Below are 57,671 nucleotides of genomic sequence, written 5' to 3' on the forward strand. Positions count from 1 at the left end.
GTGTCCGGCGCTGGCTGGCGGCGTGGCCGCGGTGGCTTGTGCGGGGTTCGGCCCGCCGGTGTGTCCGGCGGCAGCTGGCGGCGCGGCCGCGGTGGCTTGTGCGGGGCTCGGCCCGCCGGTGTGTCCGGCGCTGGCTCGCGGCGCGGCCGCGGTGGCTTGAGCCGGGCTCGGTCCGCCGGCTTCGGCGGCGTGTCCGGCGGCGCCCGCCAGCGCCCCGGCCGCCTGGCCCGCGCGGGTCGCCACCAGCACCCGGACCGCACGCGACCCGTCACCCGCCGCCGCCGCGAGGGTGCGGGACACCGCGTGCACCGCGGCCACGTCGTCGTCCACGTCGAGGACCGACAGGTCGACCACCGTGTCCGCCTCGGCGGGCTCGACCACGTCGCCGAGCAGGGCGGTCAGCGCCGCGGCCACCCCGCCCGTGTCCGGCAGGATCGCCACCCGGCCCGTCGTCCCGGCCGCCGGGGCCGGCGACGGGCGCCACGAGGGCGTCAGGAGCTGCACGTGCTCGTCCGGCTCCGCGGCGAGCTGCGGCACCGAAGGCACGACCGTTCCCGGCGCGTCGATCCAGTACCGCGAGCGCTGGAACGGGTACCCAGGCAGGCCTACCCGCCGGGCCTCGCGGCCGCCGCGGACGCCCGTCCAATCGAGGTCCACCCCGGCCAGCCACAGCCGGCCGGCCGCTTCGGCCAGGGCGACCGAAGCCGACGCCGGGTCGTCCGCGCCCGGCAGCGTCGGGATCACCGACGCCCAGCGCGCTGGGGCGCACGCCCGGTGCCCGCGCACCATCGCGCCCAGCGAGCGGCCCGGACCGAGCTCCAGGAGCACCGTGTCCTCGTCGGCCAGCAGCGTGGCGAGGGCGTCGTCGAACCGGACCGGCGCGCACATGTGCTCGGCCCAGTACCCCGGTTCGGGCGCCTCGGTGACCAGTTCGCCGGTCACGTTGGAGACATACGGGATCGTGGGCGCGGACAGCGTCACGTGGGCCGCGACCCACGCGGTCAGCTCGTCGCGCAGCGAGGCCAGCTGCCGGGAGTGGAAGGCGTGCGTGGTCGCCAGGGGCCGGCACGGCACCTCACCCAGCGACTCCCGCAAGGCGGCGATGGCCTCGGACGTCCCGGACACGACGGTCAGCTGCGGCCCGTTCACCGCCGCGATGTCGAGGTCCAGACCGGCGATCCGGGCCCGCACGTCGCCGGCCGGCAGCGGCACGGCGGCCATCGCCCCGCCGGGCAGCGCGGCGATCAGCTTCGCGCGGTGCGCCACCAGCGCGAGGGCGTCCTGCAGCGAGAGCACCCCGGCCAGGCACGCGGCCACGTACTCCCCGAGGCTGTACCCGACCAGGACACTCGGCGTGACGCCCCACGAGCGCACCAGGTGCGCCAGCGCGTACTCGACGGCGAACAGCGCCGGGTGCAGCACCTCCGTGCGGTCGCCCGCACGCGACCCGCCTTCCGTGCGGCCGAGCAACGCGGCCAGCCCGCCCGAGCCTTCCCGCGAGCCGAGCATCTCGTCCAGCACCGGCGAATCCAGGAGCGCGCGGCAGCGGTCCAGCTCGGCCCGGAACACCGGCGCCGTCTCGTACAGCTCGGCGGCCAGGCCCGGGTACTGCTCGCCGGTGCCCGCGATGAGGAACCCGACGCGGCGACCGGTCCCGGCGTCGCTCGACGCCGACACGGCTCCTTCGCGGAGCGCCTGCGCCGCTTCGGAAGGCGAACCGGCCACCAGCATTCGCCGGTGCCCGAACGTCGTGCGTCCACTTTGGAGGGTGTGGGCGACGTCGGCGAGCGCGTCGCCGGAGGTCGCCAGGTGGGCGGCGAGGTTCGCGGTGGCCGCGTCCGCGGCGGCGGCCGAGCGGGCCGACCACACGACCAGCTCCGGGCCGGCCGCCGTCGTCGGAGCCGGCAGCGGCGCCTCCTCCAGCACGACGTGGGCGTTCGTGCCGCCGATGCCGAACGCGCTGACGCCGGCGCGGCGCGGGGTGTCCGTGCGCGGCCACGGCGTGCGCCCGGTGACCACGGTCAGCTCCGCGTCACCCGCGGTGAGCTGCGGGTTCGGCGTGCCGAGGTTGCGCGTCGGCGGGATCTCCTCGTGGTGCAGGGACAGCGCCGCCTTGATCAGGTTGGTCACGCCGGCGGCGCGGTCGAGGTGCCCGACGTTCGTCTTCACCGAGCCGATCCGCAGCGACTGGCCCGCGAAGACCTGCTGCAGCGCGGCGATCTCGGCCGCGTCCCCCAGGGCGGTGCCGGTGCCGTGGGCCTCGACGTACCCGATGTCGGACGGCTCCAGCCCGGCCGCGGCCAGCGCCTCGGCGATCACCGTGGCCTGGCCTTCGACGCCGGGGGCGGTGAAGCCGACCTTGCGGCCGGCGTCGTTATTGACCGCCCAGCCGCGCAGCACCGCGTACACCCGGTCGCCGTCGGCGAGCGCGTCCTCGAGCCGGCGCAGCGCGACCACGCCGACGCCGCCGCCGAGCGGGGCGCCCAGGCCCGCGGCGTCGAACGCGCGGCACTCGCCGTCCGGCGGTGCGATGCCGCCCTGCTGGTAGAGGTAGCCGACGCGGTGCGGCACGCCGATCGACACGCCGCCGGCCAGGGCGACGTCGCATTCGAAGTTCGCCAGGCTGCTCGCCGCGACGCACACCGCGACCAGCGACGTCGAGCAGGCGCTCTGGATGCTGAACGCGGGCCCGGACAGGCCGAGCGTGTGCGACACCCGGGTGGCCAGGGTGTCCTTGTCGTTGCCGAGGGCGATGGCGATCTCGCCCATCTCCCCGGCCGCGTTCGCCGGGGTGAGGTTGTGGGTCAGGTAGGTGCTCCACGCGCAGCCGGCGAACACGCCGATCGCGCCGTCGAAGCGCGCCGGGTCGCAGGCCGCGTCCTCCAGGGCGTGCTGGCTGTGCTCCAGGAAGAGCCGGTGCTGCGGGTCGAGGATCTGGGCTTCCTTCGGGTTGATCCCGAAGAAGCCCGCGTCGAAGTCCTCGACCCCGCGCACGACGGCGCCCGCCTTGACGTAGGCCGGGTCGCCGAGCCGGTCGGCGGGGACGCCCGCGGCCAGGAGCTCTTCGTCGGTGAAGCGGGTGATGCCGGAGCGGCCCGCGCGGATGGTCTCCCAGAGCGCGCCGACGTCGTCGGCGCCCGGGAAGCGGCCGGCCATGCCGACGACGGCGATGTCCGCGGGCGAGATGCTGGTGTCGGTCACGGTGTCCCTCATTTCCGGGTGCCGGCCAGGCGGCGGCGCCGGCCCCGCGCGGATCCGGTGGTCGCCGCCCGCGGGGCGGGCGAGTCGGTGTCGGTCAGTGCGGCGGCGAACGCGGCCACGGTGGGGTGGCCGAAGAGGACGGCGGGGGCGATCGGCAAGCCGAGGCGCTTTTCCAGCGCCGCCACCATGGCCATGCCGACCAGCGAGTTGCCGCCGAGGTCGAAGAACGGGTCGTGCACGCCCACCGCGTCGATGCCCAGGAACTCGCCCCAGACGCCGGCGATGTCGGTCTCGAGCTCGCCGCGCGGGGCGGCGTACTCGGTCCGCAGCGGTGGCCGCGGATAACGTGCTTTCGGCGTCGGCGCGGCGTCCAGGAGCCCGCCGAGGTCGTTGAGCTCGGCCAGCTCGCGGCGGGCCGAGGGCAGGTCCTGGCGCAGCGCGACGACCGTGCCGCGGAAACCGTGGCCGGCGAGCCGGTCGAGCACCGCGCAGCCGGCTTCGGCGCTGAAGCCGTAGCGGCGGCGGTAGGCGAGGCGGGCTTCCCCGGTGGCCTCGTCGGCCCAGGAGTCGTGCTGCCAGTGTCCCCAGGCGACGGTCACCACCTGGGTGTCCGCTGTGGACAGTGCGGCGCCGTGGGCGTCGAGGACGCTGTTGGCCGCGCAGTAGTCGGCTTCGCCGATGCCGCCGACGACCGTGACGATCGAGGAGAACAGGACCAGGCGCCGGGGCCGGGCGGCCAGGAGCGGGCGGACCGCGTGGACCTTCGGGGCGAGCGTGCGGTGCAGGTCCTCGGCGGTGCGGCGCTGCGTGAGCCCGCCGCCCGGCTGGCCGGCGGCGTGCACGACCGAGTCGAGCTCGCCGAACCGCAGCTTGGCCTCGACCAGGGCTTCGGCCAGCTGTTCCGGGACGCCGGTGTCGGCCTTGAGCACCAGCACCTCGGCGGGCTCCAGCGCCGCGAGGTCGGCGGCGTCGGCGTCGCCGGTGCGGCTGATCAGGGCGAGCCGGCGGGCGCCGTGGCCGACGAGGTGCTTGGCCACGATCATGCCGAGCCCGCGGGTGCCGCCGGTGATCACGTGCGTGCCGCCCCAGTCCGGCGGGCCGTCGCCGAGCGTGATCTCGGTGTACTCCTGCAGGCGGCGGCGCCCGCCCCGCCAGCCGGCGAGCACCGGCTCCCCGGCGGCATCGTCGGTCCAGGGGCGGGCCAGCTCCTCGAGGAGGCACTCGGCCGGGGTGCCGGGTTCGACGTCGACCCCTCGCCACCGCAGGCCCGGGTACTCGGCCCGGACGCCGCGGCCGAGCCCGTGCACCGCGGCGGCGTCCGGGTCGGTCAGGTCGCCGCCGGTGATCTCGGCCGCGCCGGTGGTGACGGTGAGCAGCCGGACGTCGTGGCCGTCGAGGGCCTGGACCGTCCGGAGGAGGTCGTCGAACCCGCCGTCGTGGACGACGTGCAGGGGCTGGGGGAGTGCTTTCGGGTCGGTGCCGACGGTCATCCCTGCTGCCGCGGCCAGCGTGGCGAGTGCGTGGTTCGTGGTGATCAGCGAACCCCGCGGCGTGACCGTGGGGCGGGTGGGGTCGAGGCGCCACACCGGGGTGTAGAGCCGGCCGGCTTCGGAGGCGGGCCCGGCTTGGGTGCGGGTCGCCGGGGGCCAGAACTTCGTGCGCTGGAAGGGATAGCCGGGCAGGCTGACGGTGCGGCCGCCGTGGTGGCGGGTCGTGATGGCGACGCCGAGCTCCCACAGCCGGGCGAGGGTCTCCAGCAGCGCGACGCCTTCGGCGGGGCGGTCCTCGACGGGCCAGGGCGCGGGCAGGGTGCCGAGCACGGCGGGGCGGGCGGCGCCGGTCTGGTTCTGGCGGACCAGGCCGCCGAGCGTCTGGCCCGGGCCGAGCTCGACGTAGGCGTCGACGTCCTGCCCGGCGCAGTGCCGGACGCCGTCGGCGAACCGCACCGGGCGGCAGAGGTGACCGGCCCAGTACTGCGGGTCGACGGCTTCGGCGTCGGTGAGCACGGTGCCGGTCGTGTTCGAGACGATCGGGATCCGCGGCGCCTGCCGGGGCACGGACGCGACCAGCTCGGCGAGTTCGTCGCGAGCAGGCTCCAGCAGGGTGGAGTGGAACGGGTGCGCCGAGCGCAGCGTGCGGGCGGCGAGCCCGGCGGCTTTCAGGTGCGCGGCCGCGGCTTCGACGTCTTCCGGCGATCCACTGAGGACGGTCATCTGGGGGCCGTTCAGCGCGGCGACGTCGACCCGCATGGGAGACAGCGCTTCGGCGATCTGGTTCGCCGACGCGGCCACGGCGAGCATCCGCCCGGCCGGAGCACGCCCGATCAGCCGCGCCCGCCCGGTCACGACGTGCAGGGCGTCGGCGAGGGTGAAGACCCCGGCGAGACAGGCGGCGACGTACTCGCCGAGGCTGTAGCCGACGAGCAGGTCCGGCCGGACACCCCGATCGGCGAGCAGCTGGGCGAGCGCGTACTCGACGGTGAAGAGCAGCGGGTGCGCGACCTCGGCCCGGTCGAGGAGGTCATCGCCCTGGCCGGCGCCGAAGAACGACGTCTCGACGACGCACGGTTCGGCGAAGAAGGCACCCTTGAGGTCGACCCCGCACCGGTCGGCGGCGATGGCACAGCATTCGTCGACGGCGGCGGCGAACACGGGCTCGTCCCGGTAGAGCTGAGTGGCCAGGCCGCGGTACTGGTCGCCGACGCCGGGGAGCAGGAAGGCGACCTTCGGGGCGCCGGGCTTGCGGTGGACGCCGGGGGCCTGGGCGGCGGCGGTGAGCTGCCGGACGGCGTCGTCGAGGCCGGTGGCCACGACGGCCCGCCGGTGGTCCAGGTGGGCCCGGCCTTCGCGCAGGGTGTGGGCGAGGTCGGCCAGGGACACGTCCGTGCTCTCGCCGAGCCGCGTGAGCTGCGCGCTCAGCGCGGCCGCCGAGGCCGCCGAAACCGGGAGCAGCTCGGCAACCGGCGGCGCCGCGGACGGTCGTGAGTGGAAAGGCGGGTTAGAACCCTCTTTTTCACTCACGACCGGCTGCGGCGGTGCGGCCTCCAGGACCAGGTGGGCGTTCGTGCCGGACCAGCCGAACGAGCTCACCCCCGCCACCGCCGGGCGGCCGCGGTCCGGCAGCGGCGCCAGCCCCGTGGACGGCGTCACCGCCGAGTTCGCCAGCACCTGCTCCGCCGGGTCGTCCATGTGCAGGTTCGGCGGCACCTCACCGTTCTCCAGCACCAGCACCGTCTTGATCAGCCCGGCGATGCCCGCCGCGGTGTGGGTGTGGCCGATGTTGGTCTTCACCGCCCCGACCGTGAGCGGCCGGTCCGCCGGTCGCCCGCCGAACACGTCGCCGAGCGCACCCAGCTCGATCTCGTCGCCCAGCGGCGTGCCCGAGCCGTGGGCCTCCAGGAAGTCGACGTCGGCCGGCTCGGCCGCCGCGTCGGACAGGGCGCGGCGGATCACGTCGACCTGCGCACCGCGGTTGGGCGCGGTCAGGCCGTTGCTGCGGCCGTCCTGGTTCACCGCCGACCCGCGGATCACCGCGCGGATGCGGTGGCCGTCGCGCAGCGCGTCCGACAGGCGGGCCAGCACGACCATGCCGCCGCCCTCGCCCATCATGTAGCCGTCCGCGCTCATGTCGAACGTGTGGCAGCGGTCGGTCGGCGACAGCAGCGCGTTGCGGCTGCTGTAGACGTACAGGAACGGGTGCAGCGCCAGGAATCCGCCGCCGGCGAGGGCGTAGTCGCACTCGCCCGCTCGCAGCGCGCGGGCCGCGAGGTGCACCGCCACCAGCGTCGACGAGCACGCCGTGTCCAGCGAGAACGCCGGCCCGCGCAGGTCGAAGTGGTAGGCCAGCCGCCCGGCGACGACGCTGGCGAGGCTGCCCTGGCCCATGTACGGGTCCGCGTACACGCCCGTGCCTTCGCGCTCCGCCTCGACCTGGCCGTACTGGAATGCGTCGGAGAACCCGAGCAGCACGCCGGTGCGGCTGCCCCGCAACCGCGGCGCCGGGGTGCCCGCGTCGTCCATCGCCTCCCACGCCAGCTCCATCAGCAGCCGCTGCTGGGGGTCCATCCGCAGCGCTTCCTGCGGGGCGTAGCCGAAGAACCCGGCGTCCCAGCCGTCCACTTCGGACAGGAAGGCGCCGCGGCGCCGGACGCCGGGCACGTGGTCGAACCGGCCGTCCGGGACGTCGCCGACTTCGGCGGCCCGGCCCTCGCGCAGCAGCTTCCAGTACGAGTCGACGTCGGGAGCGCCGGGGAACCGGCAGGACATGCCGATCACGGCGATGGGCTCGCTCTCGCGGGCCTCGTACTCGGCCAGCCGGCGGCGCGCGCCCGCGAGCTCGACCGTCGCCCGCTTCAGGTAGTCGCGAAGCTTGTCTTCGCCGGTCATAACCGAACCCCTATCCGTTCGCAAAAGGTCAGCGCTTGTCGATGAAGGCGAAGAGCTCGTCGTCCGTGGCGAGGTCGAGCGCGGGTTCCGCGCCGAGCCCGGCCAGGGCCTCCCGCAGGACCTCCACCAGCCGGACGCGCTCCTCGGTGTCTGCGCCCGGCAGGACTTCGCCGAGGGCCTCGCGCAGCCGCTGCGCGGGGTCCGGCGGGGGCGGGAGCAGCTCACCGAGCAGGTGCGCGGCCAGCAGTTCGACGGTCGGGTGGTTGAACAGCAGCGACGCGGGCAGCCGCAGCCCGGTGCCGGCGCCGATGCGGTTGCGCAGCTCCACCGACGTCAGCGAGTCGATCCCCAGTTCGCTGAACGGCTTCGCCACCTCGACCGACGCCGGTGAGCGGTGCCCGAGCGCCGTGGCGACCTCCGTGCGGACGAAGCCGGTCACCGTCGCGGCCGCGGTGTCCCGGTCCAGCCCGGCGAGCTGCCCGGCCAGTCCGGCCGCCACCGGGGCGGCCGCGACCGCCCGGCGCACCGGGACGAGACTCCGCAGGACGGCGGGAACCTCGTCGGCCGCCCGCAGCGCCGCGGTGTCCCAACCGGACGCCACGACCGTGCCCGACAGCCCGAGCGCGGCGTCGAACGCGGCGAGCCCCTGCGCCTCGGTGATCGGCCGGACGCCGGTGAGGCGCGAGCGGTCCGTCGAGGTCATCGCGGCGGTCATGCCGGTCACCGTGTCCCACAGGCCCCACGCGATCGACACGCCCGGCAGCCCGCGCGCCGCCCGGTACTCCGCCAGCGCGTCGAGCGAGGCGTTCGCGGCGGCGTAGTTCGCCTGCCCGCGGTTGCCGAGCACCCCGGCGACCGAGGAGAACAGCACGAACGCGGCGAGCGGCTGGTCTTCGGTGAGCTCGTGCAGCAGCCAGGCGGCGTCGCGCTTCGGCCGCAGCACGGTGTCCAGCTGCGTTCGCGTGAGCCCGGTGATGGTCGAGTCGTCGAGGACCCCGGCCGCGTGCACCACCCCGGTGAGCGTCTCGCCGGCCAGGAGCACCGACAGAGCGGCCCGGTCGGCGACATCGGCGGCCACCACCCGGACGCGGGCGTCCAGGCCGGCCAGCCGCGCCGGGACGTCGCCGCCGCGGCGCGAGACCAGCAGCAGGTCCCGGACGCCGTGCGTGGTCACCAGCCGCTCGGCGACCAGGGCGCCGAGCCCGCCGGTGCCGCCGGTCACCAGGACCGTGCCACCGCCGAAGTCCACTATGGACGGCTCGGCCGGGTGCCGCGCCAGGCGAGGCACGAGGACCGCGCCGTCGCGCACGGCGAACTGCGGCTCGTCGGCGTCGAGCGCCGCGGCGAGCGGGGCGCCGGGGCGGGCGCCGGCGAGGGCGAAGCGGCCTGGGTGCTCGGCGATCGCCGAGCGCACCAGGCCCCACACCGGCGCGCCGTCGGGCGAGCCCGGGTCCTGCAGGAACACCAGTTTCGCGCCGTCGCAGCGCTCGTCGAGCAGCCAGCGCTGCACGAGGTCCAGCACGGCCGGCAGTTCGTGCGCGGTGGTGAGCACGACCGGCGGGACGACCTCCGGCAGCTCCGTGCCGATCACCGTCCACTCCCGGTCGGTGCCGTCGCCTACCGGGGCGGGCGTCCATTCCACGCGGTAGAGCTCCGCGGCCGCCTTCGTCTCGGCGGCCGGCCGCAGCAGCAGCGACTCGACGCCGCCGAGCGGGGTACCGGCGGTGTCGTAGAGGGCGATCTCGACGCCGGTGGCCGCCGAGCCGGACAGCCGGGCCCGCACCGCACCCGGCAGGGGCGAGGTGACCCGCAGGCCGCCGAAGGAGAACGGGAGCAGCAGCTCGGTGCCGTCGAGGACCAGGGCGTGCAGCACCGCGTCGAGCACCGCGGGGTGGGCGGTGAACTCGCCTTCGGCGGGCAGTTCCACCTCGACGTACCGGTCGTCGCCGTCGCGCCACAGCGCGGTGAGGCCCTGGAACGCCGGTCCGTACTCGTAGCCGCGTTCGGCGAGCCGCGCGTAGGCGCCGTCGAGGTCGACCGGCTCCGCTCCGACGGGCGGCCAGACCGGCAGGGGAGTGCCGGGTGCCCGCTCCGGGCTCACCGCGCCGGTGGCGTGCCGCGTCCACGGCCCGTCGCCGAGTCGCGTGTGGACGGTCAGCGGCCGCCGGCCGTGGTCGTCCGCACGGCCGAGGCCGACCTGGACCTCGACCGCGCCGGACGCGGGCAGCACCAGCGGCGCTTCGAGCGTCAGGTCCTCGACGCTTCCGCCGTCCGCCGCTGCCAGGGCCAGTTCGGCGAACCCGGTGCCGGGGAACAGGACCGTGCCGCGGACGGCGTGCCCGGCCAGCCACGGCAGCGAGGTCAGCGAGAGCCGCCCGGTGGCCACGGAACCGTCGCCGTCGGCGACCGGGGTGGGGGCGCCGAGCAGGCCGCCGGAGTGGCCGGTGAGCCAGTAGCGCTGCCGGTCGAACGCCGAGGTCGGGACGTCCGGGTGGCGGGTGACCGGGCCGAGCAGCCGCGGCCAGTCCACCGCCGCGCCCCGGACGTGCGCCGCGGCGAGGGCCAGCAGGAAACGGCGGCGTCCGCCTTCCCCGCGGCGCAGGGTGCCGACGGCGGTGCCGTCGATGCCGGCGTCGGTCAGGATTTCCTGCACCGCGCCGGCAAGGATGGGGTGCGGGCTGATCTCGACGAACAGCGGCCGCCGGTAGCCGGCGAAGGCGCGGACGGCCGCGTCGAACCGCACCGGCTCGGCCAGGTTGCGGTACCAGTAGCCGGGGGTGAGTTCCGAGCCCGGCAGGAAGCCGCCGGTGCAGGAGGAGCAGATCGTGGTCGCGGTGTCGGCCGGCGCCAGCGCGCCGATCTCGGCGATCAGGGCGTCGCGGACCGCCTCGACGTGCGGGGTGTGCGCCGCGTACGCCACCGGGGTGCGCCGGATCTGGACGTCGGCGCAGGCGGCGGCGAACTCCTCGATGGCGGCCAGTTCGCCGCCGACGACGGTGCCGGCCGGGCCGTTGTCGACGGCCGGCCACAGCCGCCCGGCCCACGGCTCCAGGCGTTCCCGCACCTGCGCCACGGGCAGGCCGACGGCGAGGATGCCGCCGGTGCCGTCGAGCTCGGCGGTGAGGAGCCGGCTCCGGACGGCGATGATCCGGGCGGCGTCGGCCAGCGGCAGGGCCCCGGCGACGACGGCCGCGGCCAGCTCGCCTTGGGAGTGGCCGACCACCGCGGCCGGAGCGACCCCGGCGGCCTGCCACAGTCCGGCGAGGGCGACCATGACGGCGAACAGCACCGGCTGCACGACCTCGGTCCCCTCCAGGTCCGGCGCGCCGCCGGCGCCGGTGAGCACGTCGAGCACGGACCAGCCGGTGTGCGGGCGCAGGGCCTCGGCGGCGTCGGTGAGCAGCCGGGCGAAGTCCGGGTCGGCGGCGAGCAGTTCGGCGGCCATGCCGGGCCATTGGGCGCCCTGGCCGGGGAAGACGAACACCGGCCGGACGTCGCCGGCCGCGGTGCCGGTGACGAGCGCGGGGTGCGGGGCGCCCTCGGCCAGAGCGGCGAGGGCGCCGACGAGTTCGGCCCGGTCCTCGGCGACGACGACCGCGCGGCAGGAGCCGGGACGCCGGCGGGCGAGGATCGCGGCGGTGGCGGTGAGGTCCTGGTCGGCCGCGGTTTCGGCGTAGGCCCGCAGCCGGGCGGCGTGGGCGCGCAGGGCGGTGCCGGTGTGGGCGTGCAGGGACCAGACGAGCGGCCCGGCGGGCGCCGGAGCGGACTCTTCGGCGGGTACCGATTCCAGCACGACGTGCGCGTTGGTCCCGCTGATCCCGAAGCTCGACACCGCGGCCCGCCGCGGGCGGCCGTGCTCGGGCCACGCCCGGGCCGCCGACAGCACCTCGACCCGGCCGCTCGCCCAGTCGACGTGCGGGCTCGGCACCTCGGCGTGCAGGGTGCGCGGGATCGTCTCGTGCCGCAGGGCCTCGACCATCTTGATCACCCCGGCGACCCCGGCCGCGGCCTGGGTGTGGCCGATGTTCGACTTCAGCGACCCGAGCCACAGCGGCGTTTCGCGGTCCTGCCCGTAGGTGGCCAGCAGGGCGTGCGCTTCGATCGGGTCGCCCAGGGCCGTCCCGGTGCCGTGCGCCTCGACCACGTCGACATCCTTTGTGGACAGTCCCGAGGCGTGCAGCGCGCGGCGGATGACCTGTTGCTGGGCCTGGCCGTTGGGCGCGGTGAGACCGTTGCTGGCCCCGTCGGAGCCGGTCGCGCCGCCGCGCAGCAGGGCCAGCACCGGGTGGCCGTGGCGGCGGGCGTCGGACAGCCGCTCCAGCACCAGCATCCCCGCGCCTTCGGCGAACGCCGTGCCGTCGGCGTCGGCGGAGAACGCCTTCGCGCGGCCGTCGGCGGAAAGGCCGTTCTGGCGCGTGAAGTCCACGAGGTTGCCGGGGGCGGCCATCACCGTGACGCCGCCGGCGAGGGCGAGCGAGCAGTCGCCGCGGTGCAGGGCGTCGGCGGCCAGCTGGATCGCGACCAGCGACGACGAGCACGCCGTGTCGACGGTGAGCGCCGGCCCGCGCAGGCCGTAGGTGTAGGCGATCCGGCCGGAGGCGACGCTCGGGGAGGTGCCGGTCAGGCGGTGGCCGTCGACGAGCCCGGTCGGCTCGTGCAGCCGCGGGCCGTAGTCCATGGCCATCGCGCCGACGAACACGCCGGTGTCGGTCCCGGCCAGGGCGTCCGGCTCGAGCCCGGCGCGCTCGATCGCCTCGTGGCTGATCTCCAGGAGGACGCGCTGCTGCGGGTCCATGGCCAGGGCTTCGCGGGGGCTCAGGCCGAAGAACGCCGGGTCGAACCGGTCGGCGTCGTGGAGGAACCCGCCGAACCGGGTGGCGCACGAGCCGGGGCCGGTGTCGCCGAGGAGCGTGTCGAGGTCCCAGCCGCGGTTCGCGGGCAGCTCGGTGACGGCCTCGCCGCCCGCGGCGACCAGGTCCCACAGCTCGGCCGGCGAGGTGATGCCGCCGGGAAAGCGGCAGCCCATGGCGACGATCGCGATCGGCTCTTCCTGACCCAGGTCTGCCGCAGCTGGTCGTGAGTGGTAATTCGGGTTAGAACCCGAATTACCACTCACGACCAGCCGCGGCAGGGCGCGCAGGTGCGCGATGAGGTGATTCGGCGTGGGGAAGTCGAACAGCAACGTCGTCGGCAGCTTGAGCCCGGTGGCGGCCTGCAGCCGGGTGCGCAGCTCCACCACGCTCACCGAGTCGAAGCCGAGGTCCTTGAACGTGCTCGCGGGGTCGATGCCGTCGGCGTCGGCGTGGCCCAGCACGGCCGCGGCCGTGACCAGGACGAGCTCCGCCACCTGCGTGGGATCGACGGCGACCGGCGCGGCGGCCACTTCTTCGCCGAGCCAGAACCGGGTCCGCTGGAACGCATAGGTCGGCAGGTCCACCAGGCGCGTGCCCGGCACCTCCCACCGCACCCCGGCTCCGGCGACGAACGCCTCGGCGAAGCTGCGCCGCAGACGTTCGCCGCCACCGTCGTCCCGTCGCAGCGTCCCGACGACGGCCACCGTGCGGTCGTTCGCCTCGGCGGTCTCCTCGATGCTGCCCAGCAGCACCGGGTGCGGGCTGCACTCGACGAACCGCGCGCCCCCGGCGGCCAGCGCTCCGGCGGTCGCCGCGGCGAACCGGACCGGACGCCGGAGGCTTTCGAACCAGTACCCGGCGTCGAGCCCGGCGGTGTCGAAGGGCTCGCCGGTGAGGGCCGAAACGAACGTGACCGAAGTGGACGCCGGGCGCACCGGGGCCAGGAGCCACAGGATCTCGTCGCGCAGCGGGTCCACGGCCGCCGAGTGCGACGCGTAGTCGACCGGCAGGATCTTCGCGCGGTACCCGCCCTCGGTGAGGGTGGTGTGCAACGCCGCCAGTGCGTCGGCCGGCCCGGACAGGACCACCGACCGGGTGCCGTTCACCGCGGCCACCGACACGCCGGCGGGCAGCAGCGGCCGGACGACGTCCTCGGGCGCGCCGGCCGACATCATCCCGCCGCCGCGCGGCATCCCGGCGATCACCCGGCTGCGCAAGGCCACCACGCGGGCGCCGTCGGCCAGCGACAGCGCGCCGATCGCGGTGGCGGCGGCGATCTCGCCCTGGGAGTGGCCGACGACGATCGACGGCGTGAGTCCCGCGGCGCGCCAGACCTCCGCCAGCGACACCATCACGGCCCAGAGGGCGGGCTGGACGACGTCGACGCGGTCGAGGTCGGCGGTGCCGGCGCGCAGGTCGTCGAGGAGTTCGTAGCCGAGGAACGGCGCCAGCGCGGCCGAGCACTCGGCCAGCCGGCGGGCGAAGACGGGGGAGTCGCGCAGCAGCGCGCGGGCCATTTCCGGCCACTGCGAACCCTGCCCGGGGAACACCAGGACGTCGGCGCCGTCGACGGTCCGCCCGGTCACGACGTTCTCCGACGGCGTACCGGCGGCCAGCGACGCGAGATCGTCGAACACGACCGCGCGGTGCTCGAAGAGGTCCCGGGTGCGCAGCAGCGACCGGGCGACGTCGCCGTGCGTCGGCCCGAGGTGGTCGGCGAGGTGGCCGGCGAGCGCGCGGGCCTGGGCGGGCAGGGCGGCGGCCGACCGGGCCGACAGCACCAGCGGGACGGCGTCGGCGGCGACGTCCTCGGGCTGGGGAACCGCCGGCGCCTCGGCCAGGACGAGGTGGCAGTTGGTGCCGCCGACGCCGAACGAGCTGACCCCGGCGACGAGCCGGTCCTGCGGCCGCGGCCAGTCCCGGCCCTCGGCCACCACCTCGAGGTTCAGCGTCCCGAACGGGATGGCCGGGTTCGGCGTGGCGAAGTTCAGGCTCGGGCTCAGGCGGCGCTCGGACAGGCACACCAGCACCTTCAGCAGCCCGGCGATGCCGGCGGCGCCTTCGAGGTGGCCGACGACGGTCTTCACCGAGCCGACCTGCAGGGGCTCCGGGCGGTCCCCGGCGAACGCGGCCCCGAGGGCCTCGGCCTCGATCGGGTCGCCGACCGGCGTGCCGGTGCCGTGCAGTTCGACGTACTGGACGTCGGCCGGGGCGACGCCGGCGTCGGCGCAGGCCAGCCGGATCACCTCGGTCTGCGCTTCGGCCCGCGGCACGGTGAGGCCGTCGCCGCCGCCGTCGTTGTTCACGGCGCCGCCCAGCAGGACCGCGTGGACGCGGTCGCCGTCGGCGAGGGCGGCGCTCAGCGGCTTCAGGACGACCAGGCCGCCGCCCTCGCCGCGGACGTACCCGTCGGCGCGGCTGTCGAAGGTGTGGCACCGGCCCTGCGGGGACAGCGCCCCGAAGCGGTCCACGACCTCGGTGCCCGCTTCCAGCAGGTTGAGGTTCACCCCGCCGGCGAGCGCGACGGCCGCGGTGCCGTGGCGCAGCTGCTCGGCCGCCAGGTGCACCGCCACCAGCGACGACGACTGGCCCGAGTCGACGGTCAGGCTCGGCCCGCGCAGCCCGAGCCCGTAGGAGACGCGGTTCGCGATGAGACTCCGGTGAGTGCCGGTCAGGGTGTGCGGCCCGGCGCCGAGGCGGTCGTGCAGCAGCGCGTAGTCGCCGTTGATCGCGCCGACGACGACGGCGGTGCCGCTGCCGCGCAGCGTGCCGGGCGCGATCCGGGCGTCCTCGCAGGCCTCCCACGCCAGCTCCAGCACCAGCCGCTGCTGCGGGTCCATCGCCGCGGCCTCGCGCGGGGAGATCCCGAAGAAGGGTGCGTCGAAACCGTCCACATCGGACACGAAGCCGCCGCGCCCCGAGCCGGCGCCGTCGGTCCACCGGCCCGGCGGGACCGCGCCGACGGCCTCGCGGCCCTCGGCCAGCAGCCGGCGCAGCCACGTGGGGGACGGGGCACCGGGGAGCCGGCAGGACATGCCGACCACCGCGATCGGCTCACCGGGAGCAGGCAGGGAAGACATAGTTCACCCATCGTCGGAAGGGATCGGCGGAAATCGGGGAATGCGTGGTGCTGTCCGAATTGCACCGGATCCCGGGAATTCCCCGGCGGTGCTGGTGGATTCCGATCGTGCGGGCTGCGCACCCCGTTCGTCAAGGGGTGTTCCCGGGGCCCGCGGTGGCAGGCAGGCGACGGCAGGAAGTTGCCACCGGAGCGGGCCACCCGGCTGGAGCAGTGCGGGTGGGTGACTGCGCCGAACGGTGTGGTCAATTGCCCTGAACTGCGGAAATGTCAGTCCGGTCCGGTGTGGATGGTGTCCCCGGAGTGACCGGGTGGACACAGCAGGTACACCTGGGTGCCCGGGTCCCCACCCGGGTGCCGAATCTGGGTGAGGACTACCCATGTCCGGGTGGGTGGGTAGTTGCTTCAGTGTTCGCAGTGCCGCCCGTTACCGACGGCGGTGCCTTTTCCGGTTGCTATTTCCCCGTGCTCGAAGAAAAGGAAAGCGATGGCGAACACGACGGAAGCCGCGGCGGCCCCGTTCGGCCGCGCCGGCGGTGTGCTCACCGTGGGCGGCGTGCCCGTGGACCGGCTCGCGGCGCGGGTCGGCACCACCCCCTTCTTCGCCTACGACCGCTCGCTCGTCACCACCCGCGTCGAGCGGGTGCGGGCCGCGCTGCCCGGCGACGTCGAACTCAGTTACGCGGTCAAGGCCAACCCGATGCCCGCGCTGTTGCACCACCTCAGCGGCCTCGTCGACGGTCTCGACGTCGCCTCCGCCGGCGAACTGCGGCAGGCCCTCGACACGACCGTCCCGCCAGAGCGGATCAGCTTCGCCGGGCCCGGCAAGACCGCAGCCGAGCTGGCCCGCGCGGTCGCCGCCGGGGTCACCGTCGAGCTCGAGTCCACCACCGAGCTGGCCCGCGTGCGGGAGGCCGGCGACCGCCTCGGCCTCACCCCGCGCGTGGCGCTGCGGGTGAACCCGGACTTCGCCGTGCGCGGGTCCGGCATGCGCCTGGGCGGTGGCCCGCAGCAGTTCGGCATCGACGCCGAGCGCGTCCCCGGCGTGCTGGCCGAAGTCGGCGCCGCGGGCCTGGACTTCCAGGGTTTCCACGTCTTCGCCGGCTCCCAGAACCTGCGCGCGGAAAGCCTGTGCGAGGCCCAGCGCGCGACGGTCGACCTGGTGCTGCAGCTCGCCGAGGCGGCGCCCGGCCCGGTGCGGTCGGTGAACCTGGGCGGCGGCTTCGGCATCCCCTACACCGCCCGCGACACGGCGCTGGACCTCGACGAAGTCGGCGAAAACCTGGCGAAGCTGCTGGACGTCTCGCTGCGGCCCGCCCTGCCGGACGCGCGCGTGGTGATCGAGCTCGGCCGCTACCTCGTCGGCGAGGCCGGCGTGTACCTCACCCGCGTGGTCGACCGGAAGGTCTCGCGCGGCACGACGTTCCTCGTCGTCGACGGCGGCCTGCACCACCAGCTGGCCGCGTCCGGCAACTTCGGCCAGGCCATCCGCCGCAACTACCCCCTGGCCCTGGCGTCCGCGCCCGGCGGTCCCGAAGAGACGGTGACCGTGGTCGGCTGCCTGTGCACCCCGCTCGACCTCCTCGGCGACAAGGTTTCCCTGCCCGGTGCGGCGATCGGCGACCTGATCGCGATCTTCCAGGCCGGCGCCTACGGCCTGACCGCCAGCCCCACCGCCTTCCTCGGGCACCCGGCGCCGCCCGAAGTCCTCGTCTGATCCCGGAGGGAACACCGTGCAGACCACCGCGCTCCAGTCCGTGCCCGTGACCAGCTTCCGCGTCCTCGGCCTCCTGCAGGTCAAGGGCCACGAGCCGGTCGTCGTGACCGCCCGCCGCCAGCAGGTGGTGCTCGCGCTGCTGCTGCTCAACGGCAACCGCGTGGTGCCGCTGGAGGTGCTGCTCGACGCGCTGTGGGGCGCCGCGCCGCCCGCGACGGCCCGGGCGCAGGTCCAGACCTGTGTGTCGGCCCTGCGGCGGGCGCTGGCGAAAGCGGGGCTGGGCGAGCGGATCTCCGCGCGCGGCAGCGGCTACTGCCTCGACCTCGCGCCCGGGGAACTGGACCTGCACGAGTTCGAGACGCTGGTGGCGCGCGGGCGGGCCGCCCGGCGGCCGGAGGAGGCGCGCGCGGCGTTCCGCGAGGCGCTGGCGCTGTGGCGCGGGGAACCGCTCACCGGGATCGACAGCGGGGTCGTGCGCGCCCACCAGGTCCGCATCGCCGAGCGGCGGGTGGAGGTGCTCGAGGACTGCCTCGACGCCGAGCTCGAACTGGGCCTGCACCGCGAGGTCGTCGGCGAGATCTCGGTGCTGACCGAGGAATACCCGCTGCGCGAGCGGTTCGTGCTGCAGCTGATGACCGCGCTGCACCGGTGCGGCCGCCGGGTCGAGGCGCTCGCCGCCTACCGGGCCGTGCGCCGCCGCTTCGTCGACGAACTGGGCCTGGAGCCCGGCGCCGCGCTGCGCGAGCTGCACCAGGACATCCTCGCGGGGTCGAGCGAGGCACCCGCGAGCGGCCGCGCGGTCCCGCGGATGCTGCCCGCGCGCCTGCCGTACTTCACCGGGCACGAACGGCTGCTGGCCGGGCTGCGGCGCGGCCTGACCGACGACGGGCCGGGCGCCGCGGTGGTCACCGTCCTCACCGGACGCGGCGGATCGGGCAAGTCCGCCGTGGCGGCCGAAGCCGCACACCGCGCCGCACCGGCGTTCCCCGACGGGGTGCTCTACGCCCGCCTCGCCGACGAGGACGCCGGCGAGGTGCTGGCCCGGTTCCTGCACGCACTCGGCGTACCCGCGGCGGAGATCCCCGAGGAGCTGGACGGCCGCGCCGCGCTGTACCGCAGCGTGCTCGCCGGACGCCGGGTGCTGACCGTGCTGGAGGACGCCGCGAGCCTGGCGCGCGTCACGCCGTTCGTCGCCGACGCCCGGGGCTGCCGGCTGCTCGTCACGACCACCGCCCGCGTCCCGTCGCTGCCCGGCGTGACGGTGGCCGAGCTCGACGTCCTGGACGGCGCGGAAGGGGTCGAGCTGCTCTCGGCCCTGGTCGGCGAGGACCGGGTGACGGCGGAGCTGTCGGACGCGGTGGAGCTGGTCGAGCTGTGCGGCGGCCTGCCGCTGGCGGTGACGGCGGCGGCCACGCACGTCGCGGCCCGGCCGGGGCGGACCCTCGCCCAGGAGGTGGCCCGGCTGCGCGCCGAGGGCGACCGGCTCGGCCGCCTCGGCGCGGGCGTCCGGGCGGCCGTCGGGCGGGGCCTGGAGGAGCTGCCCGGCCCGGCCCGCGACCTGTTCGCGCGGCTGGCCCTGCTGCCCGCCGGGAGCTGGGCGGGCTGGGCGGCTCCCGCGCTGGCGGACGTCGGCCCGGCCGAAGCGGCCGACACGCTGGAGTCGCTGGTGGACGCGCGGCTGGTCGACGTCGCCGGTGCTCGGTACCGGCTACCGTCGCTGACCCGCCTGCTGGCACTGGAACTCGTTGCCGCTCAACCACTCCAGGTGGTGTCCCGGCGGCTGTTCGGCGCCTGGCTGGCGTTGACGGACGAGGTCCGGGGTGTCCCGGCGGGGAAGGCGCCGCGGACACCGGTGGTGGCCGATTTCGGCGACCCGGGCACGTGGTACGAGCGCGAGTCCGCGGGCCTGCTGGCCGCGGTGCGTCAAGCGGCCGAGGTGGGGGAGCCGGGGTACTGCGCGGAACTGGCGCTGGCGGTGGCCGAGCTGGCGGGCGCGCGGGGCCGGTACGCGGACTGGCGCGAAAGCGGCGAGACGGCGGTGCGCGCGGCGGTCCGCTCGGGCGACCGGCACGCCGAGGCGGCGCTCGAGCGGTCGCTCGGGGAGCTGGCGGTCCGCGAAAGCCGGTTCGCCGACGCCGCGGGCCGGATCACCCGGGCCCTCACCGCCGGCGACGAAGCCGGGGGCGTGAGCTGGGACGACCTGGTCCGCGAGGTCCTGGCGGGGGTCGACCGCGCCCGCTCGGCGATGGTGGCCGCGCCCGTGGTGCCGGGCTTGCCCGCGGGCGAGCCGGGGACGGGCAACCGGACGGCGTCCCCGCGGATTGCCCTGGGGCGCAACCAGTTCGAGCTGGCGGCGGACCGGGCGCAGGGGGACGGCACACCCAGGACCGCGGGCCGTGCGGGACACCGCCGGTTGCCGCGCCCGAGGCCGATCTCGTGGCGGCGGGAGTCGGAGTACCCCGAGGAAGCCTGAGCCGCTCTTCCTCTTTCCAGCCTGTCTTGAGGAGAAAGCCATGACCATCGGTGCCGCCCTGCCCGCCGGCGACCTGTCCGGGGCCGCCAACAGCGTCGAAACCCTGCTCGCCCAGACCCGCGAGGCCGCCGGGGCCGGCCTGCGGTCGGTCTGGTTCTCGCAGCTGTTCGACCACGACGCCCTCACCCTCGCCGCCCTCGCCGGACGCGAGGTGCCCGGCATCGCCGTCGGGACCGCCGTCGTCCCGCTCTACCCGCGGCACCCGCTCCACCTCGCCGCCCAGGCGCAGACCGCGCAAGCCGCGGCCGGGGGCCGGTTCACCCTCGGGCTCGGCCTGGGCGTGCAAAGCCTGCTGGAGCCCGCCTTCGGCTTCGAATACCCGCCGCCCATCACGTCGCTGCGCGAATCGCTCACCGTGCTGCGCGACATCTTCGACGGCCGCCGCCCGCTCTTCGACGGCGAGACCTTCACCGCCTGCCCGCCGCTGCCCACCGCCGTGCCCGGGGGTGGCGGCGTCCCGATCGTCGTCGCCGCGATGGGACCGCAGGCGCTGCGCGTGGCCGGCGAACTCGCCGACGGCACCCTCCCGTTCCTGGCCGGCCCGCGCGCGCTCGCCGAGCACGTGGTGCCCACGCTCACCAAGGCCGCCGCCGACGCCGGCCGGCCCGAACCCCGGGTGATCGCCGCCGTCCCGGCCGTGGTGACCGACGACGCCGACACGGTCCGGCAGATCGCCGCGGTCCACCTCGGCTACTACGGCGACATCCCGTCCTACCGCCGCATCCTCGACGCCGAGGGCGCCACCCACGCGGCCGACCTCGCCCTGATCGGCGACGAGCGCACGGTGGCGGCGGGCCTGCGCCGCTACTTCGACGCCGGGGCGACCGAGGTCGTCCTGATCCAGTCCGGGATGCGGTCCGACCGCGAACGGCTGCGCACCTGGCAGCTCGCCGGATCGCTCAGCTGACTTCGTTCAGCTTGCCCGTCGCGACGTCGAAGACGAAGCCGCGGATCGAGTCCTTCTTCGGGATGAACGGGCTGTTCCGGATCCGCGCGATCGACTGGCGGACGTCGTCGTCGAGGTCGGTGAAGGCTTCGGCGGCCCAGGGCGGCTTGATCCCGACTTCGTCCTCGATGGACTTCTTGAAGCCGTCGTCGGTGAAGGTCAGCATGCCGCAGTCGGTGTGGTGGATGAGGATGATCTCCTCGGTGCCCAGCAGCCGCTGGCTGATGGCGAGGGACCGGATCTCGTCCTCGGTGACCACCCCGCCGGCGTTGCGGATGACGTGGGCCTCGCCCTCCTCGAGCCCGAGGACGCCGTAGACGTTGAGGCGCGCATCCATGCAGGCGAGCACGGCGACGTGCTTGGCGGGCGGCAGCGGCAGCGGCCCGGAAAACCGGGCGGCGTAGGCGGCGTTGTTGGCCAGGAGTTCGTCGGTGACGGACATGCGGGGTCCTTCCGAAGGGCGAACGGGCTGCCTTCGCAGTGGACTCGCCCCGCGGTGCCGGCGCAAGCGCGCCCACGACCTGGACGCGGCCGGGGCTGCGGTACGGTACGCGGGAGGGGGTCGAAATGTTCGGACGGAAGAAGAAGCGCACCGATCCGGCCGATCTGATCGCGCGGCTCAGGCCCGACCTGAGCCGGGAATCGCTCGGTGTCGGGCCCGATTTCCCCGGGGTCGTCCCGAACCCGCTCCTGAGCCGTGAGGCAGCGAAGCGCACTGCGGAACTGCGGACGGGGGCGCTTGCGCTCGGCGTTCTCGTCGGCTGGCGGGAGGTCAACAGCAATCCGCGCGTGGTCCTGATGTTCGACGTGGAGACCGCCGACGGCAGCTCGTTCCGCGGCATCGCGGACGAGGACCTCACGATCACCGAACTCACCCGGCTCGCCCCGGGGCAGACGTGGCCCGTGCGCTACCGGCCGGCCGTCCTGGACTACTACGTCGCCCTGGCCCGTGACGTGGACCCCGCCCGGGTGCAGCAGCTCGCCGACGAGATCGCGAGCCGCAAACGGACCTGACCGGCGCCCGGCTCCGGCGGCACACGCCCTACGGCAGCTCCAGGTGCTCCCGCAGCGTCGTGCCGTCATACGAGGTCCGGTAGACGCCGCGGTCCTGCAGCTCCGGGACCAGCCGGTCGACGATGTCGTCGAGGGCCGCCGGGACCAGGTGAGGGCTGATGTTGAACCCGTCCACCGCGCGGGTGCGGACGTACCGGGCCCACTCGTCGGCGACCTGGCCCGGCGTGCCCACGAAGCCGTGCTGGCGCGGCTGGACTTCGAGGACCAGCTGATGGATCGACAGCTTCTTCGCCTCCACCAGCTCCCGCCACCGCTGGATCCACTCGCGCTTGCCGGTCCGGTCGGCGATCGAGATCGTCCCGCGGGACGGGTCCAGTTCGCCTTCGACGGGCTCGAGGTCCGGCAGCGGGCCGTGCGGGTCGTACGCCGACAGGTCCTGACCCCAGTACTGCGCTGAACCCGAAGTTTTCGATCGAGGACGTCGTGGCGGAGCCGCTGCGGGCGTTCAAGCTGCCGCGCACGCGGGTCCCGGCGCTGCTCGAGCAGGTCGCGTTGCCGGCGTCGGTGGCGCGCCGGAAGCCGGCCGAGCTGTCGGGCGGCCAGCGCCAGCGGTGGCGACGCGGAATTGCAGTCTTCGCTGGGATTGTCGTACTTGTTCATTTCGCACGACTTGGCGGTGGTCCGGCAGCTGGCGGATCAGGTGGGCGTGATGCGCGCGGGCGAGCTGGTGGAGCTGGGCCCGGCGGCGCGGGTGCTGGAGGGCCCGCAGGCGGAGTACACGAAGGAACTCCTGGCCGCGATCCCCGGCCGCCGCGCGGCTTCCCAGCACGTGAGGTGACCGAGGTCCGCGGGTACGCCGCCGAAAACGCCACGCCCGGGCGGACAAGAAGGGCATGTGGGCCGACTCGGAGTTCGCCGATCTCGTCCAGGACAACGACGGCTTCCGCACCCGGCTCGCCGCGGCGCGAGCCTGCTGCTCGGGTTCCTGCACTTCCAGGAGGAGGTCGAGTACGTGCTGCCGATCATCCGCGAACTCGAGAAGGACATCGACCACAGCGCCGCGACGCCCGAACCCGTGGCGGGCCGGGCCTGAGGTCAGGCCGGGACGAGCGCGAGCCGGCCGAACACGGTGCCGGCGTCGAGCTGCCGGTGGGCGGCCACGGCCTGCCCCAACGGGAGCACCTCGTGGACGACGGCGGCCAGCTCGCCGCGGCCCACGGCGGCCAGCAGCCCGGTGGCCACCGTGCGGCGGTCCTCTGTGGACACCGAGTCGGCGCTGAAGACCCCGAACGTCAGCGACTTCCGGAACGCGGTGAACATCTCCGCGACGATCCGGGCCGGTGGTGGCCCCGCGATCGCGCCCACCGCCACCAGCCGGCCGTTCGGGTTCATCCTGGCGAAGAACGACGGCAAGTCGTCCCCGGCGACGATGTCGAGGACGACGTCGAAGCCGGTCGCGCTCTCGCCGGTGCGGTCGAGCACCTCGGTGGCGCCCAGTGCGCGCAGGCGGGCGCCGCGTCCGGCCGACGACGTCGTGACCGCGACCGTGCCGGTGCGGGCCGCGAGCTGGACCGCCAGCACCCCGATCCCGCCCGCCGCGCCGCGGACCAGCACCGACTCGCCGTCGGCGAAGCGGGCGTGCCGGAGGCCGAAGTGGGCGACCACGCCGGAGCCCGCGACGGTCACCGCGTCGACCGGCGACACGCCCGGCGGCAGCCGCACCAGCGTCGCGGCCGGGACGACCGCCTGCTCGACGTACCCGCCGCCCCCGTCGGTGGGGGCCCAGACCCGCGCGCCGGCCCACGACTCGTCGACGTCCGCGCCGAGTGCGGTCACCACCCCGGCGACCTCGCTGCCGAGGACGTGACCGGGTGCGAAGCCGAACGCGGCGAGCGTACCCCGGCGGATCAGCACGTCGACCCCGCCGACGCCGATCGCCTCGGTGGTGATCACCACCTCGCCGGCGGCCGGCCGCGGGTCGGGGAGGTCCACGACGGCCAGCCCGCCGGGCTCGCCGAAACTCTGCACCACAACTGCTTTCACGGTCATCTCCTTGAGGTCGAGGCGGCCGCGACGGTAACGGACGCCCCCGTCCGGTTCGGCTAAAGTGAGACGGTGACCGGCCAGTTGCCTCGGATCCGGCGTTCGGACGCCCGCGACAACCGCGAGCGCCTCCTCGAAGCCGCCCGGGCCGTCTTCGCCGCCGAGGGGCTTGCGGCCCCGATGCGGGAGATCGCCCGCCACGCCGGGGTCGGCCCGGCGACGCTCTACCGCCACTTCCCGACCAGGGAGCACCTGTTCGCCGAGGCGTTCGCGGAGCGGATGCGTGCCTGCTACGCCGTCGTCGAGGACGGCCTCGCCGACGCGGATCCCTGGCGTGGCCTGCGCACGGTGATCGAGCGCCTGGGCGAGCTCTACGCCCGCGACCGGGCCACCACCGCGGCGCTGGTGTCGGCCTTCCCCGGCGCCCTCGACTTCACCGCCGACCGCGAACGGGCCCTGAAATCGCTCGCCGAGCTGGTCCGCCGGGCCAAGGACGCGGGCGAGCTGCGCCCCGAAACGACCCTGGACGACATCGTGATCCTCCTGATGGCGGCCGGCGGGATCCAGGCGTCGACGCCGGCGGCCCGGGCCGCGGCCGTCCGGCGCTACACCACGATCGCGAGCAACGGGCTGCGAGCCCGCCGCGACTAAGTGGGACACTGTCCCGTATGGTTAACCGGGACACTGTCCCACTTGAGGAGTCGAGTCATCATGGCGATCACGTACGTGCTGGTCCACGGCGCCTGGCACACCGGCCAGTGCTGGGCGCGGGTCGTGCCGCGGCTGGCGGCGAGCGGGCGGCCGGTGTTCACCCCGACGCTCACCGGCTACGGCGAAACGCGGCACCTGCTGGCCCCGGACGTCGGGCTGCGCACGCACGCCGCCGACGTCGTGCGGCTGTTGGTCGAAGCGGACCTGCACGACGTCGTCCTGGTCGGGCACAGTTACGCCGGCCTGGTGATCTCCGCGGTGGCCAACGAGGTGCCGGAGCGGATCGCGCGGCTGGTGTACCTCGACGCGATGGTGCCCGCCCACGGCGAGAACGGGCTCGACGTCATGCCGATCACCCGGAGCGTGCTCGGCACCGGCTGGCGGGTCCCGCCGCTGCCCGAGCTGCCCGCGCCCTTCGGTCTGTTCGGGGTGACCGACCCCGGCGACGTCGCCTGGCTGCGCACCATGCTGTCCGACCAGCCGCTCCGGTGCCTCGAAGAGCCGGTCGCGCTGGACAACCCGGCCGCGGCGGCGATCCCGCGCACGCACATCCACTGCACGGTGAAGCCGGAGGGGTTCGACCGGCGCCCGGTGCCCGCCGTGCAGCCGAACGGCGAGCCCGCGGACGTGCGCGAGCTGGCCGCCGGGCACGACTGCATGATCACCGCGCCCGCGGAGCTGGCCGGGCTGCTGCTCGACGTCGGCGAACCGGTGGGGGCCGGTAGCATGCGGTCGTGAGCGATGCCCGGACGGCGGCAGGGAAACCGCCGCAGCGCGCCGACGCGCGGCGCAACGCCGGGAACGTCCTCGAAGCCGCCGCCGCGGTGTTCGTGACGTCCGGCGTCGAAGCGCCGATCCGGGAGATCGCCGCCCGGGCCGGAGTGGGCACGGCCACCATCTACCGCCACTACCCGACCCGGGCCGACCTGATCCTCGCGGTGTACCGGCTGCAGGTCGAAGCCCTCGCCGAGGCCGGTCCGGCGCTGCTCGCCGGTGACCTCGGGCCGCACCGGGCCCTGGTCGAGTGGATCGACCGGTTCGTCGACTTCGTCATCACCAAGCAGGGCCTGGCGTCGGTGCTGCAGTCCGGCGAAGCCTGCTACGACCCGCTGCACGCCTATTTCCTCGAACGCCTCGGTCCCGTCTGCACGCAGCTGCTCGAGGCGGCCGCGGCGGCCGGGGAGATCGTCCCCGGCCAGGACGCCTACGAGCTGATGCGCGGCGTCGGCAGCCTCTGCGCCGGCGCCGGGTCCGCGGCGCACTACGACGCGCGGCACCTGGTGAACCTCCTGGTCAACGGCCTGCGCCGGTCATAGGCGCTGGAGCTGGAACCGCTGGTTGGCGCCACTGCCGGCCGCGTACTGGGAGATCCGGGCCCCGTCGGCGGTCGAGGCGCCCCAGACGTCCATGGCGAGACCGCTGGCCCGGTTGACCAGCGTCACCACCCCGCCGCCCTGATCGGTCACCCGCCACTGCTGCGTCGTCGCGCCGGTGTCGGGCTGCTGGGTGATGTCCGCGCCGGAGGCCGAACTCGCGACCTGCAGGACCAGGCCGCTGTTGCGAGACCGGATGCGGTGGTAGCCGCCGTCGGAGGCGAGGAAGTCGAACTGCTGGTTCAGCCCGCTGGTGGCCTGCCACTGGATCAGCGCCGCGCCGGCCGCCGTCGAGCCGCCGCTGATGTCGGCCGACTTGCCGCTGTGCTGGGCGACGAGCCGGTAGTTCACCCCGGGTTCGACCACCGGCGGTGGCCCGCCGAGCGAAGTGACCTGGTAGGTGTGCCCGGCCTGACCGGGGAACCGGACCAGATCGGACTCGACGGTCGTCGGCTGGAGCTTGGCGCCGCTGGTGGTGTCGAGCACTTCGTAGGTCGTGGTGAACAGCCGGCTGCGGACGTTGACGTCGCCGTCGCGGTCGGGCGTGACGGTCAGCTGCGTCGCCGCGCCGCCGCTCCAGGTCGCGCCGACCGTGTAGCCGCCGCGGCCGCGCAGGCCCGTGACGCTGCCGGCCGGCCAGGCGGGTGGCAGCGCGGGCAGCAGGTGCAGCTCGCCGTTGTGGCTGTGCAGCAGCAGTTCGGCGATGCCGGAGGTCGCACCGAAGTTGCCGTCGATCTGGAACGGCGGGTGCAGGTCGAACATGTTGGGCGCCAGCCGGTCCGTCCGCACGAGCAGCCGGATCAGGTCGTGCGCCTTGGCGCCCTCTTCCATGCGGGCCCAGTAGTTGATCTTCCACGCCAGGGACCACCCGGTGCCGTCGTCCCCGCGCAGCTGGAGTGTCCTGCGGGCGGCGGTGAACAGCGAGGGCGTGCCGCGCTTGGTGATCTGGTTGCTGGGGTAAAGGCCGTAGAGGTGCGAGATGTGCCGGTGGGTCTGTTCGGTCTCCACCCAGTCGTAGAGCCATTCCTGGATGTTGCCGCGCGAGCCGACCTTCATCGGCGCCAGCTTCTGCCGGGCCGCCTTGACCTGGTCGGCGAAGGCGGCGTCCACGCCGAGCACCTGGCACGCGCCCGCGCAGCCGTCGAACAGGTCGCGCAGGATCTGCATGTCCATCGTCGGTCCCGCGCACACGGACGCGTTCGCGTGGTGGTTCAGCTCCGGCGAGTTCGCCGGGTTGGTGACCAGGTAGCCCAGGGACGGTTCGGTCACCAGGCTGTCGAGGAAGAACTGGGCGGCGCCCTTCAGCAGCGGGTAGCGGGCGCGCAGGAAGGCGACGTCGCCGGTGAACCGGTAGTGGTCCCAGATCATGGTGGCGAGCCAGGCCCCGCCGGTCTGCCACATGCCGGCCTGCGCGAAGTCCACAATGGAGGATCCGCGCCACCCGTCGGTGTTGTGGTGGGTGACCCAGCCGCGGGCGCCGTACTCGACCTGCGCGGTGCGGGCGCCGGTGACCGCGAGGTCGGCGATCATGGCGAACACCGGTTCGTAGCACTCGGGCAGGTTGGTGACGTCGGCCGGCCAGTAGTTCATCGGCAGGTTGGCGTTGAGCGTGTACTTCGACTCCCACGACGGGTTCAGGCTGTCGTTCCAGATGCCCTGCAGGTTGGCCGGCTGCGTGCCCGGCCGCGACGAGGAGATCAGCAGGTAGCGCCCGAACTGGAAGAGCAGGGCGGCGAACTGCGGGTCGCTGACGCTGTTGTGCTGCGCGATCCGGACGTCGGTCGGCTGGTCGGCGGCCGAGGTCCGGCCCAGGTCGAGCGTCGTGCGGTTGAACAGCTTCTGGTAGTCGGCGACGTGCCGGCTGCGCAGGGTGTCGTAGGAAAGCGCTTGCGCGGCGGCCAGCCTCGACCGCGCGCTGCCCTGGTAGTCCCCGTTCACCGTGCGGTAGTCGACGTAGCTGGTGCCGATCGAGATCAGCAGCGTCACGGCGTTGGCGCCGGACACCCGCAGCGTGCCGCCGGAACTGCTGGTGCTCCCGCCCTCGGCGGTGGCGGCGGCCAGGGCGAGGAACCGGACCGAGCCGGCGATGCCCCGGCTGTCGCCGGACACGCCGTCCAGGGCGATCGTGGTGCCGTTCGGGCTGGACGCCGACGCCCGCTGCGGAGTGCCGAACGAGCCGGAGAACGAGATCGAGCCGGGGGTCTCCGCCGTCAGCCGCAGGACGATGACCTGGTCCACGGCGCTGGCGAACACTTCGCGCCGGTAGCGCACGTTGTTCACGACGTAGGTGACGACCGTCGTCGCGGTGGTCAGGTCGAGCCACCGCTGGTACGACGAGGCGCTGCCGCCGGGGAGCGCGAGGCTGAGGGTGCCGGCCGGCTGGTACGGCTGCTGCGCGGCCGGGGTGCCCAGCATCTTCTGGTCGATCAGCGACTGCGCCTGCGTCCACTGGTTGGCGAACACCAGCTGCCGGATCTGGGCGAGGGCCCCCGCGCCCTGGGTGTTGCTGTAGTCGTGGGGGCCGCCCGCCCAGATCGTGTCCTCGTTGAGCTGCAGGCGTTCGGTGTCGGTGTTGCCGAACACCATGGCGCCCAGCCTGCCGTTGCCGATCGGCAGCGCCCGCAGCCACTCGGTGCCGGCCGGTTTGTCGTACCACAGGGCCAGGTCGTTCACCGCCCGGACGTCGGCCGGTGCGGCCGAGCCGGGCCGGGCGGTCGCCGTCCACACGAGGGGGACCAGGGCGGCGCCGAGCCGGATGGCCTGCCGTCGGGTCAGGTCGGGCATCGTCGTCCTCCTCAGGAGCGCTGGAGCTGGAACCGCTGGTTGGCGTTCCCGTTGCCGGCGTACTGCGAGATGCGCGCGCCGTCGGCGGTCGAGGCGCCCCAGACGTCCATCGCGAGGCCGCTGGCCCGGTTGACCAGGCTGATCGCGCCGCCGCCCTGGTCGGTGACCTTCCACTGCTGGGTCGTCGCGTCGGTGTCGGGCTGCTGGGTGATGTCCGCGCCGGAGGCCGTGCCCGCGACCTGGAGGACGAGGCCGCTGTGCCGGGCGCGGACCCGGTAGTAGCCGTCGGCCGAGGCGAGGAAGTCGAACTGCTGGTTGGCCGCGGTGTGCGAGGACCACTGGATCAGCGCGGCGCCCGCCGCGGTGGACGCGCCGCTGATGTCCGCGGACTTGCCGCTGTGCGCGGCGACGAGGGAGTAGTTCACGCCGACCTGCACCGGCGAGGTGGGCGGGTTCGGGTCGCTGCCGCCGCCGAACTGGCTGAAGAACTTCCAGATCTCGGTCTTCGTCCAGCTCCGCGCGCCGCTCTCGCAGCCGGTGCAGCCGTCCACCGGGCCCTGCTGGTGGCCGCCGTCGAACGGGGCCCAAACGACCGGGTAGCCGGTCCGGCAGCCCGAGTAGGTGGTCAGGTAGTGCGTCTTGCTGCCCGCGGCGGGCTCGGGGGCGTTCTGCGGGGTGCAGCCGTTGTTGCGGACGAAGGTGTCCCGCAGCCCACGGCCGGCGCCGATGTTGTCCGAGACGCCGTGGATGCCCATGTAGGCGATGGGCTGGGTGCCGCCGCTGCACCCGCTGATCGCGCCGGGGGCGGCGATCGCCACGACCGCGCGGAAGACGTTCGCCCGGGCGCAGGCGAGGGCGTAGCTCATCGCGCCGCCGTAGCTGAAGCCCACGGAGAACAGCTGCGTGGTGTCGACGCAGAGGTCGTTCTCGATCAGGCGGACCATGTCGTCGGTGAAGGTCACGTCCTCGCCGCCGGAATTGCCCCAGCCGTTGTTGAGGCCCTGAGGCGCCACGAAGATCGTGGAGTTCCCCGACTGCGACTGCATGCCGTAGTAGGCCCACGCGTAGCCGTCGCTGCCGCCGCCGGAGACCTGCTCGGCGGTGCCGCCCAGCCAGTGGAAGCCGAACGCCAGCCGGTGCGGGGCGGTGTTGTCGTAGGTGTCGGGGATCTTCAGGATGAAGCTGCGGCTCTTGCCGTTGCTCTGGATCGTGCGTTTGCCGCTCGTGAGCGTCGGGCTCTTGCCGCAGCCGGCACTCGGCGTCGCGGCCAGGGGCGCCGCGGCGGCACCCGGGGGAGCGCCGCAGACGGCCAAGGCGAGCAGTGCGGCGGTCGCGAAGATCCGGAACGACGATCGGAGCGTGGGCATGCGAAACCCTTCGGCCGACGGGGAAATCCTCGAGGCGTCTGCTCAAGGGTGTTCCGGTTGTAGCACGGTTTTCGAATGAGCGTCCAGCCGGAAATGAAAGTTTCAGTTCCGGAAATGGCTCGGGGAAATTTCCGGCCGCGGAACGGAATACTTCCCGCGGGCCAGGTTGAGCGAGGGTGGTGACAAGTGGCTTTGTTAGCGCTAACATGCTCCGCGCCCACCTCTTGTCCGCTCAACGACGAACGGAGCACCCGGTGACCTCCTCCTTCAGCCGCCGGCGCCTGCTGCAAGCCGCCGGCGCCACCGCCATCGCCTCCGCGGCCGGGTCCGCCGTCGGCTGGGCGCCCGCCGCTTCGGCCGCCACCGCCGCGGCCGCGGCCGTCGGCCCGGTCCGGCCCGACACCGGGGTGTCCGCGTTCCCGTTCGAGCTCGGCCAGGTGCGGCTGACCGCGAGCCGCTGGCTGGACAACCAGAACCGGACGCAGAACTACCTGCGCTTCGTCGACGTCAACCGGCTGCTGTACAACTTCCGCGCCAACCACCGGCTCTCCACCGGCGGCGCGGCCACCAACGGCGGCTGGGACGCGCCGAACTTCCCGTTCCGCAGCCACGTCCAGGGGCACTTCCTGACCGCGTGGGCCCAGCTGTGGGCCGTCGCCGGCGACACGACGAGCCGCGACAAGGCGACGACCATGGTGGCCGAGCTCGCCAAGTGCCAGGCGAACAACGCCGCCGCCGGATTCGCCGCGGGCTACCTGTCCGGTTTCCCGGAGGCCGATTTCGACAATCTCGAAGCCGGCAAGCTGACGAACGGCAACGTGCCGTACTACTGCATCCACAAGACGATGGCCGGCCTCCTCGACGTCTGGCGGTACGCCGACAGCACCCAGGCCCGCGACGTGCTGCTGAACCTGGCCGGCTGGGTCGACCGGCGGACCGCCCGGCTCAGCGCGGCGCAGATGCAGTCGGTGCTGAACACCGAATTCGGCGGGATGAACGCGGTGCTCACCGATCTGTACCAGTACACCGGGGACTCGCGGTGGCTGACCGCGGCGAAGCGGTTCGACCACGCCGCCGTGTTCGATCCCCTGGCCGCCGGGCGGGATCAGCTCAACGGGCTGCACGCCAACACCCAGATCCCCAAGTGGATCGGCGCGGCCCGCGAGTACAAGGCGACGGGCACCACCCGCTACCGCGACATCGCCACGAACGCGTGGAACATCACGGTCGGTGCGCACACGTACGCCATCGGCGGCAACAGCCAGGCCGAGCACTTCCGCGCGCCGAACGCGATAGCGGGCTACCTCAACCAGGACACGTGCGAGAGCTGCAACACCTACAACATGCTCAAGCTGACCCGCGAGCTGATGGCGCTGTACCCGGACCGCGCCGACCTGGCCGACTACTACGAGCGAGCCTTGCTCAACCAGATGATCGGCCAGCAGAACCCGGCCGACAGCCACGGCCACATAACGTATTTCAGCTCGCTCAACCCGGGCGGCCGCCGAGGCCTCGGCCCGGCCTGGGGCGGCGGCACGTGGAGCACGGACTACAACTCGTTCTGGTGCTGCCAGGGCAGCGGTCTGGAGACCCAGACGAAGCTGGCCGATTCGATCTACTTCTTCAGTGACACGACGTTGATCGTGAACCAGTTCCTGCCGTCGGTGCTCACGTGGTCCCAGCGGGGGATCACGGTCACCCAGGCGACGTCGTTCCCGGCCAGTGACACGTCCACGCTGACGGTGACGGGCAGCGTGGGCGGCACCTGGGCGATGCGGATCCGCATCCCGTCGTGGACGAGCGGGGCGACGATCAGCGTCAACGGGGTCGCGCAGAACGTGACGGCCACGCCGGGGAGCTATGCGACCCTGTCGCGGCCGTGGGCCTCGGGAGACGCGGTCACGGTGCGCCTGCCGATGAAGGTGGCGTTGAAGGCGGCCAACGACAACGCGAACATCGCCGCGGTGACCTATGGTCCGGTGGTTCTGGCCGGGAATTACGGTGGGACCACGCTGCCGTCGCTCAATGTCGGTTCGATCACCCGGACCAGTAGTAGTGCGTTGACCTTCAGCGCCACTGCCAATGGTGCTTCGGTCAATCTGGTGCCGTTTTATGACGCGCAGGGTTTCAGCTACACGGTGTACTGGAACACCGGTGGGGCTGGTGTGGTGACCTATCGGTTGGTCAACGTGGGCAGCGGGCTGGTGCTCGGGGTCGAGAACATGTCGACCGCTGATGGCGGGCGGGCCCTGCAGTGGTCGGACAGCGGTACGGCGGATCACAACTGGGAGATGATCACCGACGGCAGTGCGGTGCGGTTCCGGAACGCCAACAGCGGGAAGGTGCTGGGGGTGCTGGACATGTCGACCGCTGATGGGGCGCGGGTTCTGCAGTGGTCGGACAACGGGACTGCGGATCATCGGTGGACCCTGGTCGATCAGGGGGATGGGACGTCGAAGATTCGGAACGTGAATAGCGGGAAGTTGTTGACTATCGAGAACGGGTCTTCCGCGGCTGGGGCTTATGCGGTTCAGGGGCCGGACAATGGTGCGGCTGCGAATCGGTGGCGGGTGGTGCGGAACGGCTGAGACCCGCAGCGAGTGCATCACGACCGCGCTGGGCCGCGCCGCTGGCGGCGCTGCGGCTGGCGGTCGTGGGGGCGGTGATCCGCAGTTGTCGGGTCTCCGCCACCCCGATGCCCGATTGTGACTACGGCCGGCGGCACCGCGTCAAGGCGGGAAAGCGTGCCTTGACCCGGCGCCGCCGGCCGTGTTGGGGCTTTGGATCGGGGTTGGGGGAGGGCTGGGTTCCGTTGTGGCTGGTGCCGCTGCCGCTGCCGCTGCCGTTGCCGGTGCCGCTGGCGGGTGGTCGGGGCCGCTGTCGGGCGGGTTCGTAGCCCGCTGGCGCTGCCGCTGGCGCTGGCGGCGGGGGCCTCTGCGGGCGGGGTCGTGCCGGTGCCGGTGCCGGTGGTTTGCTGCCGGTCGCGCCTGTGGCGGTGGTCAGCGGAGCTCGGATGTTGTCAGTACTCGGATCTGGGCTCTTGTCCATGCCTCCGGGGTCCACTGCGCCGCGAAGTTGCTCAGCTCGGCCGCCGTTGTGTTGAAGCCTGTTGATTTCAGCGTCCTTGCCGCTCGGTCTGCTCGGGTTCTCAACGTTGGGGGTGCGTGGGCCAAGCCTCGGTGGGCCGCCTCTGCCAACATCGATTCCGCCTCCGTCAATGCCTCTTGCAGCGGGTCGTGCTCTGGTGGGGGTGGTGGGCCCAGCGGCTCGGTTCGGTCGTTGGCGGCCAGGTCCGGGATGTGGATGCCCTGCTGCGTTCGGATGGCCACCGGGTCTATGCGTAGCTCGCCGGCCGTTCTGCTCACTGCTCCGCTCAGGTGGGTGGGGTTTGCCGCCAGTGCGCTGTTCAAGGCGTCCAACCTGCCCGGGCAGGCGCTGCTGTGGGTTGCCGTTATTCGGGCCTGGGTGCCTTCGGCGTCCGCGATGATTGCGTCCAGGCGTTGGGCTCCGGGGTGGTAGCCCAGGTCGCAGACCTCTGCTATGCGGACCACCGCGATGTCTTCCGCCTCGACTCGGGGGCGGATCAGCTTCGGCGGAAGGTTCGCCAGCCTGTCGGCTTCGGCCTTGAAGTCGGTGACCACCGCGGGCAGGTCGTCCCAAGCCGCGCCGATCGGGGTTGTCGATATTGTGCCCGGGCGGGCGTTGCCCAGTCCCAAGGCTCGGCTTGCGCTGCGGACCGCCGTTTCCGAGACGACGTTTGCGGCCGCCAGTGCCGCCAGCGTTGTGCCCGCGATGCGGCGGCCGGCCAGGTCGTGGCCCGTCACCTGCTCGGTTCCGGTTTCCCAGCGGGCCGTCAGGGCCAGCACCGAGCCGTCGGCGGTGAAGTAGACCTGGGCGCGGCGCTCGCCCGGGCTGCCGGTTATCCGGGCGCCCAGTGCCGTCAAGCGGATGCGGCGCAACTTCGTCTCCGCCTGCTCTTCCGTTCCCAGCACCAGGGATGGCGGGCCGCTCGCCCGGAAGCGGGCCGGGATCTCCGCGAGGAGCTCCGCGCACCGCTCGACCCGGTGGCGGGCGCTGCGGGCGGCATACGCGTCCAGCTGGTCGCCGAGTTCCGACATCGCCGCCGCCGGCCAGCGGAGTCCTGACTCCGCCAGGTCCGTGGCGATGCGGCCGATCGAGGCGCGCAGCACCGGGCTGGCGTTCGCCACGCCGTCGTGCAGCACCCGGGCGACGACCTCCAACGCAGGTGCCGACGGGACCACGGCCGGGGCTGGGCCGCCGATCGCGAACCTGACCTCCGCGTCGGTCAGGCCGCGGGTGTCGGCCTCCCGGAACGCCCAGACCGCGACGGCGACCTGCTGGGCCCGGTCGGCCGCGTCGGTGTGGGCGTAGGCCAGCTCGGCGGGGACCAGGAAGCGGACCGTCGCCGCCGGGAGTTCGGCCACCGCCACCGGGTGCGCCGCCGTCGGGCGTCGGAGGCGCACCACCGGACCCGCCTGCCACACGCGCCGGGCCGTTGTCACCGCGCGGGCGCCGAACTCGGCCGTCAGCGCTTCGTCGTCGATGTCGCCCGGCGACCACGCGGTGAACTCGGGGGTCGCGCCCGGGTGGTGCTGGTAGCCGAGCACGACGGCGATCCGGTGGCGGCACACGCCGGGCGCGCCGCAGGTGCACGCCGCCGCGGCGAGTGCGCCTCCCGGTGGGAACACGACCTCGACGCCGTCCGGGAAGCGGCCGCGGACCTCGCCGTCCCCGGCGGTTTCGATGGCCGGGCCGCGGCCCGCCTCGATGTCCTTCTGCGCGCGCTTGACCAGGCCGCGGTTGGCCAGCGCGGCCAGCGCGTCCGAGGTGAGCGCGAGGAGGTCGGCGCGCATCAGCCGAGCCGTTCCGCGACGAACTCGGCCAGCATCCCGGGCGTCATGGCCCCGACGTGGGCACCCGCGTCGGCCAGCCGCTGCGCCAGCGCGCGGTCGTACACCGGGTTCGCCTCCTCGTCGAGCGCCGCCAGGGCCAGCACGTGCGTGCCCGCCTCGGCCAGTTTCCGGACGTCGTGCACCAGCCGGTGTTCGTCGCCGCCTTCGAAGAAGTCGCTGATCACCACGACGATCGCCCGGCGCGGGTTCTCGATGAGCCCGGCGGCGTAGGCGACCGCCTTCGCGATGTCGGTGCCGCCGCCCAGCTGGACCTTCATCAGCAGCTCGACCGGATCGGTGACGTCCTCGGTGAGGTCGACGACCGCGGTGTCGAACGTGACCAGGTGCGTCTTCAGGCCGGGCAGGCCCCACAGGCAGGCCGCGGTCACCGCCGCGTGGATCACCGAGCCGGCCATCGACCCGGACTGGTCGACGAGCAGGACCAGCTGCCACCGGTCGAGGTGCCGGCGGGTGCGGGAGGTGAACTTCGGGCTGTCGATGAGCACCCGCCGCTCGGCGGGCTGGTAGCGGCCGAGGTTCGCCCGGATCGTGCGGTGGAAGTCGAAGTCGCGCGCCTGCTTCAGCTGACTGGGCCGCCGGGACCGGGTGCCGGTGAACGACCGGCGCAGCTCCGGCTGCAGCCGCCGCAGCAGGTCGCGGACGACCGCTTCGACGAGTTTCCGCGCCATGGCGAGCAGATCCGGGTTCATCAGGTGCTTGGTGCGCAACACCGCCCGCAACAGCGCCGGGCTCGGCTCGATCCGGGCCAGCACGGCCGGGTCGGTGACGACTTCGGTGATGTCGTAGCGCTCCACCGCGTCGCGTTCCAGGCGCTCGATGGTCTCGCGCGGGAACAGCCGGTGCACGTCGTCGAGCCAGTCTACTGTGGACAGGACGGACGGCCCGATGCCGCCGCGCACGTCCCGCTCGGCCAGCTCGTCTCCGCGGTCGTAGAGCCAGGACAGGGCCGCGTCCCGCCCCGCGCCGTCCCGGGTGAGTTCGCAGGCCGCTTGCGCGGGCTCGCCGAGGATGAGGCGCCAGCGCTCGAGGTCGGTCACGCGGGTGCCTTTCCGTGGGACGGGCGGTGTTCGTTCGCGGTCATGTCAGACCTTCCCGGGCCAGGCGGGCGTCGACGCGGGCCTCGAGGGCCATGGCCTCCGCGATGACCACCGGGTCGATCGGGACCGGCCGGACCAGGGTGCGGGCCGAGCCGCCGCGGCCGTGGCGGGCCAGCAGGCGCTCGGCGATCTTCTCGCGTTCCGCGGGCGGGAAGTAGGCGAACGCCAGGCGCAGCGCGGGCAGCGCCGCCAGGAATTGCGCCTCGCTCAGCGCGCTCACCAGCTCGTCCAGCGTGTCCAGCACGCCGTCGGCGCCGATCACCTCCTCGCGGGCCAGCGCGAACAGCCCGGCCAGCCAGTCGCCGAGGGTGGCCGGGGCGGCCATGTCCCGCACCGCCGTCCGGGTCCGGTCCGGAGCCGGGGCGGCGCCGAGTGACCAGGCCAGGCCGGCCGCGGCGCCCCGCAGGTCCGGCGGGACGCCCGCGTCGGCGGCCACCCGCCCGGCGACCGCGGCGGCCGTCTCGCGATCCACCGTCAGCGCCGGCGCCGCGTGCCGGATCGTGTCGCGGACCGCCACCATCGCGGCGAGCCGGCGCGGCTCGGCGGGGGCCGGGCCACCGCGGACGGCTTCGGCCAGCCACAACGCCCGCGCCACCCCCGCCCGCAGCACGGCCGCGGCCGCCGGGCTGCCCGCGAGGCCGAACAGCTCGTCGTGGCGCCACAGCGCGAGCACCGTCGCCACGGCGTCCCCGAGCGGGCCGAGGTCGGCCGCGTGGCCGACCTCCGCGACCAGGGTGTCCACAATGGATTCGGGCAGGGCCGGGACGCCGCACAGAGCGGCGTCGAACAGCGCTCGCGCCAGCGTCGGCAGGTCGGCGCCGGGCAGGCCCTCGCGCAGCACGGCCAGCGCCGCTTCGGGCAGGGTCGCGCCGTACGCCCCCGCCTCGATCAGCGCGGGCAGGCGGGTGTCGCCGGGAGTCAGCCGCCAGACCTCCACAACCACCGGGTCCGCGCCACCCGCCGGGCCGGACCGGCGGTCGAACCCGGGAATCCCCAGCAGCCGCAGGCAGTGCAGGACGCGGCTGCGGCGCCGCCCGTGCTCTTCGGTGAGATCGAGCCGGACCGGGCCGGCGCCGTCGAGGCCCAGCTCCGCCAGTTCCGCCTCGACCCGGCCGGGCAGCGGCGGCGCGGGGGTGTCCGGGTGCAGCCGGCCCGTGCGCTCGCCGCCGAGCGCGGCCACCATCTCGACCACCACCGGGTGCGCCCCCGGCTGCAGCGGCCCGCGGACCGTCCACGGCGGCGGCTGGGTCAGGTCGTCGGTAACAAGGGCGCCGAGCAGGCCGTCCAGGACGTCGACCCGCGCCGGGTGGTCGTGCCCGCGCAGCTTGGCCAGGCCGTCGGCGAGGGCGCGGGCGGCGATGAGGTCCGCGGTCGACACCGGCTGACGTCGCTCGCGCAGCCGCCCGGCGACCGCCTCCAGCAGCCCCTGGCCGGCGCCGGCCAGGCCGCGTTCCCAGAGCAGCTGGTAGTAGCCGGGCGAGGGCATGCCGGACTGGTAGCCGGTGAACGCGTCGAGCCGCCGGTGCGAGTACGGCACGAGGTAGCTCGCCGCACCGGGCTGCCGGGGCACCTCGGGCCAATCCGTGCCGCCGCTCGCCGCGAGCCGCCGGACGGCCGCGGTGTGGAATCCGCCGGTGACGACCAGCACGGGCTGCTCCCCGGCGTCGGCGACGGCCGCGCGGACCCACGAGGCCATGTACTCCTCGCGCACCCGGTCGCTTTCGCTCGCCTCGGCCTCGCCGCGCAGGAGGTCGAAGTACGCCGTCAGCCGGTCCGCCAGGCCCTCCTCCGGGGCCGCTTCGAAGAGGTGATCCCAGAGGGAGTCGGGGTTGTCCACCGCGAACTCCGCGCACAGCCGGCGGATCACCTCGGCGTAGCGCAGCTCCGCGTCGGCGTACCGGTTGTCCCGGCCGTCGAAGGCCGGGTGCCAGGCCGGCAGGTCGATGAACCGCAGCTCCGCGCCGGCCTCCCGGCCGGCGGTCAGCGCGATCCACTCGGGGGAGTGGTCGCAGAACGGCGACCACGACGAGTGCGTCCGCTGCTCGCCGGAGTAGCTCGTGTGGATGGCGATCGGCAGTTCGTGGCCCAGCAGCAGCTCACCGAGCCGGCCGTTGACGTCGGCCGGCCCCTCGACGAGCACGTACGCCGGGTGCAGCTCGCCGACGGCCGACGCCACCACCCGGCTGCACGCCGGGCTGTGGTGCCGTACGCCCACGAAGACGGCCCCCATGCCTCCCGCCCCCTCAGCCCGGCAGCAGGTGCCGCGCGTGGTGCAGCTCCTGCCACGGATCGGCACCGCGGCGGGCCGCGTGCTGTTCGAGGTACCGGCGCAGCCGCGCCAGGTCGTCCGCGTTGTCCTTCGCCGCCGTGCCGGCCAGGCACGCCACGACGTCGGCCGGCGTACCCGCCTCGCCGCGCAGGTACCAGCCCCGCACCCCGACCGCGTGCGCGACCGACACAGCCTCCGCGGTGCTCATCACGGCCGACACGCGATCGCCCGCCGGGCCGCCGCGCAGGTCGCGGAAGGTGGTGACCAGCACCTCCAGCACGTCCCGCCGCGGCGGGGCCTCGACCCCGGACCGGGCCAGCAGCGCGGTCGCCTCCTGCTCGACCAGGTCCAGCTCGGTGGCGAAGTCCGCGATCGGGAACACCGTCTCGAAGGTGAATCGCCGTTTCAGGGCCGCGCTCATCTCGTTGACGCCGCGGTCGCGCGTGTTGGCCGTGGCGATGACGTTGAACCCTTCGGAGGCGAACACCATGCCCGCCCCGCCGGGCAGCTCCGGGATGGCCAGCACCCGCTCGGACAGCAGCGAAAGCAGGCAATCCTGCACTTCCAGCGGGCAGCGCGTGATCTCCTCGAAGCGCACCACCGCGCCCTCGCGCATGCCGCGCAGCATCGGCGCGGGCACCAGCGACCGCTCCGATGGCCCTTCGGCGACCAGCAGCGCGTAGTTCCACGAGTACTTGATCTGATCCTCGGTGGTGGCCGCGCCACCCTGGATGGTCAGCGTCGAGTCACCGCTGACGGCCGCCGCGATCAGCTCCGACAGCAGCGATTTCGCCGTGCCGGGCTCGCCGACGAGCATCAGCCCGCGGCTGGTGGCCAGCGTGACCAGGGACCGGTCGATCAGCGACGGGTCGCCGACGAACTTGCGCCCGATGCCGTGGGCCTCGTCGCCGACGATGAACCGGCGCGCGGCCGCGAGGCTGAGCGCCCAACCCGGCGGGCGCGGCGCGGTGTCCTGCTCGCGCAACCGGGCCAGCTCGTCGGCGTAGCGGACTTCGGCCGGTGGCCGTTGCGGGTTCGCGGTCACCGGGTCAGCCCTTCGAGGTCGGCGAGCACTTCGGACGCCGTGACCGGATCCAGGTCGCCGAAGGGCCGGGTGGACCCGAGCCGGCGCCAATGGCCACCTCCGGTGTCGTCCAGCCAGATCGCGCCCAGCACCTGCTCCGGCTCCCAGGTCACGTCGCCGGCCGCGATGCCGGGGTCCAGGTCGACCACGACGCTGACGCCGCCGGGAGCCGGGCGGGAGATCCAGCACTCGATCCCGGCGTCCTGCGGTTCGCCGCGCACCCAGCCGCGCTGGGTCAGGCCGAGTACCTTGCCGACCGGCACCTTGAGGCCCTCGAACCGCTTCAGCGTCGTCGCGGCCTTCTCGGCGTCGTCCAAAGTGGCCACCGGACGGCCCAGCTGCGGGAACGGCTGCAGGATCTCGTAGTCAGCGAACACCGCCGACCACTCCGCCAGCGCCGCACCCAGCTCGAGCGGGTGCGCGATGCCCACCTCGGCGTCCGGCGGCAGCAGGTAGCCGTCGTCCTCGACGGTGGCGTACGTGCGATCCTCCGCGCACCGGAACGCTTCGCCCGCCGCGGTGCGCCAGACCAGCCGCCGCACGATGTGCCAGAGCAGCGGGTGGCCGGCCAGCAGCTGCTCGAACTCCGCGGCGGGCCAGCGGCGGCCGAGCACCATCGCCGTCTCCAGCCGGGAGATCTGGTCGGCCGCGACCGCACGGACGTCCTTCTTCAGCGCCGAGAAGCGCTTGTACTCCGCCGCCGCGAACTCGGCGTCGTCCTTCGCGCCCGGCTTCGGCAAGGCCTTGCGCGGCTTGCCGTCCGGGTCTGTGACGTACGGTTTGAGCTGTTCGTCGAAGCCGACCACGAATCGGCGGGGGCCGTAGTCGATCACCGCCGTGGCCGCCTCGTCGAGGCCGAGCGTCGGAACCAGGCGATCGGCCAGCTGCTCCGTCGACAGGCCGAGGCCCTCGGCGACGGCGGCGATCTTCTCCTGTGCCTTCAGCTTGAGCCCCTTGAACTTCACCTTCTGCGCGAGGGAGTTCAGGTGCAGCAGCGCGAGGTCCGTGCCGATGCCGGCCAGCACGTCGAGGGCCGCGGTCGCCCGGGCGTGACCGCCTTCGCCCGGCCAGGCGCGGATCAGCGGGCTCAGCTCGCGGACCACCGTGTCGTCGCCCAGGAGGCCCAGCGCGGTCAGCACCCAGCCGCCCTTGGCCGGGAACCCTTCGCTCTCCCAGCCGCGGAACAGCGCCCACGCGAACTCCGCCAGCGAGGCCGGATCGCAGACCTCCCGGACGTGCGGCACCCCGGCGTAGATCTCGTCGGGACGGCACAGCGCGAGCATCGTGACGACGTGCCCGGCCGCGCTCTCCGGCAGCGCCTGACCGCCTTCGCGCACCCGGATCTGCGGCAGCACGACCGGATCGGCCCAGGCTCCGGCGACCGGGATCCGCGCGGGCAGGACGTCCAGGGGGTCGGTGGCGAGCAGCCGGCCGATCGCCTGGGCGGCTTCGGGGCCGTGGCCCGCCGCGGCCCGCGCGACGACTTCGGCGTTCTGTGCCGCGATGTGGCGCAGCGCCGCTTCGGCCGCGCGACGCCGCGCCCCGGCCGGCCCGAGCGCGGGCGGGACCAGGTACCGCGCGGCCGCGGCCGGGTGGCGGGCCAGCCAGGCCGACGCGATCGAGCGGGCCGACTTCAGCCGGACGAACCAGTCCGCCATCAGCGCGGCGATCTCCGGGCTCGTCAACGGCAGGAGCAGCCCGCCGTGGCCCGGGTGCGCGGCCGCCGCCGCGAGGACCGGCCGGTACGCGGCCAGGCCGTGGCGGCCCAGCAGCTGACGGCCCCAGCCCTCGGCGTCCCAGGCGTCTTGGGGTTCCCAGCGGGGGAGGTGCTCGAGCACCCACTCCTGCGGCGCGGCGAGGAACAGGCGCGGCTCCGCCCAGCGCGGGAGCTTCCCGGCCTCGAACGCGGCGATCCGGCCCGCCAGGTCCGGGTCGTCGCCGGGCCAGAAGATCTCCAGGTCCTGCCTCGCCCACTCGGCTTCTTCGCCGGGCTCCCACTCGAGCGCCGGCTCGCCGCCGGTTTCGAGTCCACTGAGGACGGTGGGCTTGACCGCCGTGCGCTTCTTCGTCCACGGTGGGTCCGCCAGGACCCGCGGCAGCGCCGACCGCGGCACCTCGGGCAGCCGATCACCGCCCGCCATCGTCTTCTCGACCACCGCCCGCTGCTCCGCCGGCAGCTGCCCGGCCACCCGGGCGGCGATGTCCGGGTGCGCGCGAACATGGCTCCGCAGCAGGAAGCCGGCGGCGTCCGCCGTCTTCGACCGGCCGATGGCGGCCTCGGCCAGCAGCCGGAGCGCGCGGGCGGGGAAGCGGCCCATCGCCTCGGCCACGACCGGCGACACGTGCTTCTGGCCGAGCCGCGCCACGAGCAGGCCGAACGCCGTGTCGGTGGGCAGGCCGGCGAGAAAGCGCAGCAGGGTCTTGCGCGAGTCGCCGCCGTTCGGGTCACCGTCGATCGCCCGGGCCACGAACGGTGCGACGGCCGGCCCCAGCGCGTCGGTGAGGGTGTAGCGGATCTGCTCCTGGTTGAACTGCCAGTTCACGTACTCGTTGTGCACCGCGGCGACCTGCTCCGGGGTGCTGAGGGAGGTCAATACCGCCCCCCAGTCGAAGTTGTAGGCGTCGACACTCGCGACCTCGGCGACCAGCTCGTCACCCCAGTCGGCGCGGGTGGGGATCAGGTAGGAGGCGGCGATCCGGGTGGCCGGCTGGGTGCGGCACGGCGCGAGCGCCTCGGCCGCGGCTTCGTAGTCGGCCTCCGGCGCCGCGGCGAGGACCGCGCGCAGCCGCCGGAACAGCGAATTCCGCAGCAGGTGCAGGGGAACCTGCGCGCCGGGGCACGGGCGCACGAGCGCCGGTCCGCCGGCCTCGTTGCAGCTGATCCGGGTGGCCTCGGCGGCCGCGCGGACCGCGAACACCAGGCCGTGGCGCAGGATCCAGGCGTCGGCGACCTGCTCCGAGCGGTTGGGCTCCTCGCTGGTCCGGTAGTGGCCGTACAGCCGCAGGCGGGCCAGCGCGGCGGCGCCCACCACGTCGGCCTCGCCGGCCCGCGTCCGCCGGATGGCCGCCAGGATCGCCGGGTCGCTGCCCGGGTTGCCGAAGGCCTCCTCGGCGCGTTCACCGGGTTCGTCGAGCACGGATTGCCAATACCCGGCCGCTTCCTGGCCGAGCTCGACCTCGCGGACGAACCAGCCGCCCCGCCGGACGTGGACGTGCGGCTCCCAGGCCGGGTCCGGCCGGAACGCCGTCTCGCCCGGCTGTCTGCTGTCGTTCACCTGTGTTTCCCCCTCCTGCGGGTGATCGATCGCAGACTACGGGGAGGGTCCGACAGTTTTCGTTCGCGGCGGGAAAGCCCCGGTCAGCCGGGGTTGGTGTCGGCGTAGGTGACCGTGATGTTCTTGAAGCCGAGCGACTGCAGCAGGCCGGTCAGCATTGTGCGGGTGTTGCGCTCCGCGTCGGCCACCAGCGAGCTCTTCGCGGCCGCGGCCTGGATCTGCTTCTGGGCGAGCTCGTACAGCGCCTGCTGCGAGTTCGGGTTCCCGCTGAGGAACTCGTTGATCCGGGTGAACAGGCCCTGCTGCTGCGCGTAGACATGGGACTCGTGCACGTCCAGCGTGGCCGGCTCCAGTTGCGCGTGCCCCAGGGTGATCGTCGCGGACTGGCGGTCGTCGGAGACCTGGACCGCGTCGCCCTTCAGCCGCGAGAAGTCCACATAGGCGTTGTCGGTGCCGACGCCGATGAACAAGGTGTCGCTGCCCACCAGGAAACTCGGCAGGACCGAGCTGGTGGTGATGTCGACGACGACCTGGAACGAACCGCTCGCCGCCTCGTAGCGGGAGAGCTCGACGATCGACTGCAGCAGCACCGGACCGGAGTGTTCCTCGGTCCGCTCCGCGAACGGATTGCGCAATTGGGGTAACACGTGCACGGCCGATGCGACGAGTACGGCGGCGAGCAGAACCACCGCGGCCACAGCCAACGCGACGAGCCGTTTGCCCCAAGCACCCATACCGGCAGGAATACCCAACCGGCCTGCGCGCCAATCGGGCGGTACGGTGTGACCGACTCCGACGAGGGGAGACCGCGTGCGCAAGTCCGTGTGGCTGTGGATCCTGGTGGCCGTCCTCGCCGTCCTGGTGCTCGGCATGATCTTCGGCGGCTACCGCAAGGGCACCAAGCTCGGCGCGCCCGCCGCACCCGTCGCGGCGTGGGTCGTCGGCCGGGCGGCCTAACCCCGGTTGCGCCGCTTGGCTCCGGCCGCCACCGGAGCGTCCCGGTACCGCAGGATGCCTTCCACGCCACGGAGGAACGTGGCGCAGATCGGGGCCGGGTCGGTGAGGCAGCCCGCGGCCATGGCGCCGTCGCGGAGCATGACGAAGTGCTGCGCGGCCGGCCCGGCGGCGCTCTCCCCGGTTGCGGCGAGCAGTTCCGTGACCGTGTCCAGGAACCACTGCCGGTGCGCGAGCACGGCCTGGTGGACCGGGTGGGCCGGATCCGGGTATTCGGCGGCGGCGTTGAGGAAGGCACAACCGCGGAAGCCGGGCGACCGGATGCCGTCGGCGATCGTCGTGGCCACGGCCAGGACGACGTCCCCGGGCGAGCCGCCCGCCTCCCGGGCCGCCGCGACCTGCGCCCGGATGGCCTTGTCCGCTTCGCTCAAGTAGGCGACCAGCAGGTCGTCCTTGCTGGGGAAGTGCCGGTAGAGCGTGGCGCGGGTGACGCCGGCGTCGGCGATGACCCGGTCGATGCCGACCGAATGCAGGCCCTCGGTGTAGAACAGCCGGCTCGCCGAGCCCAGCAGCCGCGCTCGTGCTTCGGACACGTCCACCTCCCGGTTCGCTGCGTCCAGGCTAGCAGATAGAACGGTCGGTCTTGACGGCGGTGGGTCGACGCTGCCATAGTCGGCGACGAGACAGATCGTTCTATCTACCGGGAGAGTCCATGACCACCGACACCGTTCCGGCCGCCGGCGCCGCGCAGGCCCTGCGGCGGCTCTACTTCGTGCGGTTCGCGTTCGCCCTCGTCTGGGCCGGGCTGCTCTTCGTGACGGCGAAGGAGCTCGGGCCGGTCAGCATCGCGTTGCTGGTGCTGTACCCGCTGTTCGACGTCGTCGCCGCCGTGCTCGACGCGCGCTCGGCGAAGGCGGGCAAGCCGATCACGGCGCTCTACGTCAACGTCGCGATCAGCCTGCTCGCCGCCGCCGGTCTGGCCCTCGCCGCCTCGTCCGGGATTCCGGGTGTGCTGCGGGTGTGGGGCAGCTGGGCGATCGTGGCCGGCCTCGTCCAGCTCGTCGTCGGTGCCGCCCGGCGTGGCCTCGGTGGCCAGTGGCCGATGATCCTCAGCGGCGCGATCTCCGTCGTGGCCGGTACTTCCTTCATCCTGCAGGCCACAATGGAGGGTGCGTCGCTGACGGCGCTGGCCGGTTACGCCACGCTGGGCGGCATCTTCTTCCTCGTCTCCGCGCTGCGGCTGGGCGTCAGGAGCAGGCCGTCCCGTTGAGCGCCGGCTGCTGGAACGGCGGCGTGCCACCGTTGTAGTTCGCGTTGTAGCCGAGCGTCGTCGTCGCGTTCGTGCCCAGGCTGCCGTTCCAAGCCGCGTTGGCGACCGTGACGACGTCGCCGCCGTCGGTCCAGGTCCCGTTCCAGCCGTTGGTGACGGTCACGCCGGGTGCGGAGAACGTCAGCGTCCAGCTGCTGAGGGCCGCACCGCGGTTCTCGATGACGATCTCGCCGGTGTACCCGGTCGGCCAGCTGCTGACCACCCGGTGGGTGACCTTGCAGCCGCCGGTCGGCTGCGGGGTCGTCGTGGTGGGCGTCGTGGGCGTGGTCGGGGTGGTCGGCGTGGTGGGGGTGGTCGGGGTGGTGGTCTGGATCGGCCCGGCCGCGATGGCGAGGTCGTAGGCCCGCTGGGGCACGAACTGGCCGGCCGTGGCGATGCAGCCGTCCGCCTCGCCCGGCGGCTTGACCCACAGGAACGCGTCGATCTGGCCGTCGCCGGTCTGGTTGGTGCTCGGGGTGCCGATGGCACGCCCGCCGGGGTCGCACCACTCGCTGCCCTGCGGCCCGTTGCCGTTGCGGCTCGTGTCGACCACGGCCTTCAGCCGCGAATCGCCGAGCTGGCCGAGGATCGCCTTGTCGTAGGCGACCTCGTCGGAGGTCGAGCGGTAGTTGGACACGTTGGTGGAGATGCCGTCGGCGCTGTTGGAGATGTCGGCGGCCCGCAGCCGCGAGGCGGCGTCGCCGGGGGAGAGCCACGCGGAGTGCCCGATGTCGAAGTACACCTTCGCCTGGGACGAGCCGGCCTTCAGCTTCTTGCCCGCGTACGCCATCGACGCCGTGGTCTGGCGCTGCTGGTCGCTGTTCTGGCAGTTCGTCATCTGCGGGAGCACGTCCGGCTCGAGCACGATCGCCGCCGGCCGGCCCGCGAGACCGGCCGCCACCTGGTCGATCCAGGCCCGGTAGGCGTCGTGGGACGGCGCGCCGCCGCTGCTCGCCCCGCCGCAGTCGCGGTTGGGGATGTCGTAGACGACCATGATCGGGATCTTCCCGGCGGCGGCCGCGGCGCCGACGTAGGCGTCCACTTCGCCGCGCACGGTGGAGGTGTTCGTGGTGGTGAACCACCGCGCCTGCGGTACCGCGGCGATGCGGTCGCGGATGACCGCGGCGCGCGAGTCGCCGGGGTTGGCCGCGACCCACTTGGCCGCGTTGGTGCCGGGGTCGGTGTAGTACGCCGAGGCCGCGGCCTGCGCGCCGGCCCACGTGGTCGTGGCGACGACGCCGGTCACGGCCACGGCGGCGAGCCCGCCGGCGGCCACTGTCCTGCTTCGCATGCACGTTCTCCTTCGAACGAGGGGGTGGCGCCGGAAACGTCGACTGGGAGCGCTCCCAGCAGTCCGAGACTGTAGCCGGGGAAAGCGGTGCGGGAAAGGGGTGGCCACGCCGTTTCCGCGCGCCGCCGCGAAAATTACACCGGTGCGAAGAACGACAGTTGTTCGGCGGCAAGGCGACTGTTAGCGTTAACGCAGCGCGTGTTCACCATCGACGAAGATGGGTTCTCCTGGGCCGATTCCCGGCCGGACGAGGGCGTTTTCCCCCTTCGCCGATCGTTCGACTGTTTCGCCGGCAAGCCCGGAACTTTCGCCGGGTGCCGCCCTGCGTCGGAAGTGAGGACTACCATGTTCCGGAGCACGATTGCGGTGGTCACCGCGGTCGTCCTGGCCGTGGCCGGCAGCGTCGTCGCCGCGGCGCCGGCCCAGGCCGCCACCTCGATCACGATCAACGGCAGCTCCGGCGGACGCACGTTCGACGGCGTCGGCGCGGTCAGCGGCGGCGGGGGCAACAGCCGCTTGCTGATCGACTACCCCGAACCGCAGCGCGGCCAGATCCTCGACTACCTCTTCAAGCCCGGCTACGGGGCCGCCCTGCAGATCCTCAAGGTCGAAATGGGCGGGGACACCAACTCCACCAGCGGCGCGGAGCCGAGCCACGCCCACTTCCGCGGCGACCTCGACTGCAACCGCGGGTACGAGTGGTGGATCATGGAACAGGCCAAGGCGCGCAACCCCGGCATCAAGCTCGTGGGCCTGCCCTGGGGCGCGCCGGGCTGGATCGGCAACGGGACGTTCTTCTCCAACGACCTCACCGACTACTACCTGTCGTGGCTGGGGTGCGCCAAGCAGCACGGGCTGACCATCGACTACCTCACCAGCGTCCAGAACGAGAAGCAGTGGAGCGCCGACTGGACCGTGACCCTGCGCAACGCCCTCAACGCCAACGGGTACAGCGCGGTCAAGGTCATCTCCGGCGACTCGTGGCCGGGGGACTGGGGCCCGGCGAGCGCGATCTCGTCGAACACGGCCTACCGCAACGCCACCGACGTGCTCAGCGCCCACTACACCTGCGGCTACCTCAGCGCGCAGACGTCCTGCAGCGTGCCGGCGAACGTGGTCAACACCGGGAAGACGTTGTGGTCCAGCGAAAACGGCTCCCAGGACTACAACGACGGCGCCAAGCCGCTGGCCCGCGGGATCAACCGCGTCTACCTCGACGGGAAGATGACCGCGTACCTCAACTGGGACCTGATCGCCGCCACCACGCCGAACATCCCGTGGCCGACGGTCGGGCTGATCCTCGCCAACCAGCCGTGGTCGGGCTACTACTCGGTCGGCAAGGACGCGTGGGCGCTGGCGCACACGACGCAGTTCACCGCGCCCGGCTGGAAGTACCTCGACTCGTCCAGCGGCTACCTGGGCGGCAACCGGTCCAACGGCAGCTACGTCTCGCTGAAGTCGCCGAACAACACCGACTACAGCACGGTCATCGAGACGATGGATGCGACGTCGGCCCAGACGCTGAACCTGAACGTCACCGGCGGGCTGTCCACCGGCCAGGTGCACGTGTGGGCGACCAACCTCAACTCGAACAACCCGGCCGACCACTTCGTCCACAGCACCGACCTCACGCCGTCCGGCGGCGCCTACTCGCTGACCGTCCAGCCCGGCTACCTCTACACGATCACGACCACCACCGGGCAGGGCAAGGGCACCGCGACCAGCCCGCCGCAGGGCTCGCTGAACCTGCCCTACAGCGACGACTTCGAGGCGTACGCGAAGGGCAAGGAAGCCAAGTACCTGATGGACATGGAGGGCGCGTTCGAGACCGCCCCCTGCGGCGCCGGCCGCGCGGGCACCTGCGTCCGCCAGTCCGCGACGCAGAAGACGATCCCGTGGAAGAAGTTCGTCGACCCCTACGCGCTGCTGGGCAACGTCGCCTGGAGCAACTACACGCTCAGCACGGACGTGCTGCTGGAGAAGTCCGGCTACGTCGAGCTGCTCGGCCGGGCCGGCTCGCAGGACACCGGCAACCAGGGCGCGCTGAACGCGTACTACTTCCGGGTCGGCGACAACGGCGCCTGGTCGATCCGGCGCAACAACACCAGCCAGCAGAACACGACGCTGCGCACCGGCACGACGGCCGCGCTCGGCACCGGCAGCTGGCACAAGCTGTCCCTGGGCTTCGCCGGCAGCACCATCACCGCGTCCGTCGACGGCACGGTGGTCGGCACGGTCACCGACGGCACCTTCCCGGCCGGCCAGGTCGGGATCGGCACGAGCGTCGGCGAAACCGCGCAGTTCGACAACTTCGCCGTGGCCGGTTCGGGCGGCGGGTCGACGTCGGTGCTGCGCAACACCGCCGCCGGGCGCTGCCTCGACGTGCCGAACGTCTCCCAGACCAACGGCACCCAGGTGACGCTGTGGGACTGCAACGGCGGCAGCAACCAGCAGTGGACGCTGACGTCGGGCAAGCAGCTCCTGGTGTACGGCAACAAGTGCCTGGACGCCGAAGGCGCGGGCACCACCGCGGGCACCCGGGCGATCATCTGGGACTGCTCGACCGGCGCCAACCAGCAGTGGACGGCGGCCGCCGACGGCACGATCACCGGTGTCCAATCGGGACTGTGCCTGACGCCGAACGGCAACGGCACGGGGAACAGCACGCCGGTGACGCTGCAGACCTGCACGGGCGGCAACGCCCAGAAGTGGACCCGGGGCTAGGCCGTCCGGACGGAGGAGTTCGCGATGAAGAAGCGTTGGACGAGGATGTGGCCGGCCGTGGTGATCGCCGCGGGCGCGCTGGCCGGCACGGCGACGACGTCGGAGGCGGCCGCCCAGGGGCCGTGTGACATCTACGCGGCCGGCGGAACGCCTTGTGTGGCCGCACATTCGACCACCCGGGCGCTCTACGGCGCGTACAGCGGCTCGCTGTACCAGGTGCGGCGGGCGTCGGACAGCACGACGCGGGACATCGGCGTCCTGAGCGCCGGCGGCGTCGCGAACGCCGCGGCCCAGGATTCGTTCTGCGCCGGGACGTCCTGCCTGATCACGGTCATCTACGACCAGTCCGGCCGGAACAACCACCTGACCCAGGCCCCGCCGGGCGGCTTCCCCGGCCCGGCACCCGGCGGCTACGACAACCTGGCCAGCGCGACCGCCGCGCCGACCACCGTCGGCGGGCAGAAGGCGTACGGCGTGTTCGTGGCACCGGGAACGGGCTACCGCAACAACAACGCCACCGGCACGGCGACCGGTGACCAGCCCGAGGGCATGTACGCGATCTTCGACGGCACGCACTACAACGGCGGTTGCTGCTTCGACTACGGCAACGCCGAGCGCAACAGCCGGGACAACGGCAACGGCACGATGGAGGCCATCTACTTCGGCAACATCAAGGTCTGGGGCTACGGCGCCGGGAACGGGCCGTGGATCATGGCGGACCTGGAGAACGGGCTGTTCTCCGGCGTCAACCAGCGCTACAACGCCAACGACCCGAGCATCAGCCACCGGTACCTGACGGCGATCATCAAGGGCGGCCCGAACCGGTGGGCCATCCGCGGCGGCAACGCCCAGTCCGGCGGTGTCTCGACGTTCTACGACGGCGTGCGCCCGAACGTCTCGGGCTACAACCCGATGCGCAAGGAAGGCGCCATCATCCTCGGCACCGGCGGGGACAACAGCATCGGTTCCGCGGGCACGTTCTACGAGGGTGTCATGACGTCCGGCTATCCCTCGGACGCCACCGAGAACGCGGTGCAGGCCAACATCGTCGCGGCCGGGTACGGCACCGGCGGCAGCAACACCGGAACCGGGCCGGTGCACGCGGTCGGCGCGGGCAAGTGCCTGTCCGGCGCCGCCCAGGGCACGCAGCTGCAGATCGCCGGCTGCACCGGCCAGGCGAACCAGGCCTGGACGCGCACTGCGGACGGCCGCCTGACGGCCGCGATCGGCGGGGCGACACTGTGCCTGGACGCGTCCGGCCAGGGCACCAGCGCGGGCACGAAGGTGGTCACCTGGCCGTGCAACGGGCAGGGCAACCAGCAGTGGAACGTCAACTCGAACGGCACGGTCACCGGAGCGCAATCGGGGCTGTGCCTGGACGTCACCGGCGCTTCGACGGCCGAGGGCGCGCCGGTCGAGCTGTGGACGTGCAACGGCGGCAGCAACCAGCAGTGGACGTTCGGCTGACGCCGTCCCAAGACGAATCGAGGACTTCCGATGATCACTCTCCGGACCGCCGCCGCCCTGTTCGCGGCGGCCGGCCTGTCGGCGACCGCGCTGGTGCTCTCACCCGGCGTCGCCGGGGCGGCGAGCACGCTCGGCGCCGCGGCGGCGCAGACCGGCCGGTACTTCGGCGCCGCGATCTCGACGAGTCACCTGGGCGAAGCGGCCTACGTGAACACGTGGACGGCGGAGTTCAACGGCGTCACGCCGGAGAACGAGATGAAGTGGGACACGGTCGAGCCGAACCGCAACCAATTCAACTTCGCGCCCGCCGACCGGATCGTGAGCCAGGCGAAGAGCCAGGGCATGAAGATCCGCGGGCACACGCTGGTGTGGTACCAGCAGCTGGCGCCCTGGGTCGGCGGGCTGGACGCGAACAACCTGCGCTCGGCCATGCTCAACCACATCAGCAACGTCGCCGGCCACTGGAAGGGCCAGGTCATCGCCTGGGACGTGGTCAACGAAGCGTTCGAGGAGAACGGCACCCGCCGGCAGGCGACCTTCCAGCAGAAGCTCGGTGACGGCTACATCGAGGACGCGTTCCGCGCGGCCCGCACGGCCGACCCCAGCGCGAAGCTCTGCTACAACGACTACAACACCGACGGCATCAACGCGAAGAGCACCGGCATCTACAACATGGTCCGGGACTTCAAGAGCCGCGGCGTGCCGATCGACTGCGTCGGCTTCCAGAGCCACCTGAGCTCGAACTCGAACCTCGGCAGCTACCAGGCGAACCTGCAGCGCTTCGCCGACCTCGGCGTCGACGTGCAGATCACCGAGCTGGACGTCGGCGGCTCGGGTTCGGGGCAGGCGAACGTGTACCGGCAGGTCACCCAGGCGTGCCGGGCGGTGTCCCGCTGCACCGGCATCACCGTCTGGGGCGTGACGGACAAGTATTCGTGGCGATCGGGCGACACCCCGCTGCTGTTCGACGGCAACTACGGGAAGAAGCAGGCCTACACCGCCGTCCTCGACGCGCTCGGCGGCAGCGACCCCAGCCCCGGCGGCACCGGCCCGGTGCGCGCGGTGGCCGCGAACCGCTGCCTCGACGTGCCCGCCTCGTCGACCACCGCGGGCACCCAGGTCCAGATCTGGGACTGCAACAGCGGGGCGAACCAGCAGTGGACCCGCGGCAGCGCGGGGGAGCTGAGCGTCTACTCCGGCGGCACGAAGCGCTGCCTGGACACCGTGGGCGGCGGGACCGCGGCGGGCACGGCGACCGTCATCGCGAACTGCACCGGCGGGGCGGGCCAGAAGTGGACCTTCACCGGGAGCGGAACCGTCACCAACGGCCAGTCGGGACTGTGCCTGGACGTCAACGGCGCAGCGACCGCCAACGGCACCAAGGTGATCATCTGGAGCTGTAACGGCGGCTCGAACCAGCGGTGGACGTCGAGCTGAGGCCGGCCCGGCCGTCGTAGGCCGGCCGGGTGGACGAGCTGCCGGTGGTGACCGAACGCCTGATCGTGCGCCGGTTCGAGGACGGTGACGTGCCGGCGTTCGGCGCCTACCGCTCGGATCCCGAAGTGGCGCGCTACCAGTCGTGGGACGTGCCCGTGTCGCCGGCCGACGCCGGGCGCCTCGTGGCGGAGTTCGCAGCCGCCGAGGAAGGGACGCCCGGCTGGTTCCAGTACGCCGTGGAGTTGCGCGACGGCGGCGGCCTGGCCGGGGACGTCGGGGTGTGCGTCGACCCCAACCGGATGCAGGCCGAGCTCGGGTTCACCATCGCGCGGGAGCACCAGCGGCGGGGCTACGCGACCGAGGCCGCGCGGGCGGTGCTGGACCGCCTGTTCGGCATGGGGATCCGCCGGGTCTCGTCGGAGTGCGACGCGCGGAACACGGCCTCGGCGCGGCTGCTGGACCGGCTCGGGTTCCGCCCGGAGGGCCACCGCCGCCGGCACACCTGGCTCAAGGGCGAGTGGACCGACGACCTGCTCTTCGGGCTGCTGCCCGAGGACCGCGGCGATTCCGTGGGGCTCTTCGCCTGCCGGCCCAACCTGCTGGTGCGCGATCTCGCGGAGAGCGTCGCGTTCTACGCGGACCTGCTCGGCTTCCGGGTGGGCTGGCGCTGGTCCGACCGGCGGGGGCGGTTCCTCGCCTCGGAGGAGCCGACCGAGCCGGGCACCGCGCTGGTGGCCCGCGATCAGGTGCAGATCATGCTGACCCAGGTGGCCGGTTCGCACCCGACCCGGCTGCACCTGGACGTCCCGGCCGCCGTCCGGGTCGACCGGCTGTTCCTCGAGTGGAGCGGGCGGGGTGTTTCGATCGTGGAGCCGCCGTTCGTGCGGCCGTGGGGGATGTACGAGATGCGGCTGCTCGATCCGGACGGCAACGTGCTCAGGGTGAGTTCCCCGCCGGCTCACTAGGTGTCAGCGCTTGGTGCGGTTCCGCGCCGCGCGTGGGTGGGGATTGCCGGGCGGAGCCGCGCTCCTCGGGGTGGTCATCGGGTGTGTCGTCGCGCGCTGACCGACGTGATCGCGACCGCCGCCGACACGCCCCGGAGCGTGCTGTGGCTGAACGACCTCGAGCCGTTCCTCGGGGCCCGAGGCCTGACCGGGCCGGCGTGCTGCCGATCCGATCACCCGGCAGATCGCCGAAGTCATGTCGGCCGCCGGGGTTGCGGCCGGTCCGTGATGGCGGCTCAGCGCTTGGTGCGGTCCCAGATCGCCACCGGGGGTGCGTCCGGGTGGTTCACGTCGTGGGCCCAGACCTTGTCCACCTTCGGGTTGTGGCGGAGGATCGGGAACTCGTCCATGTCGAACACGTTGTTCGGGCGGCGGGAGGCGAGCTCGTCGCCCTGGTCGGCCCAGCCGCTCGACTTGCCCGGGGTGTTGGGCAGGGCGATGTGGACGTCGCCCTGGGCGTTGTGGGCCAAAGCCTTCGAGGCGTCCTTCCAGACCTTCTCGCCGTTCGGGTGGTTGTCGGAGAACTTGGGCATTTCGACGCCGTTGTCCTTCAGGATGCCTTCGAGGGTGTTGCCGCCGTTCTTCTTGGCCAGGTTGATCGCCGGGTCCTCGATCGAGCCGTGGTACTTCGAGTCCGAGATCTTGGTGCCGGTGACCGGGTCGACCTTCGCGTCGGTGATGTGGCCGCCCGACCAGAACCAGGACTTGTCCTTGCCCGGCGCCATCATCTCGTCCCACTTCTTCGAGAACTTGGCGTACTGCTCGTCGGTCATGTTGTGCGGGCGGATCTTGCCGTCCGGGTCGCGGAACTCGCCGAGGCCGTCCGGCTTCTTCGCGCCCGGCGGGAGCTTGCCCGCGTCGCCGCCGCCCGCCGGGTTGTCCGGGGACTTCGGGCCGCCCGTCTTGCCGCACGGGCTCTGCACCAGGCCGAGCGGGTCGCCCTGCAGGTGCGGCTGCTCGACGTAGCCCACCGGGTCGGGCGCCGCGGCCAGGCCGAGCGGGTCCTGGCTCAGGTAGCGCCCGGTCCGCGGGTCGTAGTAGCGGTAGACGTTGTAGTGCAGCCCGGTCTCGGCGTCGCGGTACTGGCCCGGGAAGGCCAGCGGCATTGGCGCGCTGCCGGACGTCGACGGCAGCAGCTCGCCCCAGAAGCTCCTCCGCGCCTGCCACTCGACGCCGCCGTCCGGGGCGAGGAGCTCGGTCGGCGTGCCGGCCGGGGACGTCACCACCGTGTGGAACCGCACCTCCGCACCGCGCTGCTCGACCTGCACCACCGGCCGGCCGTCGTCGGGATGACGCTCCCAGGTGAGCACGCGCGACGAGCCGTCGTCGGACACCTCGATCTCCTCGACGAGCTCACCGCCGCTCCAGACGAACCACGTCTCCGCCGTCTGCCGCGGCGCGCCGTCGTCGTCGAGGATCCAACGCCGCTTGGCGAACCGGCGGCCGAGCGGGTCGTAGCGGTAGGTCCAGAACGACTCGTCCGGGCCGATCGCGGCGACCAGCCGGTCCAGCTCGTCCCAGACGAAGCGCCACCCCGCGGTCCCGGTCACCCGGCCCTGCGGGTCGTGGCCGTACCGCGTGCCGGACGGCGGCACCAGCCGGCCCGCCGGGTCGTAGGCGAAGCGTTCGACGCCTTCGGGTGCGTGCACCTCGGCGACGCGGCCGGCGGCGTCGAACCCGAACCGGACCGGCCGCGTGTCGTCGATCGCGGCGAGCCGGCCGTCCGGCGTGTACGTGTACGTGCGCCGGCCCACACCGGCGATCGTCTGCTCCCCAAGCCGGTCCGAAGCGTCGAAGACCTGGCGCAGGACGACGGTGCCGTCGACCGAACGGGCGGTCTCGCGGCCGGCTTCGTCGTACTCGAAGGCGATTTCGTGGCCCCCGACGCGCAGCGACACCGGGCGGTCGCCGTCGTACCGCCACTCACTGTCCACACCGGACAAAGTGGTGCGGTGGACGCCCGCGGCGTCGTAGGTCCAGCGCACGCCGACGCCGTTGACGGTCTCCTCGCGCACCCGCCCGCGTTCGTCGCGCACGATCTGCAGGACCGATTCGTTGTTGATCGCGTACTCGAGCTGCCCGAGCGCGTCGTAGGCGTACCCGGTGACCCCGGTCGCCGTCCGCCGTTCGACGACGTTGCCGAGCACGTCGTAGGCGTACTCGGTGACTTCGCCGGCGCCGTTCGTCATCCGCCGCAGCTGCCCGGCCTCGTCGTAGGCGTAGGTCAGCCGGCGCCCGTCGAAGTCGGTCTCCTCCACCAGCCGGCCGGCCGGGTCGTAGGTGTAGCGCCAGGTCTGGCCGCGCGGGTTGGTCACGGCGATCAGCCGCAGCTCGGCGTCGTAGCCGTACGCCGTGCGCGCGCCGGCCGCGTCGAACTCCTCGATCGGCAGGCCGAACGGGCCGTACGTGCGCCGGGTCGTCCGCCCGGCCGCGTCGCGGTGCTCGACCACACGGCCTTCGCCGTCATGGCGCCAGCTTTCGCGCTCGCCACCGGGGCCGATCCGCCAGGCGCGCTGCCCTTCCGCCGTCCAGCCCAGCCGGGCCGCGCCGCCGGACGCGGTGTGCACCAGCCGCGGCCGCCCGAACGGGTCGCGGTCGCCGGGCCGCACCGCCGCGGTGAGCACCGGTTCGTCGCCGAAAGCGTCCGTGCCGTCGACGCGCAACCGGGTCGAGACGCCCGGGAGCGCGGCGTACGGATCGGCCGCCGGGGCCACCGCCCGCGCGTCACCGGCCCGCAGTTCCACCTCGCCGGCCCCGGCCTGGGTCAGCCGCACCTCGGACCCGTCCGGCCGCGTCACCGTCGTCAGGACGCCGTTTTCGTAGCCGTAGAAGGTGATCCGGCCCAGTTCGTCGGTCTGCGAGAGCAGGTCGTCGTAGCGGGTCCACGAGTACCGGCGCGTGTGCCCGAGCGGGTCGGTGCGCTCGACGAGCTGGCCGGCCTCGTTCATCCGGTAGACCCAGGTGTGGCCGAGCGCGTCGGTGTGCCGGGTGGTCCGGGTCCCGGTGTCGTAGGCGAACGCGCCGTTGAGGTAGCGCTCGGCGCCGACGCTGCGGACGCAGCGGCCTTCGGCGTCGTAGACGTAGCGGTACCAGGTGCCGGTGCGGTCCTGCCAGCCGACGATCCGGTCGTCGACGTCGTAGTCGAGGTTCACCGGGCGGCCGGTGAAGCCGGCGATCTGGGTCAGCTGGCCGAGCCGGTTGTAGCCGTACCGCACGACCGGCGCGCCGCCGGGCACGCCGAGCGCGATGATCCGGCCCGCGCCGGCGTCGATCCCGATCTCGGTGCCGTCGTCGCGGCGCAACAGGCTCGGGGCGCCGCTCTCGTCGTGTTCGATCGTGGTGCGGGAGCCGCCCTGCTCGATGCCGGTCAGGGGCAGCACGCGGCCGCCGCCGTCCGCGAACACCAGGTCGCGCGGGCCGGCCGACAGCCGGTAGCCCCCGCCGGTCCGGCGCAGCGGGTGGCGCGGGCCTTCGATCGGCAGCACGGTCCGGTCGCCGTCCGGCCGCGGGTACACCAGGACCATGCCGTCCTCGGCGAAGAACCGCAGGTGGTCGCGATCGGCCTCCAGCCGCTGGTCCAAAGTGGACGCCCAGGAGCGGCCGAACCACCGGCCGCCGCGGTAGGCCGACAGGTGCGTGCGGGACAGCTCCAGGTCGCCCGCCTCACCCGGCAGGGTCAGGTCGACCTGCTTCAGCACGACCTCGCCGGTGGCGACGTCCACCGGGTCGGAGACGCAGACTTTCTTGTCGTCGGGCACCGCGCGGTCGCGCGGGCCGTCGCCCTTGGGGTCGCCCTTCGGCTTGCCGCCGCCATCGGCCCCGCCCTTCGGGGTGCCCCCGGGCGGGCCGTCCTTCGGCGGCGGCGGGGTGTCGGCCGGCGGGTCGCTCTTCGGGGGCGGGTCCGTCTTGGGTGGGGCATCGGTCTTGGGTGGCGGGTCGCCTTTGGCGCCCGAGGTCGACGTGCCGTCGCCCTTCGCGCCCGAGGGCGAGGTGCCGTCGCCGTCGCCCTTGCCCTTGGGACCACCGATGTCCTTCGGCCCGCTCTTGATGTCGGCGTGTTTGGGCGGCGGCGCGGTTTTGCCCGGCTTGATCTTCCGTAAGGCCTTGGCCGCGTCTGAGAACAGGTCCCCGGCGCGTTTGAGCAGTGGTACCAGGGCCTTCAACGCCGTTACCAGTCGTTTGACCAGGTCGGCGATCTTGGAGGCGGTCTTGGCGACGGCGTTGATGACCTGGGGTACGACCCAGGTCATGCCGATGCCGAGGGTGAACACGACCTGTAGTGCCCAGCTGATGAGGTGCCCGACCAGTTCGGCGATGATGTCGCGCACGAGTGCGCGGACGGCGGCGACGACCTCGCCGGCGGTTTTGACGCCGCTGGAGGCGCCTTCGCAGCCTTTCTGCGCGGTCTCCAGCAGCGTGACGGTGTCTTGGGCGCGTTGGCGGTAGGTGTCGGCGGCGGTGCCGGTCCAGGAGGAGATGTCGGTGGTGACCATGCCGGTCAGGTCGGTGCCGATGCTGCCCAGTTCGGCCGCGATGTTCTTCCAGGTCTCCGACTGCGCGGCGATTTCGTCGGCGTTGCCGGTGAGGCCGTTGAGGGCTTCCTTGAGCGGTCCGACGTGTTCGATCAGCCAGCCGACCCCGGCGGCGAGGATCGCCCCGAACGGGTCCATTGCCATCGAGAGCGCGTCCAGCGCCGTCCCGACGGCCCCGAGCGCGACCGAGGCCCAGTCCCCGCTCTCGATGGCCGACTTCAGGTCGTTCGCCGTTTCCAGCAGCGAGATGCCGGAGTACGCCTTCGTCGAGTCCTTGGTCTCAGCCAC

31 protein-coding genes and 2 pseudogenes (1 of these 33 running past the window's edge) are annotated in these 57,671 nt (G+C 73.4%); 16 read left to right on the top strand and 17 right to left on the bottom strand.

Annotated elements, in window-relative coordinates:
* The 3 genes from ACWEF6_RS23525 to ACWEF6_RS23535 all read right to left on the bottom strand — a co-directional run.
* A partial coding sequence (locus ACWEF6_RS23525) for a type I polyketide synthase (RefSeq protein ID WP_449684917.1) occupies positions 1-3,201 on the bottom strand: 3,201 nt, incomplete at its 3' end.
* An 8-nt stretch (positions 3,202-3,209) separates the two neighbouring features.
* Complete coding sequence (locus ACWEF6_RS23530) at positions 3,210-7,586, bottom strand: type I polyketide synthase (protein WP_449684918.1); 4,377 nt, start codon at positions 7,584-7,586, stop codon at positions 3,210-3,212.
* 28 nt (positions 7,587-7,614) lie between these two features.
* Positions 7,615-15,519 (bottom strand): SDR family NAD(P)-dependent oxidoreductase, encoded by a 7,905-nt coding sequence (locus ACWEF6_RS23535; RefSeq protein WP_449684919.1) that lies wholly within the window; start codon positions 15,517-15,519, stop codon positions 7,615-7,617.
* 486 nt (positions 15,520-16,005) lie between these two features.
* Here ACWEF6_RS23535 and ACWEF6_RS23540 point away from each other — a divergent pair, with 486 nt between their 5' ends.
* Genes ACWEF6_RS23540 through ACWEF6_RS23550 form a run of 3 tightly spaced genes read left to right on the top strand, consistent with a single transcriptional unit; the run spans position 16,006 to position 20,675 of the window.
* The gene (locus ACWEF6_RS23540) at positions 16,006-17,235 is read left to right on the top strand and encodes a pyridoxal-dependent decarboxylase, exosortase A system-associated (protein WP_449684920.1); all 1,230 of its coding nucleotides are present in this window, start codon (positions 16,006-16,008) and stop codon (positions 17,233-17,235) included.
* A gap of 16 nt (positions 17,236-17,251) precedes the next feature.
* Complete coding sequence (locus tag ACWEF6_RS23545) at positions 17,252-19,708, top strand: BTAD domain-containing putative transcriptional regulator (RefSeq protein ID WP_449684921.1); 2,457 nt, start codon at positions 17,252-17,254, stop codon at positions 19,706-19,708.
* Between the two features lie 40 nt (positions 19,709-19,748).
* Positions 19,749-20,675: an LLM class F420-dependent oxidoreductase gene (locus ACWEF6_RS23550; protein WP_449684922.1), complete on the top strand. Its 927-nt coding sequence runs from the start codon at positions 19,749-19,751 to the stop codon at positions 20,673-20,675.
* Here ACWEF6_RS23550 and ACWEF6_RS23555 read toward each other — a convergent pair.
* Positions 20,668-21,156 (bottom strand): beta-class carbonic anhydrase, encoded by a 489-nt coding sequence (locus ACWEF6_RS23555; protein ID WP_310969794.1) that lies wholly within the window; start codon positions 21,154-21,156, stop codon positions 20,668-20,670. The two genes, ACWEF6_RS23550 and ACWEF6_RS23555, sit on opposite strands and share 8 nt — an antisense overlap.
* Positions 21,157-21,281: 125 nt before the next feature.
* Here ACWEF6_RS23555 and ACWEF6_RS23560 point away from each other — a divergent pair, with 125 nt between their 5' ends.
* Positions 21,282-21,728 carry a hypothetical protein gene (locus ACWEF6_RS23560; RefSeq protein ID WP_449684923.1) on the top strand — a complete coding sequence of 149 codons (447 nt, stop codon included), beginning with the start codon at positions 21,282-21,284 and terminating at the stop codon, positions 21,726-21,728.
* 28 nt (positions 21,729-21,756) lie between these two features.
* Here the strand turns inward: ACWEF6_RS23560 and ACWEF6_RS23565 are convergent, their stop codons facing one another.
* A complete protein-coding gene (locus tag ACWEF6_RS23565) occupies positions 21,757-22,026 on the bottom strand; it encodes a hypothetical protein (protein ID WP_449684924.1) in 270 nt (89 codons plus the stop codon).
* Between the two features lie 140 nt (positions 22,027-22,166).
* Here ACWEF6_RS23565 and ACWEF6_RS23570 point away from each other — a divergent pair.
* Together ACWEF6_RS23570 and ACWEF6_RS23575 are read left to right on the top strand one after the other, a co-directional pair.
* A pseudogene (locus ACWEF6_RS23570) lies at positions 22,167-22,566 on the top strand (ABC transporter ATP-binding protein); the annotation flags it as partial.
* Between the two features lie 40 nt (positions 22,567-22,606).
* Positions 22,607-22,821, top strand: a pseudogene (locus tag ACWEF6_RS23575) (dimethylsulfone monooxygenase SfnG); the annotation flags it as partial.
* Positions 22,822-22,823: 2 nt separating this feature from the next.
* Here the strand turns inward: ACWEF6_RS23575 and ACWEF6_RS23580 are convergent.
* Positions 22,824-23,777 carry a zinc-binding dehydrogenase gene (locus ACWEF6_RS23580; protein WP_449684925.1) on the bottom strand — a complete coding sequence of 318 codons (954 nt, stop codon included), beginning with the start codon at positions 23,775-23,777 and terminating at the stop codon, positions 22,824-22,826.
* 78 nt (positions 23,778-23,855) lie between these two features.
* On the opposite strand from ACWEF6_RS23580, the gene ACWEF6_RS23585 reads away from it, so the two are divergent.
* Genes ACWEF6_RS23585 through ACWEF6_RS23595 form a run of 3 tightly spaced genes read left to right on the top strand, consistent with a single transcriptional unit; the run spans position 23,856 to position 25,798 of the window.
* A complete protein-coding gene (locus tag ACWEF6_RS23585; RefSeq protein ID WP_449684955.1) occupies positions 23,856-24,422 on the top strand; it encodes a TetR/AcrR family transcriptional regulator in 567 nt (188 codons plus the stop codon).
* Between the two features lie 60 nt (positions 24,423-24,482).
* Entirely contained in the window at positions 24,483-25,220 is a 738-nt protein-coding gene (locus ACWEF6_RS23590) for an alpha/beta hydrolase (RefSeq protein WP_449684926.1), read from the top strand.
* Entirely contained in the window at positions 25,217-25,798 is a 582-nt protein-coding gene (locus tag ACWEF6_RS23595) for a TetR/AcrR family transcriptional regulator (RefSeq protein WP_449684927.1), read from the top strand. The genes ACWEF6_RS23590 and ACWEF6_RS23595 overlap by 4 nt, the downstream gene beginning before the upstream one ends.
* Here ACWEF6_RS23595 and ACWEF6_RS23600 read toward each other — a convergent pair.
* Entirely contained in the window at positions 25,793-28,639 is a 2,847-nt protein-coding gene (locus tag ACWEF6_RS23600; RefSeq protein WP_449684928.1) for a glycosyl hydrolase family 95 catalytic domain-containing protein, read from the bottom strand. The genes ACWEF6_RS23595 and ACWEF6_RS23600 overlap by 6 nt on opposite strands.
* A gap of 11 nt (positions 28,640-28,650) precedes the next feature.
* Positions 28,651-30,006, bottom strand: a complete 1,356-nt coding sequence (locus ACWEF6_RS23605; protein ID WP_449684929.1) for an RICIN domain-containing protein — start codon at positions 30,004-30,006, stop codon at positions 28,651-28,653.
* A 254-nt stretch (positions 30,007-30,260) separates the two neighbouring features.
* Here ACWEF6_RS23605 and ACWEF6_RS23610 point away from each other — a divergent pair, with 254 nt between their 5' ends.
* Positions 30,261-32,594 (top strand): beta-L-arabinofuranosidase domain-containing protein, encoded by a 2,334-nt coding sequence (locus ACWEF6_RS23610; protein WP_449684930.1) that lies wholly within the window; start codon positions 30,261-30,263, stop codon positions 32,592-32,594.
* A gap of 411 nt (positions 32,595-33,005) precedes the next feature.
* Here the strand turns inward: ACWEF6_RS23610 and ACWEF6_RS23615 are convergent, their stop codons facing one another.
* The 6 genes from ACWEF6_RS23615 to ACWEF6_RS23640 all read right to left on the bottom strand — a co-directional run bounded on the left by ACWEF6_RS23615 (position 33,006) and on the right by ACWEF6_RS23640 (position 43,399).
* Positions 33,006-34,880 (bottom strand): SWIM zinc finger family protein, encoded by a 1,875-nt coding sequence (locus ACWEF6_RS23615; protein ID WP_449684931.1) that lies wholly within the window; start codon positions 34,878-34,880, stop codon positions 33,006-33,008.
* Positions 34,880-35,977 (bottom strand): VWA domain-containing protein, encoded by a 1,098-nt coding sequence (locus ACWEF6_RS23620; protein WP_449684932.1) that lies wholly within the window; start codon positions 35,975-35,977, stop codon positions 34,880-34,882. The genes ACWEF6_RS23615 and ACWEF6_RS23620 overlap by 1 nt, the downstream gene beginning before the upstream one ends.
* A gap of 40 nt (positions 35,978-36,017) precedes the next feature.
* Positions 36,018-38,267 carry a DUF5682 family protein gene (locus ACWEF6_RS23625; RefSeq protein ID WP_449684933.1) on the bottom strand — a complete coding sequence of 750 codons (2,250 nt, stop codon included), beginning with the start codon at positions 38,265-38,267 and terminating at the stop codon, positions 36,018-36,020.
* A gap of 13 nt (positions 38,268-38,280) precedes the next feature.
* Positions 38,281-39,351, bottom strand: coding sequence for an AAA family ATPase (locus tag ACWEF6_RS23630; protein ID WP_449684934.1), 1,071 nt, complete (start codon positions 39,349-39,351; stop codon positions 38,281-38,283).
* Positions 39,348-42,665: a DUF4132 domain-containing protein gene (locus ACWEF6_RS23635; RefSeq protein ID WP_449684935.1), complete on the bottom strand. Its 3,318-nt coding sequence runs from the start codon at positions 42,663-42,665 to the stop codon at positions 39,348-39,350. Before ACWEF6_RS23635 ends, ACWEF6_RS23630 begins: the two co-directional genes overlap by 4 nt.
* 83 nt (positions 42,666-42,748) lie before the next feature.
* On the bottom strand, positions 42,749-43,399 hold the full coding sequence (locus tag ACWEF6_RS23640) for a DUF4230 domain-containing protein (protein WP_449684936.1): 651 nt from the start codon (positions 43,397-43,399) through the stop codon (positions 42,749-42,751).
* A gap of 76 nt (positions 43,400-43,475) precedes the next feature.
* On the opposite strand from ACWEF6_RS23640, the gene ACWEF6_RS23645 reads away from it, so the two are divergent.
* Positions 43,476-43,622: a hypothetical protein gene (locus ACWEF6_RS23645; protein ID WP_449684937.1), complete on the top strand. Its 147-nt coding sequence runs from the start codon at positions 43,476-43,478 to the stop codon at positions 43,620-43,622.
* Here ACWEF6_RS23645 and ACWEF6_RS23650 read toward each other — a convergent pair.
* Positions 43,619-44,212, bottom strand: coding sequence for a TetR/AcrR family transcriptional regulator (locus tag ACWEF6_RS23650; protein WP_449684938.1), 594 nt, complete (start codon positions 44,210-44,212; stop codon positions 43,619-43,621). The genes ACWEF6_RS23645 and ACWEF6_RS23650 overlap by 4 nt on opposite strands.
* Positions 44,213-44,331: 119 nt before the next feature.
* Between ACWEF6_RS23650 and ACWEF6_RS23655 the strand changes: the two genes are divergently transcribed.
* Entirely contained in the window at positions 44,332-44,889 is a 558-nt protein-coding gene (locus tag ACWEF6_RS23655) for a hypothetical protein (RefSeq protein WP_449684939.1), read from the top strand.
* On the opposite strand, the gene ACWEF6_RS23660 is transcribed toward ACWEF6_RS23655, so the two are convergent.
* Positions 44,867-46,204, bottom strand: coding sequence for a glycoside hydrolase family 6 protein (locus ACWEF6_RS23660; protein ID WP_449684956.1), 1,338 nt, complete (start codon positions 46,202-46,204; stop codon positions 44,867-44,869). The genes ACWEF6_RS23655 and ACWEF6_RS23660 overlap by 23 nt on opposite strands.
* A gap of 360 nt (positions 46,205-46,564) precedes the next feature.
* Here ACWEF6_RS23660 and ACWEF6_RS23665 point away from each other — a divergent pair, with 360 nt between their 5' ends.
* The 4 genes from ACWEF6_RS23665 to ACWEF6_RS23680 are packed head-to-tail and all read left to right on the top strand — an operon-like array spanning position 46,565 to position 52,812.
* Positions 46,565-48,943, top strand: coding sequence for a ricin-type beta-trefoil lectin domain protein (locus ACWEF6_RS23665; protein ID WP_449684940.1), 2,379 nt, complete (start codon positions 46,565-46,567; stop codon positions 48,941-48,943).
* A 24-nt stretch (positions 48,944-48,967) separates the two neighbouring features.
* On the top strand, positions 48,968-50,410 hold the full coding sequence (locus tag ACWEF6_RS23670; RefSeq protein ID WP_449684941.1) for an arabinofuranosidase catalytic domain-containing protein: 1,443 nt from the start codon (positions 48,968-48,970) through the stop codon (positions 50,408-50,410).
* A 30-nt stretch (positions 50,411-50,440) separates the two neighbouring features.
* Positions 50,441-51,847 carry an endo-1,4-beta-xylanase gene (locus ACWEF6_RS23675; protein ID WP_449684942.1) on the top strand — a complete coding sequence of 469 codons (1,407 nt, stop codon included), beginning with the start codon at positions 50,441-50,443 and terminating at the stop codon, positions 51,845-51,847.
* A 29-nt stretch (positions 51,848-51,876) separates the two neighbouring features.
* Positions 51,877-52,812: a GNAT family N-acetyltransferase gene (locus ACWEF6_RS23680; protein ID WP_449684943.1), complete on the top strand. Its 936-nt coding sequence runs from the start codon at positions 51,877-51,879 to the stop codon at positions 52,810-52,812.
* 275 nt (positions 52,813-53,087) lie between these two features.
* Here the strand turns inward: ACWEF6_RS23680 and ACWEF6_RS23685 are convergent, their stop codons facing one another.
* Positions 53,088-57,671, bottom strand: partial view of a DUF6531 domain-containing protein gene (locus ACWEF6_RS23685; protein ID WP_449684944.1) — the 3' portion only. 15 nt of this gene lie beyond the right edge of the window; the window shows 4,584 of its 4,599 coding nt (coding positions 16-4,599); its start codon lies beyond the right edge, outside the window; the stop codon is at positions 53,088-53,090.

It is taken from the genome of Amycolatopsis sp. NPDC004772 (assembly GCF_053601215.1).

Excerpts from the sequence above, each read along its gene's own strand:
- ACWEF6_RS23530 (WP_449684918.1), bottom strand. The coding sequence starts at position 7,586 with ATGACCGGCGAAGACAAGCTTCGCGACTACCTGAAGCGGGCGACGGTC.
- ACWEF6_RS23535 (WP_449684919.1), bottom strand. The coding sequence starts at position 15,519 with ATGTCTTCCCTGCCTGCTCCCGGTGAGCCGATCGCGGTGGTCGGCATG.
- ACWEF6_RS23540 (WP_449684920.1), top strand. The coding sequence starts at position 16,006 with ATGGCGAACACGACGGAAGCCGCGGCGGCCCCGTTCGGCCGCGCCGGC.
- ACWEF6_RS23550 (WP_449684922.1), top strand. The coding sequence starts at position 19,749 with ATGACCATCGGTGCCGCCCTGCCCGCCGGCGACCTGTCCGGGGCCGCC.
- ACWEF6_RS23555 (WP_310969794.1), bottom strand. The coding sequence starts at position 21,156 with ATGTCCGTCACCGACGAACTCCTGGCCAACAACGCCGCCTACGCCGCC.
- ACWEF6_RS23560 (WP_449684923.1), top strand. The coding sequence starts at position 21,282 with ATGTTCGGACGGAAGAAGAAGCGCACCGATCCGGCCGATCTGATCGCG.
- ACWEF6_RS23580 (WP_449684925.1), bottom strand. The coding sequence starts at position 23,777 with ATGACCGTGAAAGCAGTTGTGGTGCAGAGTTTCGGCGAGCCCGGCGGG.
- ACWEF6_RS23590 (WP_449684926.1), top strand. The coding sequence starts at position 24,483 with ATGGCGATCACGTACGTGCTGGTCCACGGCGCCTGGCACACCGGCCAG.
- ACWEF6_RS23600 (WP_449684928.1), bottom strand. The coding sequence starts at position 28,639 with ATGCCCGACCTGACCCGACGGCAGGCCATCCGGCTCGGCGCCGCCCTG.
- ACWEF6_RS23605 (WP_449684929.1), bottom strand. The coding sequence starts at position 30,006 with ATGCCCACGCTCCGATCGTCGTTCCGGATCTTCGCGACCGCCGCACTG.
- ACWEF6_RS23615 (WP_449684931.1), bottom strand. The coding sequence starts at position 34,880 with ATGCGCGCCGACCTCCTCGCGCTCACCTCGGACGCGCTGGCCGCGCTG.
- ACWEF6_RS23625 (WP_449684933.1), bottom strand. The coding sequence starts at position 38,267 with ATGGGGGCCGTCTTCGTGGGCGTACGGCACCACAGCCCGGCGTGCAGC.
- ACWEF6_RS23640 (WP_449684936.1), bottom strand. The coding sequence starts at position 43,399 with ATGGGTGCTTGGGGCAAACGGCTCGTCGCGTTGGCTGTGGCCGCGGTG.
- ACWEF6_RS23655 (WP_449684939.1), top strand. The coding sequence starts at position 44,332 with ATGACCACCGACACCGTTCCGGCCGCCGGCGCCGCGCAGGCCCTGCGG.
- ACWEF6_RS23665 (WP_449684940.1), top strand. The coding sequence starts at position 46,565 with ATGTTCCGGAGCACGATTGCGGTGGTCACCGCGGTCGTCCTGGCCGTG.
- ACWEF6_RS23670 (WP_449684941.1), top strand. The coding sequence starts at position 48,968 with ATGAAGAAGCGTTGGACGAGGATGTGGCCGGCCGTGGTGATCGCCGCG.
- ACWEF6_RS23675 (WP_449684942.1), top strand. The coding sequence starts at position 50,441 with ATGATCACTCTCCGGACCGCCGCCGCCCTGTTCGCGGCGGCCGGCCTG.